This is a genomic window from Flavobacterium sp. HBTb2-11-1 (assembly GCF_009826975.1).
Classification (GTDB): Bacteria; Bacteroidota; Bacteroidia; order Flavobacteriales; family Flavobacteriaceae; genus Flavobacterium.
The window spans coordinates 57,672-115,342 of sequence record NZ_WUMO01000004.1 but is presented as its reverse complement, the minus strand read 5'-3'; the positions used below and the strand labels follow the sequence as shown (position 1 = coordinate 115,342).

Here is a 57,671-nt window from a genome sequence, read left to right as displayed (position 1 = left end):
AAAAGGCAAACGTTCTTTTTTGCCATCCCCACCAGAAAAATCGTTAGTTCCTAAAGCAATACTGATAATATCTGGCTGAAAAGCAAAGTCGTACTTTGGCTTTGACGCATCTTTTGTGAGATATAAATTTGGATAAACCTCTGGCATAATGGCTTCGTCTTTATGTTCATCATTCCAATTTCTGTACATTCCGATTCCCGAAACACAGCTCATTAAATAATCTGCTCCAATTGCTCTCGAAAGCGTTGGCCCATAAGCATAATAACCATTATGATGATCCATATATTCTCCTTTATCACAAGGAACTTCTGTCGGATCGCTAGCCGCACCACAAGTAATGGAATCTCCTATGAATTCGATTTTCTTTTTCTTTTTAAATGAAATTGAAGTCAGTTTTGCTGTTGTTCCTGCAAACAAAATATTCCCGCTTTGTGCTTCTGTATTTTTGTAGATTTCTAGTCGATGCTCTTTTTGATTGGAAGTCACTTTGATCGGAAATGACTGAATTGATCCTTTTTCAATTCTGATCTTTCCAATATATTTTCCATCCAAAATCAACTGAACATAATTATGATGTTCATAAGAATCAACACTTTGAAGAGAAATTGAACATTCATTTCCTGTAAAATTAAAAGAAACCGAAGAAGCCGTTCCGATTAAAATTACCTGATCATTTTGAAGTTGATCAACTCGGCCTTGATACAAGAAAGTTTTATTTGAATTTAGAATTTGCGAGTTCGAAAAAGACGAAATCAGCAAAAACGAAATTAAAACAGCTATTTTTTTGGGAAACATAATTTATTTGTTAAAATATAAATACGATTCACAAATATATTGGAAAGAGATTATCTAAAAAGATACTAAAATGTCAAAAAGTAATAAAAAAACACCACATAAACCCATCATCTGAGCGGTTTTAGATGTCAATTCTTACATTTACCATAAAAAGCAAACAATTTTAGATCTATCTTTGTCGTTTTATATTTTTACAATCTGCAAAAAATGAAAGCCCTAACCTTAATTACTTTATTATTTTTTATCACTTTTTCGTCTTTCAACTTAAAAAAGGAAAAAAAGCAAATTCAAAACAATCCATCCCAAACCGAAATTAATCGCGATTCTATAATTCATTATGCCAAACAATACTTAGGAACTCCTTATGTATACGCCAGCAGTAATCCCAAAAAAGGATTTGATTGCTCAGGTTTTGTCAGTTATGTTTTTAAAAATTTCGGTTTGACATTGCCAAGAAGTTCAAGCGGTTATAAAAATATAGGCAAAGCTCTAAAACCAGAAGAATTTAAAGTCGGAGATGTTCTAGTTTTTTATGGATACAAAAACAGAAATGTTGTAGGCCACCTCGGGATAATTTGTGAAGCCAACGGAATGCAATCAAAATTTATTCATGCTTCTTCAGGAAAAGCTCAGCAAGTAACTATAACAGCGCTTGATACGGAACACTATACCAAACGCTTTTATAAATGTGTTGATGTTTTGTCCAAATAGTTTTTTTTTCGCCAAGAAATACACGAATTTCCGCGAATTATTTTTTGCCACAGATTAAAGGATTAAAAAGATTATAAAATCTGTGCGAATCTTTTTAATCTGTGGCCTAAACTTTTCTTATACTAATTAAATCGAATTTAATATTAATACCAATTTTGGAATTTGGAATTTTAAATTAGAATTTAAAGTTTTATTCTTCTGTTAAGAGTTTAATCATGCTTTCATCTCTTCCATAAATATCTTTATAGAAATTTAAATTGCCTTGTCGATCTACCCAAGCGGTAAAATACCCGATATAAACTGGAACTTTTTTCTTAAGCGTATACCAGCTTTCTTTTCCGGCATGCATTGCTTTATCAATTCTTTCGGGAGTCCATGCAGGGTCTACTTTTAACAACTCTATGGCCAATTCTCTTGGTTTTGCCACACGCACGCAACCGTGGCTAAAAGCTCGGCTTTCTCTTTCAAACAAACTTTTTGAAGGCGTATCATGCAGGTAAATATTGCTTGAATTCGGGAATAAAAATTTCACCAAACCAAGCGAATTGTTTTTACCTGGAAGCTGACGAACAGCTCCATTATTCCATTCTAGATTTTTCTTTTGCAGATAATTTTTATCCCTAGCCATTCCTGGTTTAATCTCCGATTTGATGATACTTGGCGGCACATTCCAATACGGACTGAAAACAATATTGCTCATCATTCCGCTGAAAATAACCGTTTTGGTCATGGCTCTTCCCACAACAACTGGTGACACAAAAGAAATCTTACCATCTTCGACTATATACAATCTAAATTCAGGAATATTGACTTCTATATATTTCTGTCCTTTTTCTAATTCTGGATCAATCCAACGGCAGCGCTCCATATTGACAATAATCGTTTTGATACGATCTGAGACAGGAATATTCAAATCGTTTATATGCTCGAGAAGAATAGTATTTTTCGGAGTATAACCATGTCGCAATTCGTAATTTTTCATCGCCTTGATTAAAGTCGTATCACAAATAGCACTTTTATTGTCCTCTTTAATATCTTTGGTAACAAAAAGCCTTTCTCTGATTTGTGCCACAACAGCAGACGAATCCCCAACTTTCAGACTTTTATAATCTTCACCTGTTTCAATAGTTTTCCATCCACCGTTTTTCTCAATTTCCCTATATTCTTTCAGAGCATCACGCAGTTTGTAGTATTGGCTGAACATCTTTTTTTTCTTATCATCCAAAATGGTTGATTTTTTGAAAATCGAATCTGAAAGCACTTGGTAGTTCAGTTTTTTTCGAGGTAAAAGCCATTCTAAAGAAACTACTGTTTTTTCGTCAAAACCGCCTACTTTTTCACCATAATAGTAATATAAATTAGAAATCAGTAAATCGGTATCTTCTTTTGAAAGTTTTTTGCTTGCATTATTATCAAAAACAGAACTTAATTGCTCATTATAAGGATAATTCGCTTTTAATCCTTCTTGATCTAAATTTTTGTATTGGTTGAATAACGTATTGGCAAATTCGACAATTCCTTTATTGTCCTGCCACAATTGAGTCGACTTATTTTTTTGATATAAAGCAGTTACATCCTTCTTAAATTTATCCAGTTTTGGATAATTTTCATAAAACTTTGCAATGCGAACACTGTCAATTGTAAGTTTTAATTCAGGGATTTTTTCAACTGTTTTTATCGAGTTTTCCTCTTTTTTATCAGCTTTCGAATTACACGAAAAAACAGCAAAAAAAACAATAGCAATAATAGGCGTATACCAGATTTTCATAACTCAAAATTTTGGAATAAAAGTAGAAAAAATTCTATTAAAACAAAGAACTCGGCAATAAATCTTAAACCTTATTTTTTTGAAGTTTAAACGGTTAATAAAAATAAAAAGCTCCAAACAATTTACATGTCTGGAGCTTTCGCCATATAACCAACCTATTAAAATTCTAATTAAATAACTGTACCTTTTAGAGTAAGTACTTTTGGTGTTGTTTCTGCGCTAGTGGTAACCGTTACTGTTTTTGTAAAAGCACCTTTGTTTGCAGCATTATAAGTTGCAGTAACTTTTCCAGATTTTCCAGCCTGAATTGGCTCTTTTGTATAATCTGTTGCTGTACATCCGCAAGATCCTTGTACGTTTGTAATCACTACAGCCGTTTTCCCTGTATTTTTAAATTCGTAAACAATTGCTTTTGGAGTTCCCTGCGGAATTTGTCCAACATCAATTGTTTCTGCTTTCCAAACAATTGTAGAAGCTGCAGTTGCTGAAATTTCAGTTTCTGAAACTAAAGATTGTACTGGAGCAATTGCTGAAAAAGACATTAGGCCTAAAGCCAAAGCTAACATCGAAATTTTGATCATTTTCATAACTGATATATTTAAAATGGTTTATAGTTCATTTTGATATTACAAAGGTAATTCAGACAAATTCAAGTCGCTGTTAACTGGTTTCAAACGTTTGTTAATGACTTGTTAACCGCCTGTTTTTAGGCCAAAATTGATTAATATTACACTCTCAAAATTCTTTATTCTTGAAAATTAATAAACTCAACAGCATCATTCTCTTAGGATTAGTCGCTATCATTAGTATTTTGGTAGCACAATTGCTATGGACAAAAGAGGCTTTTACAATCGAACAAAAAAAACTGAGCCAGAAAGCACATATTGCCTTACTTGAAGTGGCTAAAAAATTATATGAAGGAACCAATCACGAACTGCCTGTTCAGAATCCCGTTCAGAAAATTGCAAATGACTATTACATTGTAAATGTCGATAACGAATTTGAGCCTGATATTTTAGAATTTTATCTGAAAACGGAATTCAAAAAAATGAATATTACGACTGATTTTGAATATGCAATGTATAACTGCCAAAGCGACGAAATGATTTACGGCGATTATATTTCGCTTTATAAGAAAAAAGCAGAATGTAAAAAAACCGTTTATTTCCCTAAGCACAAAAATCTGGTTTATTATTTTGCCGTGCGTTTTCCAAACGAAACTACTTATCTTTTTAGTTCGATGCGTTTTTGGTTTATCCTTTCAACTGCATTAATTCTCATTCTGCTGATTTATGTGTATTCGATTTTTACCCTTTTGCAGCATAAAAAATATTCAGAATTGCAGCGTGATTTTATCAATAATATGACGCACGAATTTAAAACGCCACTGGCTTCTATTCTAATTGCTTCCAAATATTTGATTGAACAAAAACCAATTAAAGAAGATAAAAAACTCTATACGTATACTGACATTATCATCAATCAAGGAAATAAGCTAAACGGACATATCGAAAAGATTCTAAATGTCGCAAAAGCAGATTATGCGCCTTTAGAACTTAAAAAAGAAAATATATTGATTGTTCCTATTATTGAAGAAGCGATAGAAAACATCAAATTAAAATATCCTGAAGCTTCTATTGCGATTGAAACAGTTTCAAGAGAATATTTAATCGAAACAGATACTTTTCATTTTGCCAATTTAGTGTACAATCTGCTGGATAATGCAATGAAATACTGCAATGATAAGCCAGAAGTCACGATAAAAATTATCGAAAATAATAACTGTTTAAAATTAGAGTTTATTGATAATGGAATTGGGATTAATCCTAAAAAAATATCTTTTATCTTTGATAAGTTTTACCGCGTTCAGAACGAAAAAAGCAATGAAGTGAACGGATTTGGACTTGGTTTGTATTATGTAAAAGAAATCTGCAGTCTTCAAAACTGGAAAATAAAAGCCGAAAATAATCAAGAAAAGGGTATTACCATAACTTTATCAATTCCTTATAAAAAATGAGAAATTTCAAAATACTATATGCCGAAGATGATGAAACTTTAGCGTTTTTAACCAAAGACAATTTGGAGCAAAACCATTATGAGGTAATTCATTGTTCTGATGGAAAATCAGCGCTGAAAATTTTTGAGGAAGAAGAATTTGATATTTGCATTTTTGATATTATGATGCCAAAAATGGATGGTTTTGAACTTGCTGAAGCGGTTCGAAAAATTGATCTTGACGTTCCGATTATTTTTCTTTCTGCCAAAACTTTAAAAGAAGATCGCATTAAAGGTCTTCGTTTAGGTGCCGACGATTATTTGGTAAAACCTTTTAGTATTGAAGAATTACTTCTCAAAATTGAAATTTTCCTAAAGCGTTCACAGAAAAATATTCCAACTGCAAAAACTATTTACGAAGTTGGCAAATATCAGTTCGATACCAAAAACTTCATTCTTTTTAATGATGACGAAAAAGTGGGTTTAACACAGCGTGAAGCCGAATTATTGAAACTTTTCTTGGACCATAAAAATTCAGTTTTAAAAAGAGAACAAATTCTAACTTCTTTATGGGGAACTGATGACTACTTTATGGGAAGAAGTTTGGATGTTTTTATTTCGCGTTTACGTAAAATCTTAGCAAACGAACAAGGCATTTCTATTGAAAACCTGCACGGAATTGGATTTAGGTTTTCTATTGGGTAAATCACAATTCTATTAAAAATAAAGAAAAATGTGTAATCACTTTTTCAGAAAACTTTGTATTTTTAATATCTAATTTTCTTGGATATGAAATTACATCATTTGCGAAATGCCTCTTTGGTAATTGAAACAGAAAAGCATGTCATTTTAGTTGACCCAATGTTAGGTAAAAGAAAAACGATTCCGCCTTTTACTATTTTCAGATATAAGCCAAAACGAAATCCGCTGGTAGCGTTACCCAAAAATAGCCGTGACATTTTGAGCCGTGTAACACATTGTTTGATTACGCATTTGCATCCAGATCATATAGACAAAGCTGGCGAAGTTTTTTTGAGAAGAAAAAGCATTCCGGTAATCTGCAGTTCTAAAGACGAAAAAGCGCTTTTACAAAGAGGATTAAGCGTAATTCAAACTTTGGAATATTGGGAACCCCAAAAATTTTTAGACGGAAAAATAACAGGAATTCCAGCTATTCATGGCTACGGATTTGTTGCCAAATTAATGGGGAACGTAATGGGTTTTCTTATCGAATTGGCAGATCAAAAATCTATTTATATCAGTTCAGACACCATTTTTACAGAACATGTAGAAAAAGTTTTAACACAATTGAACCCTGACATTTCCATTGTGGCCTGCGGTACAGCGAGATTAGATTTCGGTCAGCCTTTGCTAATGCGAATGGATGATATTTTGAAATTTGTCACACTTGCTCCAGGAAAAGTTCTCGCGAATCATTTAGAAGCTTTAAATCATTGCCCGACAACAAGACTGCAATTAAGAACGGCTCTTTCAGATCATGGTCTTTTAACGAAAACTTCTATTCCGAATGACGGAGAATGCATTGAGTATTAAAGCACCAATAGCCCAAATTCGCGCAAAGTGTTTATAGGTTTTGAATACCAGAACAATTCGAAATCTTCCAATTCGGTTTCAAAATCATTTTTGACTTCTTGAAAAGTATAATTTTTAGAACCAGAAACAGCTATTTTCGATAAAATGGAAACTAGCCACTCGCCTTCTTCTTTACTGGTTTGAATATTGAAACTTTCTTTTTTATCGTGAAAAGTTAGCGACATCATTTCCCAGCTTCTTCCTTTTTTTGATTTTGTAAAAACTTCTGCCGAAGGTTTTCCCCCAAGCCAAACTACTTTTGCATTTGGTTTTGTATTGAAATCTTTCTGTTCTTGTAAGGCATTAAAAATAAAATCAGGGTGGATTTTAGTTTTCGGGATTTTAAAATCAAACCAATCTTGCAATTCGTAATCAAAACAGATTCCGTGCATGAAATTAAAAAGCGATTTCTTTAATCCGAAACTGAATTTATCATGATTGATCCCAGTAGCATCGGTGTATTCAATATCATTATTGGCAAAAGTTCCAATCGCTTCCGTTTTTTTAGTGACGCCAAATTGCTCTGGATATAATCCTACTGGACTATGAGCCGTCAAAGCAAACTGATGCCAAAATCCTGACTGTAAAACTCCCGCTTCAAACAATTGGCGAACCATTTCAAGGCTATCAACTGTTTCCTGAATCGTCTGAGTTGGATATCCGTACATCAAATACGCATGAACCATAATTCCGGCTTCGGTAAAATTTCGTGTTACTTTGGCAACTTGTTCAACCGTTACGCCTTTGTCAATTAATTTCAATAATCGATCCGAAGCAACTTCTAAACCGCCTGAAACGGCTATACATCCAGAAGCTTTTAGCAGCAAACATAAATCTTTTGAAAAGCTTTTTTCGAAACGAATATTCGTCCACCAAGTTACAGCTAGTTTCCTTTTCAGAATTTCAAGCGCCAAAGCACGCATTAAAGCTGGCGGTGCAGCTTCATCGACAAAATGAAATCCGTTTTGACCTGTCTGTTCGATTAATTCTTCCATTCGATCACAAAGCAGACTTGCCGCTACAGGTTCGTAAACTTTTATATAATCTAAAGAAATATCGCAGAAAGTACATTTTCCCCAATAACAGCCGTGCGCCATTGTCAGTTTATTCCAACGGCCGTCGCTCCACATCCTGTGCATCGGATTTACAATTTCAATAACCGAAATGTATTTATCCAATGGCAAATCGGAGTAATCTGGAGTTCCAACTTGAGATTGTTTATAATCGTGTTTTAAAGAATTGTTTTTGTAAACCACTTCTCCATTTTCTAATAAAAATGTTCTTTTATAAGAATCGGAATTTGGATTTTCTAAATTAAAAATCAACTCCTCAATTGGAACTTCTCCATCATCCAAAGTGACAAAATCGAAAAACTCAAAAACGCGTTTATCTGATAGCGAACGTAATTCTGTATTTGGAAAACCGCCACCCATTGAAATTTTAATTTCGGGATGGTTTTGTTTGACCCATTGTGCAGAACGAAATGCACTATACAAATTTCCAGGAAATGGCACAGAAATTAAAAACAAAGTAGGTTTTACTTCTTCAATTTTAGCTTTCAAAAGCGAAATCAAAATCGAATCAATATAAGTCGGCTCTTGCTGAAGGGCTTCATACAATTCATCAAAAAAATTGGCACTTCTACCTAAGCGCTCTGCATATCGGCTGAAACCAAAATTTTCATCGACACATTCAACAATAAAATCTGAAATATCTTCAAGATATAAAGTCGCCAAATGCTTAGCTTTATCTTGAGTTCCCATTGTTCCGAAAGCCCAATCGAGTTCTTCCAATTGTGCAAAACGAGAAGCTTCTGGCAAAAAATCTTCCTGACAAATCTGCAATGCCAAAGTTGGATTTTTTCCTTGAAGAAACTGAATTACAGAATCGATTGTTTTGATGTATTCGTCTTGTAAAGCAAAAATACGTTTCGAATTGTCTGAGATTTCAGAACCTGAAACTTGAAACTTGAAACCTGAAACATCAAACAAATCAATAAGTCCTTTTTTCGAAAACAATTCCAAAATCACATCAATCCCCAAATCAGCTTGAACCGATTCAATATTTTTGGTATTCAGAAAACCTTTTATATACGCCGTTGCCGGATACGGTGTATTCAGTTGGGTAAAAGGCGGCGTAATTACAAAAAGTTTCGTTTTCAAAAGGGAATTATTTTTTTGCAAAAATACGGGTTATTTTGAGACTTTTCAGCGTTTCATTTTTTGATTTGAAATTGTAAACATTTAATTACATTTGTCACTGGTCAAACTATACAAATGAAACATAAATTACTATTGCTTTTTATATTATTTACAGTTCAGTTATTCTCTCAAAACAAGAATCAATCTATTGGTTTTATAGAAAATAAAGGACAAATTATAGACCAAAATGGAAAACCAAATATTGCTGTAAAGTACTTATTGAATTCTAATGGCTTGAATGTTCAACTGAAGAAAAATGGATTTTCTTATGATGTTTATGAAATAAAAAAGACTCCAATTGTTCGTTCTATAACAGCAAAAACAATTCCCGATTTAACTCCTGAAAAGGAAGATTTTAATTTAGAATATGCTTTTCATCGAATAGATATTGACTTTGTAAACTCCAATTCTAAAGTTGAATTGATTACAGAACAAAAATCAAGAGATTTTGATAACTACTATAATATACCAAATAAGCCTGACGGAGTTACTGAAGTTTACAAATACAAACAAATTACATATAAAAATATTTATCCAAATATTGATGTTGTTTTTACAATTCCCGAAGATCCACAAAAAACAGTAGAATATAATTTTGTCATTCATCCAAAAGGAAAAATCTCTGATATTCAATTAAAGTTTAATGGAGCAGAAACCAATTTGGTTGATAATAAAATTCAAATGAATGTTCGTTTTGGAAAAATGGAAGAAACACTTCCTGCAAGCTGGGTCGAGGAAAGAGGACATAAAAAGGCAATTGTTGTTGGATATCAAAAATTAAAGAAAAACGTTTATGGATTTCGTTCAGCAAACTTTTTAACTGGAAAAACCATTGTAATTGACCCTGTACCGACTAGGCTTTGGGGGACTTTTTATGGAGATGAAACTGGATTGGATGCAGCAAATTGGTATCCTTCCGACTTAACGACTGATTCTTTAGGAAATGCTTATGTTTCAGGAACTACAACATCTCAAAGTCCTTCTTATGCTACTTCTGGAGCACATCAAACAAGCACAAACCATCCGTATGTCAATTCAATTACAAATGGTATTCTTTTTAAGTTTGATAAAAATGGCAATAGACTATGGGGAACCTACTATGCTGGTACACAATACGTTTATATTTACGGTGTGAAAACTGATTCACAAAATAATGTTTTAATTACTGGCTATACAGGATCAGAGACAAATATTAGTACCGTAGGATCTTTTCAACCTAATTTAAACGGATCTTCAGATGCTTTCTTAGTAAAATTTAATAGTAATGGTGTAAGGCAATGGGGAACCTATTTTGGTGGTGAAGATTATGACTATGCAAATAAATTGGATATTGACATTAATGATAATGTTTATATTGTTGGTACAACTTCCAGTAAAACAAATATCGCTATAAACAGTAAATTTCAAACTAAATTAAGTTATTCAGCAAGTCCATATGGGATAAATACAGACGCATTTATTACCAAATTTAATAAAAATGGAAATTTAATATGGAGTACTTATGTTGGAGGGGATGGAAATGATAATTTAAATGCTATCACAATAAAGGATTCTTACTTAGTTGCCGGTGGGTCTACTAAAAGCACAAACAATATGGCGACTACTGGTGTTTTTCAGGAAGAACCAAACTCTAATTTTCTAGGAGATGGATACGTTTGTAAGTTTTCCTTAAACGGAGAAAGAATTTGGGGCAGTTATTATGGTGGTAGCTCCCCGATGGAAAATATTGAATCTGTAGAAATTGATAATGAAGAAAATATTTATATCGGTGGATACACTTATAGTAGTGACAATATTACGACATCTGGAACATTTGAAGACTCAAATGCAAATCTTTACAAAGGTTTATTAGCAAAACTAAATGTTCAAGGACAAAGAATATGGGGTACTTACGTTGGAGATATTAACATTTCTTCTATAGTCTTTCAAAATAATTCACTTTACATTGGAGGCGGAAATATGGATTTTAAAACTGATTATAAACTAACCACTCCATGTTCTTACAAACCAGATCGAATTAGGACTCACTATGGATATACTGGTAAATTTTCTAAAGAGGGTCTTTTTATTTGGGGAACATATATTGGCAATGATAATACTATAAAAATAGCTTTACATACTGACAGTGCAATTTTTGTTGCTGGATTATCAAGTTTCAATGACGACATTGCTGATGCAAGTTCTTATCAATCTAATATTTTGGGCAATAAAAATTTTTTTTTAATGAAATTTTCTGAAGATCCTCTAATTAAAACTCCTGAAATTTCTTCAAATTCACCAGTCTGTACTAACAAAACATTAGAACTAAAAGCATCGGGCGGGACTGATTATTATTGGACTGGTCCAAACGGATTTACATCAACAGACCAAAATCCAACAATTACAAACGCATCGTTAATTAATTCAGGAGAATACAGCTGTTTAATTACCGGAACTGGTGGTTGTGATGGTATCAAAAAAATTAATATTACAATTGGAGACACAGAAGCTCCTATTCCTAATATTGTCACTTTACCAATTATAACTGGAGATTGTAATACCGTAGTAACCTTGATTCCAAGTGCGACAGACGCCTGCGCTGGAATAATTAACGGAACAACTACAAATCCTCTATCTTACAATTTACCTGGGACTTATACAATTGTTTGGAATTATCATGACGGAAACGGAAATACTTCTACACAAAATCAAACTGTTACAATTACAAGTCAGCCTTTGCCAACTGCAAATTCTTCTCAAACTTTTTGCTTTCAGCAAAATGCAACGTTAAGTAACATTCAGGTTACGGGAAATAATATAAAATGGTACAATGCACTAACAAACGGTTCTATTTTACCAAACACTACATTACTTGAAAACGGTAAAAATTATTACGCCTCTCAAACCATAAATGGTTGCGAAAGTGAAAGAACTCCTGTAACGATTAACATTCAGAATACATTAGCTCCAACAGGAAATACAAATCAGCAATTTTGCACAGGGCAAAATCCAACGATTGCTAGTATCGAAATTACAGGAACTTCCATAAAATGGTATGATGCATTGACAAATGGTAATTTATTGTCTGAAACAACAAATCTGCAAAACGGAAAAACATATTACGCATCACAAACAGAAAACAGTTGTGAAAGCCCAAGATTTGGAGTTACAGTTTCAATCGTAAATACCCCTTCAGCTCCATTGGGAAATCCGGAGCAATCTTTTTGCAAAAAGGAAAACAAAACGCTTAATGACATTCAAATAACGGGGCAAAATATAAAATGGTTTGGCACTAGTTTTTCTGCTTCTGTTTTACCAAATACAACTCTTTTAGAAGATAATCTAACGTATTATGCTTCGCAAACAATTGGCTGTGATAGTGACAGAACACCAATTCTTGTTCGCGTATATAACACGCCTTTACCAACAGGAAATAATAATCAACAGTTTTGTATTGATGAACTTTCAACAATTGAAGAGCTTAAAATTGTAGGATCTTCTCTAAAGTGGTACGATGCTGCAACAAATGGAAATACATTACAAGAAACCGATTTATTACATACTGGAACGTATTATGTAACTCAAACCTTAAACAACTGCGAAAGCGGAAGACTACCAATTACTGTAAAAATACAAGACATTCCAATTCCATCTGCTGATTCTCCACAACAATTCTGCAGTCAAAAAAATGCAAAAATTAGTGATATTGAAATTGATGGACGAAATATCAAATGGTATGAAAGTTCTTCTTCTACCAATAATTTATCAGAATCTACTTTGCTCGAGAATGGAATCACTTATTATGCTTCTCAGACCGAAAACACTTGCGAAAGTGATAGAATTCCAGTCACCATAAATATTTTAGAAGCAACTTCTAAGAATTGCATTAATTTGATAAATGAACTTCCGTATCCAAAATTCTTTACACCAAATGGTGATGGTTTTAATGACACTTGGACAATAGATCCAGATTATTTAGCTCCTAATTCGTCTATTAGAATATTTGATCGTTACGGGAAATTAATTAAAGAATTAGCATTAAACACCTCATGGAACGGCACCTATCTTGGCAATCAGGAACCAGCATCTGACTATTGGTTTAGTGCTATTAGAATAAACGGAACAGAATATAGGGGACATTTTACTCTGAAAAGATAGATTAATAGAAAAAGAAAACCCACAAGAATCAAATTAATCTTGTGGGTTTTGCTTTATTCTTAGGTTTGGCAATTACGATTTCTTAGTTTAAATATTTTTAAAATTTATGTTCGTCTTTACTAATCACTAAAAACGAAATTAAAGATATAAGAGCAGCAGCAATTAAATAGAACCCTACATAACTCACATCATAAGTCTTAGCTAGCCAAATTGCAATCATTGGCGCAAAAGCAGCTCCTAGAATTCCTGCCATATTAAATGTCAAAGATGCTCCCGAATAACGAACATTTGTTGGGAACAATTCAGAAAGAAAAGTTCCTAAAGGTCCGTAAGTGAATCCCATCAGAGACATTCCGATACAGGCAAAAACAGCTACCAAAGCAATATTTCCTGAACTTAAGAAAAACGAAAAGAAAAATCCAAAAACAGCAATTGCTGCTGTCGCCGCAATAAGCATTTTACGACGGCCAATTTTATCTGCCACAACAGCCGAAACTGGAATAAATAGCGCGAAAAACAATACTGAGAATAATTGAATTAATAACCCATCTCTTTTTGCAATTCCTAAATCTGACGTTGCCCAACTTAGAGTGAAAACCGTCATCAAATAGAAAACCAAAAATGTTGTAATGGCTGCAAAAGTTCCAAATATTAACTGGTTTTTATATGATTTCACCAATTCTAAAAAAGGAACTTTAACTTCTTCTTCGTGTTTTTTAGCTTCTTCAAAAGAAGGTGTTTCTGTAATTTTTGTTCTAATATAAAAACCAACAATTACCAAAAGTGCGCTGGCAATAAAAGGAATTCTCCAACCATAATTCATAAAATCTTCGTTACTCATCGAATCGGTAAGCAATAGAAAAGTTCCGCCTGAAAGCAACAATCCGATTGGAGCTCCTAATTGCGGAAACATTCCATACCAAGCGCGTTTGTGTGGTGGAGCATTCTCAATGGCAAGCAAAACGGCTCCTCCCCATTCTCCGCCTAAACCAACTCCTTGTCCGAATCGGCATAACATCAATAATAATGGTGCCGCAACACCTATACTGGCATAACTTGGCAAAAACCCAATGGTAACGGTCGAAATTCCCATGGTCAGTAAAGCAGCAACAAGGGTAAATTTACGTCCAATTTTGTCGCCATAATGCCCAAAAAAAGCAGAACCTAACGGACGGGATAAAAAGGCAATGGAAAAAGTGGCTAAGGATTCCAGAGTGGCCATCGTCGAATCTGAACTTGGGAAAAATAATTGAGGAAAAACCAATACAGCCGCATTGGCATAAATATAAAAATCAAAAAATTCGATTGTAGTGCCTATAAGGCTTCCAAAAAGAACATGTTTTAGGGAGTTCTTTTTACTCGGGCTATTTTTCATGAAAATTGATATCTTTTTTATTTGCAAAAATAGAGTTTCATTATTAAAAATTCATATTTATACAAATTACTTTCACCACTACTTTATAATTTTAACAAATTATCTAAATTTTCAATTTTCTACAATCGCAGGTAATCAAAATTTAAAATCCTGATTACAACGTTTTTAAAAGCATCAGAAAAAAATCAAATCTTAAGCAATTGTTAATAGCGTTTTTAACTGTATATTTTCATTAAATTTACAGCTGTCAAAAATAAATTTAAAATTATGCCTACCGACTGTATCAGCTTTCAATCTTCTGGATATTTCTCTAAACTAATGCAGGATTATTTAGATCAAAAGCCAGAATTAAAACCGCTGTACAATAATTTTCCAACATTAGAAAATTTCGAAAAACAAATTGCTGAAAAATCAGCCAATTTTGACCATAACAACCGAGCAGTATTGGTTTGCACTTTGCAGAAGCAATATCAAAACATTGAGGTTTCTGATTTAACCAGACAAAATATTTCGCTATTAGCACTCGAAAATACTTTTACCATTACAACAGGACATCAGCTAAATCTTTTTAGCGGGCCATTGTATTTTTTATATAAAATTATTTCTACCATTAATCTAACTAAAGAATTAAAATCAAAATATCCTTCTTATAATTTCGTTCCAGTTTATTGGATGGCGACAGAAGATCATGATTTTGAAGAGATTAATTATTTTAATTTTAAAGGAAAAAAAATCCGCTGGAATGCCGAAAGCACTGGGCCAGTCGGAAGGCTTGCAACTGATGGCTTAGAAGATTTATTTGAAGTTTATTCTAAAGAATTAGGCTCAAGCACAAATGCAAATGCGCTTAAAAAACTTTTTGAAGACGCTTATTTAAAACATGAAAATCTAGCAGATGCAACGCGTTATTTGGCCAATTCTCTTTTCGCCAATTATGGTTTGGTTATTATAGATGCAGACAGCGCCGATTTAAAACGTGCTTTTATTCCGTTTGCAAAAGAAGAATTACAGAATCAGACTTCATATAAAGCAGTTCAAAAATCAATTGAAGAACTTGCTGATTATACCGTTCAGGTAAATCCGCGCGAGATTAATTTGTTTTACATTGAAGATAAACTGCGTGAAAGAATCATTTTTGAGAATGATAAATATTTCGTGAACAATACCAAAATCTCATTTTCAAAAGATGAAATTTTCAAATTATTAGACAGTAATCCTGAAAAGTTCAGTCCAAATGTAATTATGCGTCCACTATATCAGGAAATTATTTTACCAAATCTCTGCTACATTGGCGGAGGCGGAGAAATTGCTTATTGGCTTGAACTTAAAGCTTTTTTTGAAGCTGTAAATATTACTTTCCCAATATTATTAGTGCGAAATTCTGTTCTTTTAGCAACAGAAAAACAAGTTAAAAAAGCGGATAATTTAGGTTTGACTTGGAAAGATTTATTCAGCAAACCTGAGAATTTAGTTAATGAAATTACTCATAAACTTTCTCCATTTCCTATTGATTTAACAGAACAAAAAGAGGCACTCGAAAAACAGTTCGCTTATCTTTTTGAATTGGCCGAAAAGACAGACAAATCTTTCTCAGGAGCCGTAAAAGCACAAGAAGTCAAACAAAAGAAAGGTTTAGAAAATCTAGAAAAACGTTTATTAAAAGCGCAAAAAAGAAAACTGGCCGATCAATTGGAACGTGTTAGCGATTTACAATGCGACTTGTTTCCGAATTACAGCCTTCAAGAACGTCAAGCCAATTTTTCTGAATTTTATTTAGAAAAAGGAGAACAATTGATTCCACTTTTAATTCAGAAATTAAAACCTTTAGAGCATAATTTTGAAATCATAATAATCTAAAATAATTATCTTTAGAAATTCAAAAGCGATAATTTAGGAACAAATAACCAGCTCATTTCCTAGATTATTGCTCTCTCAAACCAAATAGAATTATATTTTATAACCTATTAACGAACTAACCTAATGGTAAGAGAACGCCTAATTTCGCTTGATGTCTTTCGCGGACTGACTATTCTATTGATGACTATTGTAAACAATCCCGGCGATTGGGGAAATGTTTATCCGCCGCTTTTGCACGCACAATGGAATGGCTGCACACCAACCGATCTTGTATTTCCGTTTTTCATTTTTATAATGGGAGTTGCCGTACCGCTTGCAATGCCAGAGAAAAAATATGACGACACAACATTCAACAAAATTCTGATTCGTTCTTTAAGAATGCTGTGCTTGGGGATTTTCTTTAATTTCTTTGGCAAAATCCAATTGTTTGGCCTTGATGGAATCCCACTTCTGATAGGCAGATTAATCATTACTTTTGCCGTTGGCTATGCGCTAATGGGAAATTTTAGCAACAAGCTAAAAAACATTTTTGCCTTTAGCATTCTAGCTATATATATCATTTTAGCTTATGGAGGTTTTGAAAACTATGCAGATGTCAGACTTCCTGGGGTTTTACAGCGTATTGCAATAGTCTATTTTGTAGTTTCGCTTTTGTATTTAAAAACATCACGAAAAACACAACTTTTTACTGGAATTGTTTTACTTTTTGGCTATTGGGCAATTATGACTTTAGTTCCTGTGCCTGGAATTGGAGAAGCCAATTTAGAAAGAGGAACGAATTTGGCCGCGTGGGTTGACAGTATATTACTAAAAGACCACATGTATCATGAAACCAATACTTGGGATCCAGAAGGAATCTTAAGCACAATTCCATCTATTGTAAACGGAATCATCGGTTTATTTATTGGTCAGATTCTGCTCCTTAGTGTAACTAAAATCCAGAAAGCGCAAAGAATGGGAATGATTGGTACATCGCTAATCTTTTTTGGTTTAATCTGGGATTTGGTTTTTCCCATAAACAAATCCATCTGGACAAGCAGTTATGTTTTGTACACTACAGGATTAGCGACAGTATGTTTAACTGTATTGTATTACATAATTGACATTGCCGAATATAAAAAAGGATTCAAATTATTTGTTATTTGGGGAGTCAACCCAATGATTGTTTTCTTTGCTTCGCAGATTATTCCGCAAGCTTTAGTAATGATTCGTTTTCAAAATCCATCAATTCCAAGTGAGCAGACTAATCTTTTAGATTATTTGTACCGTTTTGGCATTGCACCATTTTTCAGCAATCCGATGGCTGCTTCTTTGGCTGGAGCGTTAACTTATGTAGCCATTTGGACCTTTATTTTATGGATTTTCTATAGAAACAAATTGATTTTTAAAGTCTAATTTTTAACCATATAAGTGGATATAAGATCATTTTTAGTAGTGCTGCATAATTTGCAAACAAATATTTTTCAATAAGCTTTTAAATGAACTTACATCACTTATATGATTTCAAAAAAAACTTTTTCTAAGCAAAACATCATTCTAGTATGTTTAAATTATGAATTTATTAAAATCAATTCATAAAAAAAGTATACTTTTGCACAAAATTTAATAAAATACAAAATGGCAACAAATAGAACTTTTACAATGATTAAACCAGATGCTGTTGCAAACGGACACATCGGGAATATCTTAGCAATGATTACTAATGGTGGTTTCAAAATCGTTTCATTAAAATTAACTCAATTAACTGTAGCTGATGCTAAAGCATTTTACGCAGTACACGCAGAAAGACCTTTCTACGGAGAATTAGTTGAATTTATGTCTCGTGGACCAATTGTTGCTGCTATTTTAGAAAAAGAAAACGCAGTAGAAGATTTCAGAACTTTAATTGGTGCTACAAACCCTGCTGAAGCTGCTGAAGGAACTATTCGTAAAGCATACGCTACTTCAATCGGAGAAAATGCAGTTCACGGATCTGACAGCAACGAAAACGCTGCTATCGAAAGTGCATTCCACTTCGCAGTTAGAGAGCAGTTTTAATTTGACTTCTTAGATGGTTAGAATTTTAGACTAACTTAGATTTCTTAGAATTAAATAAAAAAAGAAACCCACTTCATTGAAGTGGGTTTCTTTTTATCATCTATATTTTTTTTTAATAATCTGAAATCTAAGCCAGTCTAAAATCTAAGAAGTCTAATTTAGTCTATCGTAAAACCACATCTTTCACCACTTCACGCCCCAATTCTTCATTGATCATTTTTACGATTTTATATTTTCCGTGAGTTAACTCTTCACGCAAAACAGAAGAACCTAACTCAACATACAGTGTACTGCCTTTAAGAACAACATTTCGGGTATACGTATTCACGCCATTTCCCATAAGCTGTCTCCAAGCCTCACGAACATCAATTTGATCCATTCCAGGCTGCAATTTATTAACCTGAATAATTTGCTGTAAAACAGCGCCAATAGTTGTTTCGTTATTTAGTCTTTTCGCCATCGTTCAAAAGATTTACTGGTCCAGCTTTTTTATAATGATATTCTATTTTTTGAGGGTTTTTAACCACGAATTTGTCATCCGAAAGCGAAATAATTTCTTCGCTCCATTTGGTGTATTTCGTTTTATAATCCAAGAAAACTTGATCTCCTGCAAAACGAACTGAAACATTTTCAAAAGTATCTGTTGTTAAAAACGTACCATCAAATTGCGGCATCACTTTCGTTCGAAGACCTTTATTATTCTTGATTTGAAAAAAATCAAAAGTTTCATTCATTTTATACTCCTTCTCTTCACCTTTCTCGAAAACCACTTTTTCAATTTCCCAATAGCCATTTAGTTTAGCAATATCAGCAGGTTGTATTTCCTGTTTACAGCTCACAAACAAAAGCGAACAAAACAAAACTATGAAAGCATTTTTCATAAATAAAAATATTAAAATTTATTCTTTTTTCTTTAAATGAAGTCGAAGATTTAGGAGCTAATCCTGCTGTCCGCTGTATCTTTTGTTTTTTAAAGAAAAAAACAAAAGGATGCCGCTCCCATCAGGGCTAGCCCCCCCGTTTTCAAAAGAAATTTTTCTTGGACTACAAAGATAGTCTTATAATCATCAAAAGAAATAAAAAATCAAAAAACACATTAAACTATTTTGCATATTTTTGGTCAAACCCCAAACCAAAAACAAAAAAACATGAACAGAATAATTTACACCATCCTGGCATTCTTGTCGTTAACTGCATGCAGTAAAGATTCAGCCGAACCAGATCCCGTTCCAACTTCTGAAGAAAAAATGTATTTTCCTCCCTTAACAGGAACAACTTGGGAAACAAAATCTATTGCTGATCTAAAATGGAATCAAAATGCTGTACAACCACTTTTAGATTACCTAGAACTCAAACATTCTAAATCTTTCATCATACTTGTAAATGGCCGAATTGTTTTAGAAAACTATTTCAATAACCATACAGCCACATCAAATTGGTATTGGGCAAGTGCAGGAAAGACATTAACCTCAACCGTTACAGGAATTGCTCAGCAAGAAGGGCTGGTAAACATCAACAATAAAGTGTCGGATTATATTGGAACTGGCTGGACAAGCGAAACTCTGGCAAAAGAAAACTTGATAACTTGTAAACATCTTTTAACCATGACTTCTGGTCTTGACGATACCTCAGACGAAGTCAATCCAGAAGATTTAATTTATAAAGCCGATGCTGGAACCAGATGGGCATATCATAATGTATATGTAAAACTTCAGGACGTTGTAGCAAAAGCAAGTGGACAAACTTGGGAGAATTATTTCAACACCAAATTAAGAGACAAAATCGGCATGAACGGCACTTGGGTTCAACTTGGCGTAAATAGCGTTTATACAAGCACAACAAGAAGCATGGCACGTTTTGGATTATTAATGCTGAATAAAGGAAAATGGGAAAACAATGTAATTCTGAATGAAGCTTTCTTTAATGAAGCAACCACAACTTCTCAAAACATAAATTTAGGTTATGGGTATTTATGGTGGCTAAACGGAAAATCAAGTTATCATTTACCGCAATCGCAGTTAACTTTTCAAGGAAGTGTAATCCCAACTGGACCAAGCGATATGTTTATGGCTTTAGGCAAAAACGACCAAAAGATTTATGTAATTCCAAGCAGGAAAATGGTTGTAATCAGAATGGGAGATGCCGCCGATAATGTAAATCTTGCGCTTTCTGATTTTGACAAAACGTTGTGGGAGAAAATTAATGCACTATATCAATAAAAAAATAGCTTTTAAATAAAAGTCCTTAGAACACTTTTATTTAAAAGCTCAAATATTTTTAGATAAAAAACTATCGGTTAGTTTTTATTCTTTTAAGCACTCCCAAAAAGAATAAAACAATTCCTAAAACCAGTAGAATATAGTATACTGAAAGATTTTTATCCTTTAAAACGTTTGCCAGAACAAAAGATATTACACTAGCAAAATAGAACGTTAAAGCCGATATATTTTTCATTATAAATTATTTAAAAAAACTGTCAACGAATTCATATTTATTAAAAACTTGTAAATCTTCAATTCCTTCGCCGACACCAATGTATTTCACCGGAATTTGAAATTGATCAGAAATACCAATAACAACTCCTCCTTTTGCAGTTCCGTCCAATTTAGTTACAGCAAGTGAAGTAACTTCTGTTGCTGCTGTAAATTGTTTTGCTTGTTCAAAAGCATTTTGACCAGTAGAACCATCTAAAACTAAAAGTACATCGTGAGGAGCATCGGCTACAACTTTCTGCATTACACGTTTTACTTTTGTAAGCTCATTCATCAAGTTGATTTTATTATGAAGACGGCCAGCGGTATCAATAATTACAACATCAGCATTTTGAGCAACTGCCGACTGCAAAGTATCAAATGCTACAGAAGCAGGATCGCTCCCCATCTGCTGTCTTACAATAGGCACATTTACACGATCAGCCCAAACTTGCAACTGATCGATCGCCGCTGCACGGAATGTATCGGCAGCTCCTAAAACCACTTTATGGCCCGCTTTTTTAAATTGATAAGCCAATTTACCAATCGTAGTTGTTTTTCCGACTCCATTTACTCCCACAACCATTAAAACGTAGGGCTTTTTATCTTTCGGAACTTCAAATTCTGTTGCTTCACCTGTATTAGTCTCAGATAACAAAGCGCCAATTTCATCACGAAGAATCTGATTTAATTCGTCTGTTCCTAGATATTTATCTTCTGCAACACGTTTTTCAATTCTTTGAATGATTTTCAATGTCGTGTTTACTCCAACATCAGAACCTACAAGAACTTCTTCAAGATCATCTAAAACATCATCGTCAACTTTAGATTTTCCTGCAACGGCTTTGCTTAACTTTGAGAAAAAAGTAGTTTTTGTTTTTTCAAGACCTTTGTCTAAAGTTTCTTTTTTTTCGCTAGAGAATAATTTTTTAAAAAAACTCATTTTTTGTAGTTTATTAGATTATTAGATTTCTCGATTTCTAGACAAGAAATCCAAATCTTTAAAGAAAGCGCAATTGTTTCTCAAAAAAAGGCCAATTGTTACGATTCTTTAAATTTTTAGACAAATATAGGTAATAAAAAAGCTACTTCCGAATGAAAGTAGCTTTTCTATATAATGTAATTGTAATTATTTCTTTTTCAAGAATTCATCAACTTCTTCAGGAGCCATAATAGATTCTACGAATGTATATGCACCAGTTTTAGGAGATTTTACCATTTTGATGGCTTTTGATAATCTCTTAGAAGATGTTTGTAACGATGCTACGGTTTTCTTTGCCATGATTCAAATGTTTTGGAATTCAATAAATCTTCAAATGAAAAACCATTTGAGATTTTATCAAAATCTCTAATTATTACTTAATTTCTTTGTGAACAGTTACTCTTTTTAAGATTGGATTAAATTTTTTAATCTCTAATCTATCTGGAGTATTTTTTTTGTTCTTAGTTGTAATATATCTAGAAGTTCCTGGAACACCAGAAGTTTTGTGCTCAGTACATTCTAAAATTACTTGGATTCTATTACCTTTCTTTGCCATCTTGCTATATATTTATTTAGGAAAAGATTATTTGATAAATCCTTCTGACTGCGCTTTTTTCAAAACTGCAGTGATTCCATTTTTATTAATTGTTTTTATCGTAGATGCTGCTACTCTAAGAGTAATCCATCTATCTTCTTCTGGAAGATAAAAACGCTTTTTAACTAAGTTTACAGAAAACTTTCTCTTAGTTTTGTTCATAGCGTGAGAAACGTTATTTCCTACCATCGCTCTTTTACCTGTAAGGTCACAAACTCTTGACATTATACTTATCTTTTATCGTTATTCAAAATCAGGGTGCAAAGAAAAGAAAAATAAACCATTGTAGCAAAAAATTATTGCACAATTTTTAAAATTTCTTTCTGCAGTATTTCCAAACTCTTAACAGATGCCTTATCTATCACTTTTTCACGAGGTTGTCCAAAGTTAAATTCCTCTACAATTACTCCGTCTGGCGTTGCTAAAGCGATAAAAACAGTGCCAATTTCGGCATCAGAATCACCTTTTGAAGGCCCTGCATTGCCCGTCGTTGCCAGCGCATAGTCGGTTTTCAGCAATGCTTTAACACTCAAAGCCATAGCAGATGCAACCTCAGCACTAACCACTGAAAATTGGTTTATTAAATCTTGCGAAATTCCTAAAACATTTACTTTAGCTTCTGTTGCATAAGACACAACGCTTCCTTTAAAATAGCTTGACGAACCTGGAACAGATGACAACAGCGAAGCAATTCTTCCTCCTGTACAACTTTCTGCTGTTGAGATGGTTTTATTTTGTTTAGAAAGCAATTTGCCTATTACGGTTTCAATTGTTTCGTTCTCTTCATAACCTACAATTATATCGTGAATTATAGCATCTAAAGACTGAACATTAGATTCTATTGCTTCTTCTAATTCTTCTTTATTGGTTCCTCTTGCCGTTAAACGCAGACGAACTCTTCCTGGATTTGGCAAATAAGCCAGTTTTATAAACTCTGGAAGATTGTTTTCCCATTGCTCAATACGTTCTGCCACTAAACTCTCACCTTGACCATACGTTAAAATGGTTTTATGAATAATATAAGGACGTTTGTATTCACGAACGATTTTTGGAATTATTTCCTCTTCAACCAAATATTTCATTTCATAAGGAACTCCTGGAAGCGAAATAAAAACCGTATTTTCTTTTTTCATCCACATTCCTGGCGCCGTACCGACTTTATTATGCAATACCGTACAAGTTGACGGAACCAGAGCCTGATCTTTGTTCATTTGAGAAATCGGCCTTTTGTAGAAACCTTCTATCAGCTCCGTAACGTGAGCCAAAACTTTTTGATCCACAACCAACTCGTCATTAAAATACTCACAGAATGTTTCCTTGGTAACGTCGTCTTTTGTCGGACCTAATCCGCCTGTAATAATCAAAACATCTACACTGTTTTGCAATTGCGCAAAAGTGTCTAAAATATGTTTTTTATTATCGCTTATCGACAGCATTTCTGCCACCTCAACTCCAATTCTATCAAGTGATTTAGCAATAAAAGCCGAATTTGTATCTACGATTTGGCCAATTAAGATTTCATCTCCAATAGTAATAATTGCTGCTTTCATATCAGTGAAATATTTTTGATTCTTACATTAAGCAAGACTATAATTTATAAGTAGAAAATTTAAACTTTGTCTTGGAGGAAGGTATTAACAGCTTTTACAGATTATAAGCCGCTTACAAAATTTAAAAAAATGATTTTGACTTATTCCTTAATTTAAAGAAATCAGGAATAAGTCAAATTTTATATTAAAGATCAAAATCTTTTTTAATTTCTTTAATCGCTTCTTTTACCTGTACTTTAATACTTTTAAAAGTTTCGATAATATCTTTTTTCTTGCCTTCGGCTTTTGTCCATGCTTCTACCTGCAAGATTTCTTCAAAAGCCACATTTAAACCCATTAAATCTAATGTTGGCTTTATTTTGTGCGCATACGAATAGGCATATTTGTGATCCTTCTTTTTAATTCCTTCTTTAATTTGTTTTAAATCTTCCGGAACTTCTGTAACAAATAAAGTTAAAATCTGATTTACAAATTCAGGATCGTTATCTGAAAGCGCATATACTTTCGAAAGGTTGTACTTTAAAGCCATTATTTTACTTGTATTCTGAATAATTTTTTATCTTCTAAAAAGCCTTCTAAAACATCATTTGGTTTTACAGCTGCAACACCTGCAGGCGTTCCCGTAAAAATAATATCACCAATTTTTAACGTAAAAAACTGAGATATATGAGAGATTAATTCATCAATCTTCCAAAGCATCATACTTGAGTTTCCTTTTTGAACTGTTTCTGAATTGCTTCTTAATTCAAAATTAAGATTTTCCATAGAAACAAAGTCAGTTTTTGGCAAAAAATCTCCAATAACCGCTGAGCCATCAAATGCCTTGGCTTTTTCCCACGGAAGTCCTTTTTCTTTTAATTTGCTTTGTAAATCTCGAGCCGTAAAATCGATCCCGACACTTATTTCATCATAATATTTATGAGCAAACTTTGGCTCAATATATTTTCCGACTTTATTAATCTTCACTATTATTTCCACTTCATGATGAACATCTTCTGAAAATTCGGGAATAACAAAGGGATGCTGTTTCAATAAAACCGCAGAATCTGGCTTCATAAAAACAACAGGCTCACTCGGGCGTTCGTTTTTTAATTCTTCTATATGATTGGCATAATTCCTGCCGACACAGATAATTTTCATCTTTTTAGTTTTCAGTCACAGTTTTCAGTCGCAGTTACCTAAATACAGAAATAATCTCAGTCAAAAACTGAAAACTGAGACTGCGACTGATAACTTATTTTGTATTTAATTTTCTTAATTTAATTCCTGTCAAAACTTTTTTGGTGTACAGCGGAAAATCAGCATTTTGAATCCAGCTGAAATATCCTGGCTCTGCTTCTAAAACTTTCTCCACCTTTGCCCCTTTGTGTTTTCCAAAAGTAAAAATTTCTTCGTCATCTTTATCAAAAGCAATCATTCCTGCAAAATCGGCAATTTTCTTGCGCGTTGTAAATTCAGACAAAGACTTAATGTCGTTTTCTAATTCTGGATAACGGTCTAACTGCGCTTTCAAGATTTCGTATGTCGCCATTGTATCGGCTTCTGCCGAATGGGCATTGTCTAGACTTTTTCCGCAATAAAACTTAAATGCAGCACTTAATGTACGCTCTTCCATTTTGTGAAAAATAGTCTGAACATCTACAGAAACTTTATTTTTCATATCAAAATCGACTCCTGCTCTAAGCAATTCTTCTGCTAGAAGCGGAATATCAAAACGATCTGAATTAAATCCACCCAAATCACTGTCTTTAATCATATTGTGAATGTGTGGTGCAAGCTCTGCAAAAGTAGGCTCGTTAGCTACTTTTTCGTCTGTGATGCCGTGAACTGCAGTTGTTTGTGGAGGAATTGGAATTGTTGGATTAACCAGCCAGGTTTTACTTTCTTTGTTTCCGTTAGGAAAAACTTTGAATATTGAAATTTCTACGATTCTATCTTTACCGATATCAATTCCCGTTGTTTCGAGATCAAAAAAGCAAATTGGTTTGTTTAGTTTTAATTCCATTTCTAATTTTTATAAGTCTACAAATGTAATTTTTAAAGCTGAATATCTTCCTTATATTCTCTTTTTTTTGTCTAAAAAAGCTGTCAAAACCCGATTTTAACTTTTCTAAAATAAGCCTTAGACAGGATTACGCATTTCCACTTAATTCTTTTCTTACAAAAGAAAAAATCCGACAAGCTTTAAACCTATCGGATTTGATTTATTTTTTGAAATGATTTTAGAAATCTCTATCTACATCAAAAGCTTCTAAATATTCTGCTACTCTTTTCACAAAACTTCCTCCTAAAGCTCCATCAACAACTCTATGGTCGTAAGAGTGCGACAAGAACATTTTCTGACGGATTCCAATGAAATCTCCTTCTGGAGTTTCGATAACCGCAGGAACTTTACGAATTGCTCCAAGCGCTAGAATACCCACTTGTGGCTGATTGATAATTGGCGTTCCAAAAACACTTCCAAAAGTACCTACGTTTGTCACTGTATAAGTTCCGCCTTGAGTATCGTCTGGCTTTAGTTTTCCAGCTTTTGCACGGTTTCCTAAATCGTTCACCGCTTTTGCCATTCCAACCAAATTTAACTGATCTGCATTTTTAATTACAGGAACAATTAAATTTCCGTTTGGCAATGCTGCCGCCATTCCTAAATTGATATTTTTCTTTTTAATTATATAATCTCCGTCAACTGAAATATTCATTCCAGGGAAATCTTTTAAAGCTTTTGCAACCGCTTCCATCATAATTGGAGTAAAAGTCAATTTCTCACCTTCTCTTTTTTCGAAAGCAGCTTTTACTTTATCTCTCCATTTCACAATATTCGTTACGTCAACTTCAATAAAAGATTGTACGTGAGCCGAAGTCTGAACCGAAGCCACCATATAACCTGAAATCAACTTACGCATTCTGTCCATTTCAACAATTTCGTCAGCACCGTTTACAGAAACTGGAACCGCTTGCTGGCTTTTTTGAACAATTGGTTCAACTGCTTTTGGAGCTTCAGTTTTTGGAATTTCAGCAACTACTTTTGGAGCTGCTTCAACTGTTTGAGGCGCTTGAACAGAACCCGATTTACGAACTTCTACATATTTCAGAATATCTTCTTTTGTTACTCGTCCGTCTTTTCCAGAACCAGCAATATTTTCAAGTTCACTCAAAGAAAGACCTTCTTCTTTTGCAATATTTTTTACCAAAGGAGAAAAGAATTTATCTGATCCTGAGAAATCATGAGACGTTACCGTTTCTTTAACCGATTCGATTGTTTTTTCGATTTCGGTAGCTTCTGCAGGAGCAGCAGTTTCTTGAACTGCGTTTACAACTTCTGGAGTTGCTGTTTCTCCGCCTTCAGTTTCAATTATAGCAATAGTCTGCCCTACTTGCACTAAATCATCTTTACCAAACAATTGCTCAACTAAAATTCCTGATACTTCGCTAGGCACTTCGCTGTCAACTTTATCTGTTGCAATTTCGAGTACAGCTTCATCAGCCTCAATTTTGTCTCCAACTTCTTTCAACCAGTTTGTAATGGTTGCTTCAGCGACACTTTCTCCCATTTTAGGAAGCTTTAATTCAAATCTTGCCATATTGTTAATCTAAAAGATGTTTTTGATTTTCAGATTGCGAAATTAATGAAATTTTTAAACATAAATTACACTTAATATAATTTTTTACTCAATTTTCACGATTTGCCCTCTGTCATTCCTAGAGTTACTTCCAATAATAAAACCCGTATTTTTGGGAAAAATTTTAAAAGTAACCTGCTTATCTTTAAGAGTTTCTATGATTTCGATACATTTTTTGAATGAAATATAGTGATTATCCAAAATGATCTCTGCCTTTTTACCCTTTAAAATTAGGCACGAATTTACCATTTTTTCTCCTTTGAAATCTAAAAAAGCAACTTTATTTTCCAAAATCGAAGCTAGTTTTTTAGCGAAATTCTCATTTTCGGAGTATAAAAAATAACTTTCTGGCAATGGGTTTTCTTTTGGTTTTCCTTGAAACATTTTAGCAATTGAAAACAAAAAAGCACCAACTTGAATAAAAACACTAAAAAGCCAAGACTTCTTAAAATGCTTCTGATAAAAGAAATTCATGGCTTCCTGAAAGCGCTTCATGTATTTTTCATCCTTTACGGTGCTTTCTCCTTTAAAATGCAAAACGGTGGTTTCATTGAAATAATAATTTGTTTTTTGCTTTTGCAAAGCGCGATACGACAAGTCAATATCATCGGCATACATAAAACAATCTTCATCAAAACCATTCAAGTCTCCATACAATTTTCTTTCTAAAAACATAAAAGCGCCAACAAGAATATCGACTTTTCCTGTTTCATTTTCATTGAGATGTTGAGCGTAATATTGATTAAAAAGTTTGGTTTTAGAAAAGATTTTATACAATCCTAATATTTTTGTAAAGGCAACCCATGGCGTTGGAATTCCGCGTTTGCTTTCTGGCAGAAATGCTCCAGTTCCATCAATTAATTTACAGCCAATGATTCCGAGATTGTTTTGCCTTTCGGCGAAAGCCAGAATTTTTGTAAAGGTATCTTCTGCAACAACAGTATCAGGATTTAGAATGCAAACATATTTTCCATTCGCTTGACGAACACCAATATTGTTGCCTTTTGGAAACCCAAAATTTTCTTTATTTTCAATAAGCTTTACGTCTGGGAATTTTTGTTTCATCATCAAAACACTTCCGTCTGATGAATTATTATCTACCACGATAATTTCTGCATCGATTGTTGCAATTGCTTCCTGCACGCTTAAAAGGCATAGTTCGAGAAAGTAACGTACATTGTAATTGAGAATAACAACCGATAATTGCATGAATAATTGAGTCTGTAGATTTTGGCCGAAGTTAAAAATTTTCTGATAACCCTAAGCGCAGCGACCAATCGTTTTTACTGATTCCGTAATCGAGAGCCAAATTACTGCCGTTGCGTTTGTTCCATTTAATGCGAATTCCGGTTCCAACCGCAGGATTCCATTTTTTAAATTCATAAGTATCAAGTTTAGAAACAGATGAAACATTGGTAAAAAAAACAGCGCCAAAAAATCCGTTTCGGCTTATATCGGTTCTATATTCGGTTTCAAAATAAATTAAAGCGTTGCTCCTGTATCTATTTTTAGTAAAACCGCGGCCCGTTTTTCCTTCACGGTCCCAACCAATGCTGGGCAAATCCAGATAATGTGGTTTTCCTCCAAAAGTTGACCAAAAGAATGCTCTAGAAGCCCAGACCCGGTGCTTGGTTTTACTGAAAGAATGATATTTTCGGGCATCAAAATAGATAGACTGCCACTTGTCTCCTTCCACTCCGCTGGTATTGATTCGCAAATCGGCTTCGACATACAAACCTTGCTCTGGATTAATAATATTTTCTCTTGAGTCATACAAACCTTGAATTGCAAATCCGAAAGAAGTTTCATCAGAATAATCGCCATTCATATATTTATAATAATCCGTTTCTCCGTCTATATAAGATTCTTCAGAAATATTTTTATAATTATCGAAAAGAAAACCAACTCCTAAACGATAATTTCCAACAATCTTCCGCGTTATAAACTGATAAAAACGCCACTGCTGATAATCTAGCGTTGACATTTCTTCTTTAGAATTATCCTCTCCTAATCCATAAGTGTCTTGAGGATAAATCATATAGCGATAATCTCCAATAAGATTCCATTTATTATCACTTGTATAAATATAGGATTGGATGGGAAATACAAATTGATTGCTGAAACTGAAATAAGGCGAAAAGGTAATCTGAGACATTTTAGTTTTTTCTGCATCTCCCAGATAAAAAGTCGTCAGAAAAGAAACAACCAAACCATTACTGGAATTGGCGCCGACAGGGACAGGCAACAAAGAAAAAGTCAATTTTCTTTTTCGATCTGGACGAATCGTATCCTGGTTATCAAAAATTTTATGAATGACATCTAGAATATCTCTGCTTCCCACAGTTGTACTATCATTTTGAGCCTGACAAAACGATCCTATTAAAAGTAAAATTAAGATGTATTTAATTTTTAAAGTATTCACAAACAATATTTTAAAAACCGCCTCTTACAAATTTAAAATTTTATTAAGAATAACAATCTTTTTTTTGTACGAATTTTTTTTAGTCTTCAGTCGCAGTTTTCAGTTTGCCTACTGAGACTGAAGACTGAGACTGAAGACTGAGACTGAAGACTGAGACTGAAGACTAAAGATGAAGCTGAATTTTATACCTGTTCAAGATTTTCATTACAAAAAGCATAATAATCGAAAATACAAGAGACCACAAAATTCCTGGAACTCCTACTCTAAAATATCCGGGTATAATATGAAAGTTGAAAGCTTTACAGAAATAATAAATAACACCTGGCAAAATATAAATCAACAAGGGGTTTGCTGCTGCAGGCATAAAGAACTCGCTCCATCCGGTTTGTTTTTTAACTTCCATCAGCCAGTACAGAAAGTAGAAAAGAGCCGTACAAATTGCCGCAGAGAACATTGTCCAAGATGGCGTTCCTTTTATTTTTGATATTCCGAAATACGGACGAAGCAGAATTGCCGTTACCGTAAACAAAACAATAAAACCAATTACTGGCCAGTTAATTTTGGAACTGATTTTTCGATCAAAAAACAAGAGCGAAATGATGATTCCAGCCGATGTCAGAGAAACATGCGTAAGATGTCCCGCTATAAAACTCAACCAAGAAGTGTTTTGGACAAAAGAGTTTTCGATTAAATTCAGAGAATTCATTACAACAGCAAAAACTAAAAGTGCAATCATAGCCCATAAATTACCTGAAACCAGCCAATAATAAATGACTGTAAAAAGATACGCCCAACCTATCAAACCGAGAATTCCCCACCATTTTGGCGTCATTCCGCGATCTCCAGTATCTTGCACATATATAAAGTAAAGTGCTATGAGAACCAAAATTCCTCCGTATTGCAATACGTTTTTTAGCCAAAGTGGAAAATCTTTTGGATATTTATTCCAAATCGGGATTGGCATACTGTAAGCCAAAAGTCCCCAAAATGCTGGTGCAATAATCATTTTAGCGGCATCATATCCATATTCGGCATTGACCATAAAAACACCAATTACAATAAGTGCAATCGCTCTTTTTAAAGTATGTGTCCAGATTGTTTTTGGACTGTCTCCTTTTATAAGTCGGGCATTAAAAGCAAACGGAATAGACATTCCGACGATGAATAAAAAAGCGGGGAAAACTAAATCAACAAAAGTCATTGCATCAGCATCTGCGGGCATGTGCTTCATCCATTGAGGCACATTTTGAATACTCGCAAGTTCGTTTACAAAAATCATTACAAAAATGGTGATTCCACGCAAAGCATCAATAGAAATGATACGCTGATCAAACAAATTCTCTTTTATTTTCATAATTTTTTACTTTTTTACTAAAAATCAAATATAACATAATTCTAAAATGTCTTGTTACAAATTCTCGACTAATTTTGCGCGTTATAAAACTGATTTATACATTTTTGCTGCATGCTATCATTCCTCAAATCAAAACCCACATTAAAAGAACTGCTTGATGGCAGTTTTGTAGATATTCATTCCCATATCTTACCAGGAATTGATGACGGGGCAAGAAACATGACAAAATCAGTTGAATTAGTTTCGGCTTTGCAAAAACTTGGAGTTTCGCAAATTATTACGTCTCCCCATATTAATCATAATGTTTGGGATAATTCTCCTGAAATTATCTCGTCTAAACTTCAGGAAACCCAAAAGGCTTTAGAAGAAAATAAAATTAAAATACCTATAAGAGCTGCTGCAGAATATTTTATGGACAGCTGGTTTGAAAATCATTTCAAGGAAGAAAAACTGCTGACTTTAAAAGACAATTATGTTTTGGTGGAAATGTCATATTTAAATGCTCCGCTAAATATTTACAAAACCATTTTTGAGATACAAGTTGCGGGTTACATTCCCGTTTTGGCACATCCTGAACGATATGTTTTTTACCACAACAGGTTTTCGGAATATGAAAAATTGAAAAATGCGGGCTGTGTTTTTCAGCTGAATATTCTTTCTACAGTAGAATATTATGGATCGCAGATTGCTAAAACTGCCGATGAACTTTTAGCGAAAGGAATGTATAATTTTTGCGGAACCGATGTTCATCATAAAAAGCATATTGCGGCTTTTGACGATAAAATAAAAATTAAAAATATTGATCCATTAAAAGAAGTTATCAAGAATAATCAGTTTTTTAAGTTCTAAAAAAGTCTAATAGGCGTTTTCTTCACCTTTAAAAATATTGATAATAGTCTTTACAATAATTTTGATATCAAGCAAAAAACTCCAGTTTTCGATATACCAAATATCATATTCCACTCTGTTTTCCATATCGCTCAAGACTTTTGTTTCTCCTCGAAAACCATTGACCTGCGCCCAGCCAGTAATTCCAGGTTTAGCATATTGACGTACCAAATAATTATTGATAAGATCGCTATATTCTTTTGCCAGATTAACCATGTGAGGTCTTGGACCTACGACAGACATATCGCCAAGAAAGACATTAAAAAATTGCGGCAGTTCGTCTATACTCGTTTTGCGGATAAAAGCACCAAATTTGGTAATTCGGCTATCACCTTTTTCAGCTTGCTTTTTATGAGCCATACCATTTACATACATACTTCGAAACTTTATGCACATAAACGATCTGTTGTCTCTTCCTGATCTTTCCTGCTTAAAAAAAACAGGCCCGGGCGATTCCAATTTTATAATGAGCATAATAATCGGGAACAGCCACGGAAATACAAGCAAAATGACCAGACTCGAAAAACAAACATCAAATGCTTTCTTTAAAAGTCTGTTTGAAGCAAATTCTAAAGGTTCTGGGCGAAACATTAAAACTGGCGTATTTTCATAAAAAGCAACTTCTACTTTGCTTGCTTTTGTATAAAGCTGAAAATCGGGAATGAATTTGATACGAATCATATTTTGTTCGCAAATTCTGGTCAACTCATTAATGATTTCGATATTGTCAATATGCAGTGCTACATACATCTCGTCGATTTTTTTGTCGATAACAAACTTTTCAACGTCATTGAATTTTCCAACAATTAAATCTGAATCAACATCTTGATTATTTTCTGTTTCATCAAAAAAACCTAAAAAACGATATCCGAACGTTAGATCTTTTGCAAGCACTTTTCGAATTTTTTCACCCGATTTATTGGCTCCTACAATTATAAAAGTTTTAAAATTGTACCCTTTTGCGCGAACATATTTTAAAAGCTTCATTGAAAAATAGCGCGAAATCATTAGCAATCCAAAAAATATCAGATAAAAATAAACCAAGCGAAGTCTTGAAATATCAACGTATTTTAAGTAAACGACAAATATCGACACTAAAGCCGCGTGAATAGAAATCTTTTTGATTGTTCTCCATAAGATCGATTCGATTGGTTCTACCCTCACGCTTCGATTGGAATCTTTTTGGAGCAGTAAAGCGACCCATATTAAAACAGCCAAAAGCGAAATGGTTCTTTCGTCTTTAGATAAAAGTTTGTCTAAATTGCCAAATCTAGCCAATGCAGAAAGAATAGTCGCAAGATTTAATAATACAATATCAACTACTACAAACAAAAGTTTATAATAACGTGAAATTCGGTAATGTGATAATTTTTGTAAAATTTTCATTGCGGGGCTTCGTTTTATCCAAAAGAATAAAAAAGATTTTTGCACTTAAAGTGAATGCAAAATAACACTTAAATTATATTTTTTGAATACTTATTTCATTCTATTATTTAAAACTTTACTTTTATCTTATGCAGACTTAACATTGCACTCATGCTAAAAATTCTATTTTTCTTCCTGACCATCACCGCTTCGGTTTATTCTCAAATTCCTGGCTGTACAGATCCACAGGCAGAAAACTACAATATTGCATTTGGACAAAATGATGGAAGCTGCAATTACAAAAACCTAAAAATAAAGCGTCAATATTCTTTTAAACTGAGTGACTCTTTAAAAGAAACTTCTGGATTAATTAATTTTGAAAATCTGTTTTGGACACACAATGATGATCATGACAAAACAATTTACGGCATCGATTCTTTAGGAAAAATCAAAAAGAAAATCGTTTTGGAACAGGCAGTAAATCACGACTGGGAAGAAATATCACAAGATGATACTCATATTTATATTGGAGATTTTGGAAATAATTATTCTGGAAACCGATCGGATTTGAAAATTCTTAAAATCGAAAAAAAATCTTTTATGGAAGGCAATCCTAATATCGAAACCATTTCGTTTGCCTATTCCAACCAAACCGATTTTTCTCCTTCAAAACCTAACAAAACCGATTTTGACTGTGAAGCTTTTATTGTTTCTAAAGACAGCATTTATCTGTTTACCAAACAATGGAAATCGTCTAAAACTAATATTTATGTTTTATCGAAGCAAGGAGAAACACAAACTGCAAAACTCAAAGCAACTCTCGATACCAAAGGACTGGTTACTGGCGCCACTTATTTGGAAGATAAAAAACTCATTACTTTGTGCGGCTATACCAAAGTTGGAAAACCGTTTTTATATCTGCTTTACGATTTTAAAAATCAGGATTTTTTGTCTGGAAACAAAAGACGCATCGATTTAAAACTTCCTTTTCATCAAGTAGAAGGAATTGCAACAAAAGACGGTCTTCATTATTTTATTACAAATGAATCTCTGGTTCGCAAACCTGTTTTAAACAATCCGCAGCAAATTCATTATTTTGATTTGACCGTTTTTCTGCACCTAACTTATAAAAAAACAGATTAGCTTTTGGTTCATATTTGTTTTATTTTGTAAATTTATTCCTTCAAATAATTACTGCCTTCTTATTCCGATACTAAAATTTCAAATCATTGAATGTTCATAGAAAAATTCTAATTAGGGAAAATTATTTTCTTCAAACCAGAATAGCCCAAAAAGATGAAAAAAATCGCAATTATAATTTTATTATTAACCTCTATTAAGAGTTTTAGCCAGAGTTTATTAGCATCAAATGAAGAAACTATTTTTTCATTTAAAACTAAAAATGGAAAAACGGTTTTATTAGCAAAAGATAGAAAAAACGCTTACCTCATTTATCGATATGGAAAGGATAATAAAATTGAATTAGAATTTCCTAAAGACAAGAAGGAAAGCTGGAATAAATTTACTTATTTCTACTATATTCGAGGAGGAGGAAAAGCAAACGCCGGACTTGATTTAGATCGTATTGCATTTGTAAATGCGAATATTGAATATGTGATTTATTCTGATTATAGCGCAGGCGATTTTGAAAATGAGGAGTCATATTATATCGGAATTCGTGTTATCGATTTAAAAACAAAAAAAGAAACTAATATAAAAGGTCAAAAAGAATCGACAGTTGGATCAATGCAAGATTTCAGAACTAATGGATTGTTAAAAATCGATCAGAATAGAATTGATTAATGCTGCCTGTGAATAATCAGATTAAACTTTGCTCGCCCAGGTAGCCTAAGATCTTTTATCTCAGAAACTTTATGTCCCCAATTAACAGCACCTCCAAAAATCTTTTAGCGATCTAAAAAGACAAAAAGAGTTAGTTAATTATTTAAAAAATATTTTAGAAAGATAGCTTATTGCTATCTTTTTTTTGTTACGTTCAAAAGGGTATCTTTGCCTGTAAAATAAAAAGAATAACAGTCTTTTAATACTAAAGACTCAATTAGAACTCTACAAGTAAAAACACAATGTAAAATTCTAATTTCAAACAACTTAAAAAAATGAATTACTTATCTGTAGAAAATATATCGAAGTCATTTGGCGAAAGAGTCCTTTTTGATAACATTTCTTTTGGAATCAACAAAGACCAAAAAATCGCTTTTATTGCAAAAAATGGCTCTGGAAAAACCACGATGATGAGCATCATTAACGGATTGGAAGAACCAGATACAGGACAAGTTGTTTTAAGAAAAGGAATCAGAATGGCATTTCTTTCTCAAGACAATAATCTTCAGGATGAACTTACGATTGAAGAAAGTATTTTCGCTTCAGACAATGAAACGCTTAAAGTTATTGAAGCTTATGAAAAGGCTTTAGAAAATCCTTCAGACGAAGAAGCTTACCAAAAAGCTTTCGACGCGATGGATCAGCACAATGCATGGGATTTTGAAACACAATACAAACAGATTTTATTTAAATTAAAACTGGAAGATTTTAAACTTAAAGTAAAAAATCTTTCTGGAGGACAGAAAAAACGTCTTTCATTGGCTATAATTCTAATCAATCGCCCAGATTTATTGATTCTAGATGAGCCAACCAACCACTTAGATCTTGAAATGATCGAATGGCTCGAAAGTTATTTTGCCAAAGAAAATATTACGCTATTTATGGTAACGCACGACCGTTTCTTTTTGGAACGTGTTTGTAATGAAATTATCGAATTAGACAACGGAAAGTTGTATCAATATAGAGGAAATTACTCTTACTATCTTCAGAAAAAAGAAGAAAGAATCACTTCTGAAAACGCCAGTATTGACAAAGCGAAAAACCTTTTTGTAAAAGAATTAGAATGGATGCGCCGCCAGCCGAAAGCGAGAACTACCAAATCTAAATCGCGTCAGGATGACTTTTACATTATTAAAGAAAAAGCACAAAGCCGACGAAAAGAAAACAAAGTTGAGCTTGAAATTAATATGGAAAGAATGGGAAGCAAAATTATCGAGCTTCATAAACTTTCTAAAAAATTCAAAGACCGTGTTATTCTGGACAATTTCAGTTTTGATTTCCAACGTGGAGAAAGAATCGGAATTATCGGTAAAAACGGAACTGGAAAATCTACTTTCTTAAACCTGCTTACAGGAACAATTCCGCCAGACAGCGGGCGCGTTGTAAAAGGTGACACGATAAAAGTGGGTTATTATACGCAATCTGGAATTAATCCAAAACCAGGTCAGCGCGTTATCGATGTTATTAAAGAATACGGAGAATATATTCCGCTGGCAAAAGGAAAGATCATCTCGGCTTCACAATTGTTAGAGCGTTTTCTTTTTGACGCGAAAAAGCAATATGATTATGTGGAGAAATTAAGTGGTGGCGAGTTAAAACGTTTGTATTTATGTACGGTTTTAATTCAGAATCCAAACTTCTTGATTCTTGATGAGCCAACAAACGATTTGGATATTGTAACACTTAACGTTCTAGAAAGTTTCCTTTTAGATTATCCAGGATGTTTATTGGTGGTTTCCCACGACCGTTATTTCATGGATAAAATTGTCGATTATCTATTTGTTTTTAGAGGACAGGGCGAAATCGAGAATTTCCCAGGAAACTATTCTGATTTTAGAGCTTATGAAGACAGTGCCGATGTTGCTCAAAAAGAAGAAAACAAAGCTGAAAAGAAAGATTGGAAACAAAATAATCCGACTGGAAATTTAAGCTTTAACGAACAAAAAGAATATCAGAAAATCGAACGAGAAATTAAAGATTTAGAAATCGAAAAAGCTAAAATTGAACAATTATTCTCTGACGGAAAAGTTGCTGATGCTGATATCGAGAAAAAAGCGAATGAACTTCAAAATATCATAAACAAAATAGACGCAAAAGAAGAACGCTGGTTTGAACTTTCTGCTAAACTTGAAGGATAATTATTTTTGTTTCAGGTTTAAAGTTTCACGTTCCGACAATAACTTGAAACCTGAAAACATCCTTCAATTTCCTATATTTACCCGTCATTAAAAAATACACAATGAAAAAATTATTAGCCGCAGTATTTACTTTAACATTATTCATTTCTTGTGCAAACTCTGAGAAAGATACACCTGCAACTCCTCCAAAAGATTACACGCAAGAAAACGACAAAGAAATCACAGATTATTTAACCAAAAATAATTTAACTGCAACCAAAAGCGAGTCTGGTTTATATTATATCATTAACGAACCTGGAACTGGGGCGCAGCCAACTGCTTCTTCAAAAGTAACTGTGGCATACAAAGGCTATTTCACCAATGGAAATATTTTTGACCAAAGTAATTCGAGCGGCATTACATTTCCACTTTCTGAAGTAATTAAAGGCTGGACAGAAGGAATTCCGTATTTTAAAGAAGGCGGAAGCGGAGTTTTGCTTATTCCTTCACATTTAGCTTATGGGAGTTATTCACGCCCTGGAATACCAGCTGGATCAGTTCTTATTTTTGACGTGAAATTGATTAAAGTAAATTAATATTTCATTCCCGATTTCTAAATGCTTTTTCAAATACAATCTTATCTAAAATTTCTTTGGCATTCTAAAAACGAACATGCGGTTCATTCGCCATTTGTTTTTAGTTTGCTGACAAAATGCTTTTATGATAAGAAGTCCAAACCAGAATATCTAATTCTAAAAAAGTACCGAAAATCGCTTTTAGAAAATAAAAATTTCATCGAAGTAACCGATTTTGGAGCAGGGTCGAAAGTTTTTAAATCAAACAGAAGACAGGTTTCTAAGATTGCGCAAACAGCGGGAATTTCACCAAAACGTGCCGAATTATTATTTCGAGTTACCAATTACTTTAAACCAGAAAACATCCTAGAAATAGGAACATCTTTAGGTTTAGCAACTTCTGCATTGGCTTTAGGAAATCCAAAAGCAAAAGTCATTACAATTGAAGGCTGTCCAAACACCGCAAATGTCGCTAAAAATCAATTAACTGAATTTGATTGCAATAATGTTGAAAATGTAATTTCTGAATTTGAATCTTTTTTAATTTCCGAAAACATTCAAGCAGCAAATTACGATCTGATATACTTTGACGGAAATCATTCTAAAAAAGCAACTTTAGAATATTTTGAACTTCTATTACCAACAATCAACAATGATTCTGTTTGGATTTTCGATGATATCCATTGGTCAGAAGACATGGAAGAAGCTTGGGAAATGATTAAAACCCATCCTCAGGTAAAAGTCACAATTGACACTTTTCAATGGGGTTTTGTGTTCTTTCGAAGGGAACAGCCGAAAGAGCATTTTATAATACGAACATAAAAAAAGACGATCATTTCTGATCGTCTTTTTCATTTTCTAATTCAAAATTTACAAATCTATTTTTTTGCTTCTTTGTTTTCTTCAGATTTAGCTCCCATTCTGTTTACAGTATACATTGGTGCAAACTTAATTTTCAAACCAGCAATTTTTCTGTTATCCTCGGCTGACAAACCTTCTTTCTCAACTGTATTTTTACGGCTATCAAGCGCTTCATACATTAATTTGATTTCATCCCAGTCTTCTCTAGAATATTTATCTTTATTATTTTCTACAGTATGAACAAACTGCTGATAAACACTATGAATATTTTGGGCATTAACCCAACTAAAATTCATATCGTCACCAATTTTTCCTGCGCCAAACAAAGCATCTCTTAACTGCTGTTTCGGACTAGGAGCTGGAGGGGCAAATTGGGCGGTCAATTCTTTTTTAAATTCTTCGTATTTAATTTTACTTGCATTTACTTTTTCAGTCGCAGCAGCATTGTCTTTAATATCTGCTAAAGCGGCTTGAGCTTCTTGAGATCTTCTGTCGTATTCAGCTTCTACGCTTTTCCAATTGTCTTTCAAATCAGCGGCAGCAACATTTTTAACAGAGTCAACATACACTACATAACTTTCTACTGTTTTCTGAGCTCTTTCTTGTTTTTCATCTTTACATGATGTTAATGCCAATACTAATACTGCAATTCCTGTAGTTATTTTTATGTTTTTCATAATCTTAGTTATTAATTAATTGATATATTCAAATTTACTTAATACCAATTCTAATAAATTACATTATTATCACATTTTTAAAATAAAAAACATTTTAAAACTATAAAACATCACAAATAATGAGAATTACGCAAAATTAATTCTGAATTATATAACCGCTTTTGTTTAAAAAAATCTATTTATTAATTATCTCGGTTTTATTGTACGCCAAAACGATTTGTAACAAAAACTAATTATCAACTACTTATTCAAAAGTGTTTTGTACTTTTAAATCCAAAATTGTAAACTAAAATGGCTGAACCATTAATTAAAATAACCGACATCAAACGAAATTTTACTTTAGGAAATGAGATAGTTTATGTTTTAAAGGGAATAGATCTAGAAATACAAAAAGGCGAATATGTTGCTTTAATGGGACCTTCTGGATCAGGAAAATCTACATTAATGAATTTATTGGGCTGTTTAGATACGCCAACTTCGGGTCGTTATATTTTAAATGGAAAAGATGTCAGCAAAATGAAAGATGATGAATTGGCCGAAATTAGAAACAAAGAAATTGGTTTCGTTTTTCAGACCTTCAATCTTTTACCAAGAACAACTGCCTTAGATAATGTTGCCTTGCCAATGATTTATGCCGGTTACGGAAAATCTGAAAGAATGGCCCGCGCAACCGAGGTTTTAAAACAGGTTAATCTGGCAGACAGAATGGATCACCAGCCCAATCAGCTTTCTGGAGGACAGCGCCAGCGTGTTGCTGTTGCCCGCGCTTTGGTCAACAAGCCTTCTATAATTCTGGCCGATGAGCCAACCGGAAACTTAGACAGTAAAACTTCTGTTGAAATTATGAAGCTTTTCGGAGACATTCATGCACAAGGAAATACTGTAATCCTAGTAACTCACGAAGAAGATATTGCTGCGTATGCTCACAGAATTATCCGTTTACGAGATGGTTTAATTGAAAGCGACACGAAAAAATCTGTTTAACCGTTTAATTGGTTAATTGCCTAATCGCAACAGAAGAAAAACTTAGCATCTCAGCACCTCAGAACCTTAGCATCTTTAAAAAAATGAAAGTATATACCAAAACAGGCGATAAAGGCACAACAGCTCTTTTTGGAGGAACTCGCGTACCAAAAGATCACATCAGAATTGACAGTTATGGAACTGTTGATGAGCTGAATTCTTATATTGGATTAATTCGCGATCAGGAAATGGATTCGCATTACAAAACCATTTTAATCGAAATCCAAGATCGCCTTTTTACGGTTGGTGCCATTTTGGCAACTCCACAAGAGAAAGAAGTTTTAAAAAACGGAAAACTTCGCTTACAAAATCTTGGTATAATTGACTCCGATATTGAATTACTCGAAAACGAAATAGATAAAATGGACGAGAGCCTTCCACCAATGACTCATTTCGTTTTACCTGGCGGACACCCAACCGTGTCACATTGTCATATAGCGCGCTGTATTTGCCGGCGTGCAGAGCGTTTAGCAGTACATTTAAGTCATAATGAACACGTTCCAGAAATAGCAATACAGTACTTAAACCGACTTTCTGACTATCTTTTTGTCTTGGCACGGAAGTTGTCTTCTGACTTAAAAGCGGAGGAAGTGAAATGGATACCCAGAAAATAAATCTTCTGGAAATTCCAAATTTTTGAAATCCCAAATTCCAAGGAAAAAGTAAAAATCCAGGAATTTAAATTACATAATAAAATTCCGAAACTAGGCGCTATAACTGCCTTTTTTGGGGTTTGGAATTTAAAAATTGGAATTTAGCAATTGACGTTCTTAAATTTTATTAAAATAAATCAAAATTTACTTGTCTTTTTCAGTAAAAAATTTATTTTTGCACAAACTAAACAGATAACAGATGTATTGGACATTAGAATTAGCATCTTATTTAAGTGATGCGCCATGGCCTGCTAACAAAGATGAACTTATTGACTACGCCATTAGAGCTGGTGCTCCATTAGAGGTAGTAGAAAACCTTCAGTCAATCGAAGATGAAGGTGAGATATATGAATCAATGGAAGAAATTTGGCCTGATTATCCAACAGACGAAGATTATCTTTGGAATGAGGATGAATATTAAAAAATAAACCAAAGGAAAAAGTCTCATCATAGAGACTTTTTTTTTGGTTCAAATACATATTATATAATAAAAGAAATACAATAAATCATGAGTTTCATAAACAGTATTATTAAAGTCTTTGTCGGCGATAAGTCGCAGAAAGATGTCAAAGCTTTACAACCTTACTTAAATAAAATTAAAACATTCGAAGCTCCTTTAATGAGTCTTACAAACGACGAATTAAGAGGAAGAACCGTTTATTTTAAAGATAGAATCAAAGAAGCTAGAGCTGAAAAAGATGCTAAAATTGCTTCGCTGAAAGCCGAAGTAGAAAACATCGAAGACATCGATAAAAGAGAAGACTTTTATGATGCAATAGATGCTCTTGAAAAAGAAGCTTATGAAATCTCAGAAAAAACTTTAATGGAAATTCTTCCAGAAGCTTTTTCTGTTGTAAAAGAAACGGCTCGCCGTTTTAAAGAAAACTCATACATTGAAGTTACAGCAACTCCAAAAGATCGCGAGTTTTCAGCAACAAAATCATATATCACTATTGATGGTGATAAAGCTATTTGGGCTAACAAATGGAATGCTGCCGGAAAAGACATCACTTGGGACATGATTCACTACGATGTTCAGTTAATTGGTGGTATGGTATTGCATGAAGGTAAAGTTGCCGAAATGCAAACGGGAGAAGGTAAAACTTTGGTAGCTACTCTTCCACTTTACTTAAATGCTTTGACAGGAAACGGAGTTCACTTAGTAACGGTGAACGACTACTTAGCGAAACGTGATAGCACATGGAAAGCTCCTTTATTCGAGTTCCACGGTTTATCTGTTGACTGTATCGACAATCACCAACCAAGTACAGAAGCTAGAAAAAAAGCTTACGATGCGGATATCACTTACGGAACCAACAACGAATTTGGTTTTGACTACCTAAGAGATAACATGGCGCACTCGCCTAGCGATTTAGTGCAGAGAAAACATAATTTTGCCATTGTCGACGAGGTTGACTCTGTATTAATTGATGATGCTAGAACACCTCTTATCATTTCTGGACCGGTTCCTCAAGGAGATCGTCATGAATTCAACGAATTGAAACCAAAAATCGAAAACTTAGTTGCACAACAACGTCAGTTAGCAAATGGTTTCTTAGCTGAAGCTAAAAAATTAATCAAAGAAGGTAATACAAAAGATGGAGGTTTTCAATTATTGAGAGCTTACAGAAGTTTACCTAAAAACAAAGCATTAATTAAATTTTTAAGTGAAGAAGGAATTAAACAATTGCTTCAAAAAACTGAAAATCAATATATGCAAGATAACAATCGTGAAATGCACAAAGTTGACGAAGCTTTGTATTTTGTGATTGAAGAAAAAAACAATCAAGTTGAATTGACAGACAACGGTATCAAATACCTTTCTGGAGATACTGATGCAGATTTCTTCGTTTTACCAGATATCGGAACAGAAATAGCTGCTATTGAAAAACAAAAATTAGATAAAGACGCGGAAGCTGAAGCCAAAGAAAGATTATTCCAAGATTTTGGCGTAAAAAGTGAACGTATCCATACTCTTACTCAGCTTTTAAAAGCATATGCTTTATTCGAAAAAGATGTAGAGTACGTTATCATGGACAACAAAATTATGATTGTCGATGAGCAGACAGGTCGTATCATGGACGGACGTCGTTATTCAGACGGTCTTCACCAAGCGATCGAAGCAAAAGAAAACGTAAAAATTGAAGCTGCAACTCAAACTTTTGCAACAGTTACATTACAGAACTATTTCAGAATGTACAGCAAATTAGCAGGTATGACTGGTACTGCTGTTACAGAAGCTGGCGAGTTATGGCAAATCTATAAATTGGATGTTGTTGAAATTCCTACAAACCGTCCGATTGCAAGACAAGATAAAGAAGATTACATTTACAAAACTACACGCGAAAAATTCAACGCTGTAATTGAGGATGTTACTGAATTATCAAAAGCAGGAAGACCAGTATTGATTGGAACAACTTCTGTAGAGATTTCAGAGTTATTAAGCCGTATGCTTAAAATGAGAGGAATCCAACACAACGTATTGAACGCTAAAATGCACAAACAAGAGGCACAAATCGTTGAAGAAGCTGGTAAAGCTGGAGTTGTAACAATTGCAACAAACATGGCTGGTCGTGGTACCGATATTAAATTATCTCCAGAAGTAAAAGCTGCGGGAGGTTTAGCAATCGTTGGTACAGAGCGTCACGATTCTCGTCGTGTAGACAGACAGTTGCGCGGTCGTTCTGGCCGTCAAGGAGATCCAGGAAGTTCTCAATTCTACGTTTCCCTTGAAGATAACTTAATGCGTTTATTCGGTTCTGAAAGAGTTGCGAAAGTAATGGACAGAATGGGATTAAAAGAAGGTGAAGTTATTCAGCATTCTATGATGACTAAATCTATCGAACGTGCTCAGAAAAAAGTAGAAGAAAACAACTTTGGGGTTCGTAAACGTTTATTAGAATATGATGACGTAATGAACTCTCAACGTGAAGTAGTTTACAAACGTCGTCGTCACGCATTGTTTGGTGAGCGTTTGAAACTGGATATCGCGAATATGCTTTATGACACTTGCGAATTAATCGTAAGCAACAATAAAGTGGCGAATGACTTCAAAGGATTTGAATTTGATTTGATTCGTTATTTCGGAATTACATCTCCGATTTCAGAAGCCGAATTTGCAAAATTAAATGATATTGAAGTTACTGGAAAAGTTTACAAAGAAGCCTTAGCATTCTATACAGAAAAAACTGAAAGAAGCGCAAGAGAAGCTTTCCCAATCATTAAAGGAGTTTATGAAGAGCCAAACAATCATTTCGAAAGAATTGTAGTTCCATTTACAGACGGAATCAAAACTTTGAATGTGGTAACAGACTTGAAAAAAGCTTATGACAGCGAAGGAGCTCAATTGATTGCTGATTTTGAGAAAAACATCACACTTTCTATTGTTGATGAGGCTTGGAAAAAACACCTACGCAAAATGGACGAATTGAAACAATCTGTTCAATTGGCGGTTCACGAGCAAAAAGATCCATTGCTTATCTACAAATTAGAAGCTTTCAACTTGTTTAGAGGAATGTTGGATAACGTTAATAAAGAAGTAATTTCATTCTTATTTAAAGGTGACTTACCTGCTCAAAACGCTCCTGAAATTCACGAAGCAAGAGAGGTAGCTCGTCCAAAAGAAAACTTACAGCTAAGCAAAGACGAAATTCCAAATAGCGAAAGCTTAAACCGTGAAGCTGGAGAAACACAACAGCGTCAGGTTACTGAAACTATCGTTAGAGATATGCCAAAAATCAACCGAAATGATACTGTAACAGTTCAGGAAGTTGCAACTGGTAAAACAGAAACAATGAAGTACAAAAAAGCTGAGGCATTAATCGCTGCTGGAACTTGGGTTTTGATTAACTAAATATTTTTTTAGTATTCAGTCGCAGTCTTAGTTTACAGACTGATACTTTAAATACCATAAAAAAGACCGATAGTTTAAACTATCGGTCTTTTCTTTTATTTATTTATTTATCTAAATTTCTAGTTTATACTTCGAACTGTGACTGAGACTGAAAACTGCGACTTATCTAGGATTATCCTGATAATAACGCTCTTCAATTCGTTTTATATCGCGTATCGAATTTTTGGCCCAATCCAAACGTTTTGCTAAAATTTCTTCATCAGTTAATTTCCAATTAATATCAGACCTTCTAAGTCTATTGGTCAAGCTTTGAATAATAATCGCAGCCGATACAGAAATATTCAAACTTTCTGTAAAACCTACCATTGGTATTTTTAAGAAACCATCGGCGTTATCCATAATTTCTTTGGACAATCCTTCTTTTTCTGTTCCAAAGAATAAAGCGCTTGGTTTTGAGATATCAAAATCTTCAAGCATACAGTCTTTTTCATGTGGAGTTGTGGCAATAATCTGGTATCCTTTGCTTCTTAAATCTGAAAGGCATCCTGAAACCGAATCAAATCGGTTAATGTCAACCCATTTTTGCGCACCTAAAGCAATTTCTTTATCGATTCTTTTTCCAAAGCGCTGTTCAATTACATTTAATTCCTGAATTCCAAAAACTTCACAGCTTCGCATTACTGCGCTTGTATTATGCATCTGATAAACATCTTCTACTGCAACTGTAAAATGTTTTGTTCTATTCTCTAGTACTTTTAAAAAATTAGCTTTTCTATTTTCAGTTAATATGTTTTCTAAGAATGCGAGATAATCTAAATCAATCATTTTATTTAAGTTTGGCGCAAAAATACATAAATAAAAGAAAAAGAAGCTTCGTCCAAATTTTCAACGTGCCAAATCTTCAATGAAATTGGCATTCAGCTTTTCGTGAAGCAGATTAACTTCATTCAAATTAATAGACAAAATATCGTCTTTATAAGAATCTCCAATAAAAACAGTATTTTCATTTTTAGAATGTTTTTTAAGTCGTTCCAACATGCCATTTAATTCAATTTCGGAAAATTTGACATTTATGAAAGCTATAAATCTTTCTACGACATTTTTCATTCCATCATTATAATTCAGCAGTATCACATTGCTGTCTTTTTCATAAAAATGGAGAAAACCTTGAAAATATTTTTCTAAAACCAAAGCTTGATACTGCTGAAAACTCACCTCTTGAACTTCTTTAGAAGTAATTCCAAAAACACTCGACGGAATTAAATTTGGAATCACATGCATACCCGCCATCTTTTGGTGCGACCTTAAAACTTCTCCTGGATTTCGATACAGTAATGCAAAAGGAATTTTAGGGAAAACCGATCGCAAATAAGAAGCCTCAAAAATGCTCCATGCGTCTAGTTTTATAATAAGATTTTTTTGTTCAGGAGATCGTTTCTGTCCAAGCAATCTGATAACCGATTTAAGCAAAACCGATTTGGTATCTGCGTCAAAAGCGTCGCTTCTTAAAATCTGATCGACAATTGGAGCTTCAGACACCACAATGTTTTCAGACGAAGTCGCTAAGCACTGACTTAACATAGTAGAGCCACATCTTGATATATGAAAAACAAATCCTTTTAATGGTACAAATTCGAGTTCGTTAGACCATTCAATTAGATTTTCTGCTGTACTTATTAATTTAAACAGTTTTGAATTATAGTTATGGCTTCTACATTTCGCAATTGTTTCTTCAAAAAAAGGATCTGCAAAAGGAATGTCGGAAAAATAAATCCATTCAAAATAGACTTCATTTTCTTTTTCAATCAATTTAATCGGAATCCAATTTGAGATAAGATGCTGTATACTTTCCATTTTTATGAGTTCATTTGTGATTGAAGTTCGGCAATAATCTTAACATTGGTTTCGGATGGATTTCTAGAAAGCTCTGCAATAATCTGCTGCTTTACCTCATCTGAATATTGTTTCTTATATACGCAATTCACATCAAAACCCATTTTAGAAAACAATTCATCAGACCAATCATTTCTTATGCAATCCAAAGTCAAATGAATTCTAGGTTCTGAACTCTTATTCTGAACACTGTGTGGCAATTGAAAATTGGCATACCAGCACTCCCCCATTTTCATTGGAACTAGTTTTTTATCTACATAAAAATAAACTTCAGAATTGGTTACAATAGGAACATGAATCCTGAAAAAACCATCTTCATACGACGTATCATTATCAACATGCTCTTTTATCTCACTATTAGGACCCAGTCTTAGTAATCTCACCGCTTCTTTTTCGCATTCAAACCAATCCATTATTTCTTTAAAATACGGACAGCTATCCAACAAAGGCGTATTTTTATATTCTTTATCTGCAAAAGAAAGTATGTCGGTTTCCAAACCAGATTGCGACCGCAAAGAAACGCTTGTCCATTTTCCTTCGTAACGATTCGTATTAAAATGCGGTGTCCATAAATTGGTCTCGCAAGTCTGTAAATCGTTTTGCAGTTTTTCTATTGAAAAAGAAATGGGAAGCTGGCAGGAAGAAGGATTCATAACCTTAAGATTTTAAATTGCTAATTATAAAATTGTAGAGTTTATTGGCAGAAACCAAAACAGCTTCTGAATCTGTTTTTAGTACTAGATCTGCTTTTTCTGGAATTTCAAAAACATCGCTTATACCCGTAAAACTTCTAATTTTATTTTGATCATTATCTGGCAGTAATGCTCTTTTGTATAATCCCTTCGGATCTCTTGCAATCAAATTAGCAATAGAGCAATCAAGAAATACTGTTTTTACAAATTCAAAAGCTCTTAATTCACTTCTAACATTTTCATACGGATTTATAACCGACATCAAAACGATTTTATTTTCCTCGATTAAACTTCTGCCAATCTTAAAAAGACGCCGTACATTTTCGCATCGGTCTTCTTTAGAAAACCCTAAATCTTTACAGATTGTCTGCCGATAAACATCGCCATCTAGTATTTCAGCTTCGTAATTATTTTGAAGCAGCAGATGCCTGACATTTTCCGCCAAAGTCGTTTTTCCTGAACCAGAAAGCCCTGTAAATTGAATTAAAATCATCTTGAATCACTTTTACCAAACAGAACATTAAAATTAAATAATTCAGAAAGAGAGACAAAGCGTATAAACCCCCATTCTTTTATCCCAAAAAGTATAGTTTCTCCTCGCTATTTACTAAACATTGAATAAAGAAATCACTATTTTTATCTTTTAATATAACTACGAATGAAAAAGAAACTGGTTGTTTTAACAGGAGCAGGAATTAGCGCTGAAAGCGGCATTAAAACTTTTCGCGACAGTGATGGTTTATGGGAAGGACATGATGTGATGGAAGTTGCCACTCCAGAAGGTTGGTATAAAAATCAAGAGTTGGTTCTAGATTTCTACAATAAAAGACGCCAACAGTTAAAAGAAGTAAATCCGAATTTGGGTCATATTATTTTGGCAGAATTAGAAAAAGACTTCGATGTGCAAATTATCACTCAAAATGTTGACGATCTTCATGAACGCGCAGGAAGCACAAACGTTTTGCATTTGCATGGCGAATTACTAAAAGTACGAAGCACTCAAAATAAAAATCTGATTTTGGATTGGACAGAAGATTTGCTTACTGGAGATTTCGATGCAAACGGATATCAATTGCGTCCGCATATTGTTTGGTTTGGCGAAGAAGTTCCTGCACTCGAAGAAGCCATTGACATTACAGAAACAGCAGATTATTTTGCTGTTATTGGCACATCACTGCAAGTTTATCCTGCTGCAGGATTAATTTCTTATACACCTAGCACAACACCTGTTTTTTATATTGATCCGAAACCTATTTCGATTCCGAATCTTAGAAATAAAGTTGAAACGATTGCCAAATTTGCTTCTGAAGGAGTTGCCGATTTAAGAGAAAAATTATTGAACTTAGAAAAAACAACATGATTTTTGAAAGCTGGTTACAGCAACTAACTCAATTTAATCTATTCTGGCTCTTTGTTTTCTTTTTAATAGAAAACTCTGCGCTGGTCGGTTTATCTGTTTTAATTGGAAAAATGCTGGAACCAGAAAACACCTTTTTACAGCATAAAGATCGAAAATGGGTTCTTTCTACGCTTCTTTGCAACACATTCATCACTTTAATCGGTTTTGAACTGTATCGCTACGGAATTATGAAAATAGACTTTTCAGCATCTATTAAACTTATCATTTTTGATACGCTTCTGTTAATTCTTCTGATGGATCTTTTCATGTTTGTTTTTCATTTTCTGGTTCATCATTTAAAATGGCTTTACCCAATTCATAAACTTCATCATACACATATCGAAACCAACGTTTACAGTTTATATGTCCTTCACCCGATAGAAACTTTAGGTTTTGGTTTTATATGGCTGTTTTTAATTACGATTTTGAAGTTTAATTATTTAAGTATCATTATTTATCTGGTTCTAAATCTGTCTTATGGAATATTCGGGCATTTAAAAAAAGACATATTTCCTTCTTTTTGGTACAGCAATTCCTTTACAAAATGGATTTCTACCACGAAATTTCATAATGATCATCATAAAAATGAATCTCACAATTACGGTTTTTACTTTACCATTTGGGATAAAATTTTCAAAACCATGATTTAAGCTCAAATATAGCTTTCAGAAGTTTTAACAATACCTTATATTTGCACCTTTCGAAAAAACAACATCACAATGACTACTCTAAACGAATTGAATGCTATATCGCCAATTGATGGAAGATATAGAAATAAAACTCAAAATTTAGCACCTTTCTTCTCTGAAGAAGCTTTAATAAAATACCGCGTTTTGGTTGAAGTGGAATACTTCATTGCTTTATGCCAAATTCCATTACCACAGTTACAAGGTATTGATTCTAGTTTATTTGAAAACTTGAGAAACATCTACAAAAATTTCTCGACTGAAGATGCACTTTGGATTAAAGAAACAGAGAAAGTAACCAACCACGACGTAAAAGCGGTTGAGTACTTTATTAAAGATGCTTTTGAAAAATTAGGTTTATCTCAATACAAAGAGTTCATTCACTTCGGATTAACATCTCAAGACATTAATAATACTGCTATTCCACTTTCTACAAAAGAAGCGTTTGAGCAAGTTTATATGCCAACCTTAATTGCTGTAATTGCAAAATTAAAAGAATTAAGCGTTGAGTGGAAAGACATTCCAATGCTGGCACGTACACACGGACAGCCTGCTTCTCCTACTCGTTTAGGAAAAGAGATTTTGGTTTTCGTAGAGCGTTTAGAAGAGCAAATGCGTTTGTTATTCAACATTCCGTTTGCTGCTAAATTTGGAGGAGCAACAGGAAATTTCAATGCACATCACGTAGCCTATCCGCAAATTGACTGGAAACAATTCGGAAATAAATTTGTTGAAACTGATCTTGGTTTAAAACATTCTTTCCCAACTACTCAAATTGAGCACTACGATCATTTTGCTGCTTTCTTCGATGCTTTAAAAAGAATCAATACGATTATCATTGATTTAGATCGCGATATTTGGACGTACGTTTCAATGGATTATTTCAAACAAAAAATCAAAGCTGGAGAAATCGGATCTTCTGCAATGCCACACAAAGTAAATCCAATTGATTTTGAAAACTCAGAAGGAAACTTAGGAATTGCAAATGCTATTTTTGAACATTTAGCTGCAAAATTACCAATCTCAAGATTACAGCGTGATTTAACTGACAGTACCGTTTTACGTAATGTTGGTGTTCCTTTTGGACATACTATTATTGCTTTTGAAGCAACTTTGAAAGGCTTGAATAAATTGCTTTTGAATGAAAGTAAATTTGCTGAAGATTTAGAGAAAAACTGGGCTGTAGTTGCTGAAGCTATTCAGACGATTTTACGTCGAGAAGCATATCCAAATCCGTACGAAGCTCTAAAAGGCCTAACAAGAACGAATGAAGCAATCGACAAAAATGCAATTCATAACTTTATTGCGACTCTGGAAGTTTCAGATGCCGTTAGAGCAGAATTATTGGCTATAACTCCTAGTAATTACACAGGAATTTAAGAAAAACACCAAATATTTTACCAAAAAAAGCTATCTTTATCGAGATAGCTTTTTTTTTATTAAATCCAGAGGCAAATCCAGATTACACTCCATTATCTAATTGGAGTTCATGAATTTCATTTGAAATAAAAAGCTGGATCAGCCGCTAAAAAAATACCACGTTTTTATATGATTGCATTAAATGCCGCTGCGGAAACTTCACACCACTTACAACCTTTAATTAGTGATTTAGGATTAATCCTGATGACCGCCGGAATCGCTGTTCTATTATTTAGAAAAATGAAACAGCCTTTGGTTCTAGGTTACCTGATTGCAGGATTTTTAGCCGGAAACCATTTTGATTTCTTCCCCTCTATAACCGATATGAAAAGTGTCGAAGTCTGGGCAGAAATTGGGGTTATATTTTTACTTTTTAGTTTAGGACTCGAATTCAGCTTTAAAAAACTAATGAAGGTTGGAGGGACTTCGTCTGTCACCGCCATAACCCAGATCTTGTTTATGACCGTAATTGGTTATGCAGTCGGACAATGGATGGGCTGGGGAAAAATGGACAGTATTTTCTTGGGAGCTACACTTTCTATTTCCTCTACAACCATTATCATTAGAGCTTTTGATGAATTAGGCGTGAAAGGAAAAAAGTTCGTTGGAATTGTTTTCGGAGCTTTAATCGTTGAAGATATTGTGGCCATTCTGATGCTGGTTTTGCTATCAACTATTGCCGTGAGCGATCAGGTTTCTGGAACAGCATTACTGCAATCTGTTTTAAAACTTATTTTCTTTTTAATCATTTGGTTTTTGGGAGGAATTTTTATTATTCCAACTATTTTCAAAAAAGCCAAACACCTTTTAACAGACGAAATGCTGTTGATTATCTCATTAGCATTATGTTTAATGATGGTAATTTTTGCTTCAAATGTTGGTTTTTCTCCAGCTTTAGGCGCTTTTATTATGGGATCTATTATTGCTGAAACTACGATGGCAGAAAAAATTGAACATTTAATTCAACCCGTAAAAGATTTTTTTGGTGCTGTTTTCTTTGTATCTGTCGGGATGTTAATTAACCCTGTGACATTGATAAATTATGCTCTTCCTGTTGCCATAATTACTTTATTGACCATATTCGGAAAAGCATTTAGTTCTTCTATTGGGGCATTAATTTCTGGCCAGCCGTTAAAACAATCAGTTCAAACCGGAATGAGTTTGGCGCAAATTGGGGAGTTTTCCTTTATTATTGCTACTCTCGGAATGTCCTTAAAAGTTACAAGCGATTTCTTATACCCAATCATTGTGGCAGTATCTGCCATTACCACATTTACAACTCCATTTTTAATTAAATATTCAGAAGGATTTGCTTTATTTTTAGAAGCAAAAATGCCAAAAAGATGGGTTAAAAACATTAACCGTTATAGTGTGAATGCGCAAGCCATTAAGTCTGTCAGCACTTGGCAGATTGTACTTCGCTCTTCGATTACGCAAATTATTCTTCATACCATTATTATTACGGCCATTATATTATTGTCTTCCAAATTTGTAGCGCCTTTGGTTGCTGATACCAGATTCGGAAATACTTTGGCCGCTTTATTGACTCTAGTCATAATTGCACCATTTTTATGGGCGCTTTCTCTTCGCCGTGTAAAAGTAGATGAAGTCGAAGCGCTATGGGAAGAACGCAAATATCGTGGCGCACTTTTAATGCTTATCTTGATAAGAATGAGTCTTGGATTATTCTTTGTTGGTTTTTTATTGAATATCTTCTTCTCTCCTTTAGTAGCTTTTGTAGCGTTGATTATTGCAATCGGAGCGTATCAAATTTTCCCTAAAAAGCTAAATGAGCAATACCATAGAATTGAAAGTCACTTTTTAAAGAATCTTAACGATCGCGAAAACAAAAAAATTGACAGAAGATACGCCAATTTAATGCCGTGGGACGGACACATGTCTTTCTTCGAAATTAAAAAAGAATCAAATTTAGTGGGTCAGACTTTGCAGGAACTCAAAATTCGTGAACAGTTAGGAATCAACATTGCCTACATTAAAAGAGGAGAAGTCACCATTCCGATTCCGACGAAAACGGAGCGCCTATTCCCAGGCGATGAAATATGTGTAATTGGAACTGATGCCCAAATTGCCGAGTTCACAAAATTCCTAACCCAAAACGAAACAGAACCGCCTACAAAAATAGAAGAAACCGATATTGTTTTACGTCAGCTTGAAGTTTCTCAAGACGAATTTATTCAAAAAAGCATCGGCCAATTCAGAGCCAAAACAGACGGAATGGTCGTAGGAATTGAGCGAAACGGAAACCGCATCCTAAATCCAGAATCTAGTTTGATCTTAGAAAAAAACGATATCCTCTGGGTTGTAGGAGATAAAAAAAGAATGAATGCGTTGTTGGCTTTTGAAGGTGCAAAGGTTCAAAGGGACAAAGGTTCAAAGATCTCGTAGAAAATAAAAAGGCTGGGATTTTTCCAAATAGAAAAATACCAGCCTTCAAGCTTTGGCTCTCTGCTCCTTTGAACCTTTGGACCTCAAAATTACTTATTCGGTTGCGGAGTCAAACGCAAATAAGGTTTTATCGGTGTATGTCCTTTTGGGAATTTAGCAGGAATGTCGCTGTCTGGAATTGCAGGCGCGATTACCACATCTTCTCCATCTTTCCAGTTGGCTGGCGTTGCAACGCTGTAGTTTGCTGTCAATTGTAAACTGTCAATTACACGAAGCAATTCGTCAAAATTTCTTCCTGTTGAAGCTGGATAAGTCAGCGTTAATTTGATTTTTTTATCTGGTCCGATAACAAAAACCGAACGAACTGTAAATTTATCACTTGCATTTGGATGAAGCATATCATATAGATTTGCTACTTTCTTATCCTCATCTGCAATGATTGGGAAATTTACTTCTGTATTTTGAGTTTCGTTGATATCTTTAATCCACTCTTTGTGCGAATCTAAACCGTCTACACTCAGAGCTATAACTTTAGTATTTCTTTTTTTGAATTCTGGCACATAGTTCGCCACTGTTCCCAATTCAGTTGTGCAAACTGGCGTAAAATCTGCTGGATGCGAAAATAAAACACCCCACGAATCTCCTAGCCATTCGTGAAAATTAATTGGTCCTTGCGTGGTTTCTGCGTGAAAGTCTGGAGCTATATCGCCTAATCTTAATGTTGACATAATTTCATTTTTTTAGTTCATCTAAAATTAACCAAAAAAAGCATATAGAAAACATTGATTTTCTTAAAAAAAGTTAAAATTCTACTTTGTCGATATAATTAGTATTTTACTCCTAAATAAAGCTCAAAACAAAATACCAAAAAGCAAGTGTAATAAAGGAAATTGGAATTCCGAAACCGATCATCATACTGCTTAATTTTGGCTTTAATCCGTATGTTGAAGCTAAGATTGCTCCCGTTATCATTGGCGCCATGGCGGTTTCCATGATCGTAATTTTTATAACTTCAGAATGCTGTTTAAAAATGAAAACATAGAGCACAAAAATTACAAAAGGAATCAAAAGCAGTTTAAAGAAAAGCCCCAAACGTAAAAACTTCCAATGCTGGCTTTTTCGGTCAAAAGTCAATTGCAAACCAACAGAAAGCAAAGCCAAAGGTGTTACCAAACTTCCTATTTTTAATAATACAGATTGAAAGTTTTCATTTAAATTATAATCGAAAACATTCATCAGACACGCCAAAACAAACATCAGAAATGGAGGAAACGTGATGATTTTTTTGAAAATCCCTAATGCATTCGGACTTCCTTTAGAATAAAAAGCTGCGGTAAAAACCCCAAGTGTCGAAACCACAACAAAAGTTCCCGGCTGATCAACCAATACAGCTGTTTCTAAACCTTTCTTTCCAAACAAAGCTTCAATAATCGGATAACCCAAAAAAGAACTATTGCTCAAACCTGCCGTTAAAATCAAACATCCAATCAATTTATTGGACCAGCCATTTCTTCTCCCTAAAAAATGGAAAAAAATAAAAGCCAGAATATACGTAATCCACCCCGCTCCTATCGGAAACAGCAATTCGCTGCTCCACTTTATTTTCGGAATATGGTATAAAGTAATCGCAGGAAGGCAGAAATAAATAACAATTTTATTTAACGTCTTATAAATATGAGTAGGAAACTGTTTTACGTGCTGTAAAACTAAACCCAGCGAAAGAAAGAGAAATATTAGTATAAAGTTGTTCATATCATGGCTTCAAGACAAAAATAGGAAATTATAAATTGATGGGTTGAACAAATTATCGTCTCTCTTTAAGTTTTTTGTTACTTTTAATATGTAATTCTAAAAATCTATGCAGCAAATAAGGGATAATTTCGAACTAATGGCTAAACTTTCTGATGAAGACTGGAACGCCTTTTCGTCAAGACTCATTCGTCAGGAATTTTCAAAGAAAACAGCAATACTTCAGATTGGTTCCGTAGAAAATTATCTTTCGTTTATAGAAAAGGGAATCCTTAGGTATTATGTTCCTTCTGAGAATAAAGACCTAACCTTTACTTTTGTATTTGATGGCGAATTTACAAGTGGCTATGATTCTTTTATTACCAGATTACCAGTAAACTACACGATCGAAGCTCTTTCTGACACCATACTTTGGCGCATTTCATATAATGATCTTCAAGACATTTATGCCAAAACTAAAATTGGCAATACCATCGGCAGACTAGCAAGCGAAGGATTATTTATTAAAAAATCAAAGAGAGAACTGTCTTTGCTAAACGATTCTGCTGAGCAGCGATATCTTAATTTATTCACAGAGCAACCGCATTTAATACAAAAAATTCCGCAAAAATATCTTGCCTCTTACATTGGCATTACTCCACAAGCTTTAAGCCGAATCAGAAAACGAATTTATTAACCCAGGTTCATTGTTTTAGCTTTCTTTACTGCGCAACTTTGTACAATAAAAAAAAGATATGGAAACCTTAATCGTGCTTTTTGGAGTTTTTATCGCAACGTTACTTATTATTTGGCTGACCACTAAACGATTTGAATTAGTATTTGCTAGTAGAGTAGCTATGGCGGTTATGCTAGTATTTACTGCTATTGGTCATTTTGTTTTTGCTAAAGGAATGGCAATGATGATCTCTTTTTTACCTTGGGCAAATGCTATTGTGTTTGTTACAGGGATCATAGAATTAATTGCAGCAATTGGATTGCTACTCCCGAAAACCAAAGTCCTTACAGGAAAACTGCTGATTTTATTTTTTATTTTACTGCTTCCAGCTAACATCTATGCCGCAATCCACAATATCAATTTACAGACAGCCGACTATACTGGTAAAGGTTTATCGTATTTATGGATCAGAATACCAATGCAACTTCTTTTTATAGCATGGGTATATTTTTCTTCACTAGGAATCAATCAAAAATCAAAATAGTCAATGCGAAAAAAGCACATCATTCATATTAAAGATGTGCTTTTTCCATTAGTATATTTTGTAATTTTAATTGCTATAATTAATTTTTAGTTAAAATTGTTTTTTTAGTTGCAAAAAGATGTAAATTTGTAACATATTTTATTACAGTATGATTTCAGGTAAATTTGCCATAACAATTCACATTCTTACTTTACTCCATAAATTCCCAAATGATTATTTGTCATCGGAGTTTATTGCGGGTAGTATTAATCTAAATCCTGTTTTGGTTCGAAAAGAAATTGCCAATTTAAAAGCTCATCATATTGTAGAAAGTAAAGAAGGAAAAAATGGCGGTACAAAATTAGCGGTCAATGCTGCTGATCTAACTTTAAAACAAATATTCGAAATGACCTTTGAAACGATTGGGTTAGGCTTTGCAAAAAATCAGCCGAATCCTGATTGTCCTGTTGGAAAAAACATCAATCAGTATTTGGAAGCTTTATATAGCGAAATGAATCAAAATGTCAGCAAGCAGCTGGAGGGAATTTCATTGGAAGATTTTTCAAATCAATTTTAAAACTATTTTTTTGACTAAAACTGTAACATTTTTTACTACTAAATAAATTTATATATTATGAAAATCGCACTTATCGGAGCTACAGGATTTGTTGGCTCAGCAATTTTAAACGAATTGGCAGACAGAAAACATGAAATTACTGCTATTGCAAGAACTCCAAAAGATACAGCAAATGCTAAATGGGTAGCTGCAGATATTTTTAATGTTGACGCTTTGGCAGAAATCTTGAAAGGTCATGATGCTGTTGTGAATGCTTACAATCCAGGTTGGACTAATCCTAATATTTACGATGACTTTTTAGCAGGTTCTAAATCTATTCAAGAAGCGGTTAAAAAATCGGGTGTTAAGCGTTTCA

At 33.7% G+C, this 57,671-nt stretch carries 54 protein-coding genes (2 of these 54 cut by a window edge); 27 read left to right on the top strand and 27 right to left on the bottom strand.

Annotated elements, in window-relative coordinates; translation table 11 throughout:
* Positions 1 to 795, bottom strand: partial view of an SGNH/GDSL hydrolase family protein gene (locus GR162_RS09960; protein WP_160782027.1) — the 5' portion only. It extends 306 nt beyond the left edge of the window; 795 of the gene's 1,101 nt are visible here — the first part of the coding sequence; the start codon lies at positions 793 to 795; the stop codon falls past the left edge of the window.
* A gap of 207 nt (positions 796 to 1,002) precedes the next feature.
* On the opposite strand from GR162_RS09960, the gene GR162_RS09955 reads away from it, so the two are divergent.
* Positions 1,003 to 1,506: a C40 family peptidase gene (locus tag GR162_RS09955; protein ID WP_160782026.1), complete on the top strand. Its 504-nt coding sequence runs from the start codon at positions 1,003 to 1,005 to the stop codon at positions 1,504 to 1,506.
* 190 nt (positions 1,507 to 1,696) lie between these two features.
* Here GR162_RS09955 and GR162_RS09950 read toward each other — a convergent pair whose 3' ends face one another.
* Together GR162_RS09950 and GR162_RS09945 are read right to left on the bottom strand one after the other, a co-directional pair.
* A complete protein-coding gene (locus GR162_RS09950; protein WP_160782025.1) occupies positions 1,697 to 3,274 on the bottom strand; it encodes a murein L,D-transpeptidase in 1,578 nt (525 codons plus the stop codon).
* Between the two features lie 170 nt (positions 3,275 to 3,444).
* The gene (locus GR162_RS09945) at positions 3,445 to 3,861 is read right to left on the bottom strand and encodes a DUF1573 domain-containing protein (RefSeq protein ID WP_035691979.1); all 417 of its coding nucleotides are present in this window, start codon (positions 3,859 to 3,861) and stop codon (positions 3,445 to 3,447) included.
* Between the two features lie 164 nt (positions 3,862 to 4,025).
* Here GR162_RS09945 and GR162_RS09940 point away from each other — a divergent pair, with 164 nt between their 5' ends.
* The 3 genes from GR162_RS09940 to GR162_RS09930 all read left to right on the top strand — a co-directional run bounded on the left by GR162_RS09940 (position 4,026) and on the right by GR162_RS09930 (position 6,823).
* Positions 4,026 to 5,291: a sensor histidine kinase KdpD gene (locus GR162_RS09940; protein WP_066033801.1), complete on the top strand. Its 1,266-nt coding sequence runs from the start codon at positions 4,026 to 4,028 to the stop codon at positions 5,289 to 5,291.
* The gene (locus GR162_RS09935; RefSeq protein WP_008468109.1) at positions 5,288 to 5,974 is read left to right on the top strand and encodes a response regulator transcription factor; all 687 of its coding nucleotides are present in this window, start codon (positions 5,288 to 5,290) and stop codon (positions 5,972 to 5,974) included. The genes GR162_RS09940 and GR162_RS09935 overlap by 4 nt, the downstream gene beginning before the upstream one ends.
* An 84-nt stretch (positions 5,975 to 6,058) precedes the next feature.
* Positions 6,059 to 6,823: an MBL fold metallo-hydrolase gene (locus GR162_RS09930; RefSeq protein WP_160782024.1), complete on the top strand. Its 765-nt coding sequence runs from the start codon at positions 6,059 to 6,061 to the stop codon at positions 6,821 to 6,823.
* On the opposite strand, the gene GR162_RS09925 is transcribed toward GR162_RS09930, so the two are convergent.
* A complete protein-coding gene (locus GR162_RS09925) occupies positions 6,820 to 9,024 on the bottom strand; it encodes a radical SAM protein (protein WP_160782023.1) in 2,205 nt (734 codons plus the stop codon). The two genes, GR162_RS09930 and GR162_RS09925, sit on opposite strands and share 4 nt — an antisense overlap.
* A gap of 114 nt (positions 9,025 to 9,138) precedes the next feature.
* Between GR162_RS09925 and GR162_RS09920 the strand changes: the two genes are divergently transcribed.
* On the top strand, positions 9,139 to 13,200 hold the full coding sequence (locus GR162_RS09920) for a T9SS type B sorting domain-containing protein (RefSeq protein ID WP_160782022.1): 4,062 nt from the start codon (positions 9,139 to 9,141) through the stop codon (positions 13,198 to 13,200).
* Positions 13,201 to 13,297: 97 nt separating this feature from the next.
* Here the strand turns inward: GR162_RS09920 and GR162_RS09915 are convergent, their stop codons facing one another.
* The gene (locus GR162_RS09915; protein ID WP_008468105.1) at positions 13,298 to 14,575 is read right to left on the bottom strand and encodes an MFS transporter; all 1,278 of its coding nucleotides are present in this window, start codon (positions 14,573 to 14,575) and stop codon (positions 13,298 to 13,300) included.
* Positions 14,576 to 14,842: 267 nt separating this feature from the next.
* Between GR162_RS09915 and bshC the strand changes: the two genes are divergently transcribed.
* The 3 genes from bshC (at position 14,843) to GR162_RS09900 (ending at position 18,469) form a co-directional block, all read left to right on the top strand.
* A complete protein-coding gene (bshC, locus tag GR162_RS09910) occupies positions 14,843 to 16,432 on the top strand; it encodes a bacillithiol biosynthesis cysteine-adding enzyme BshC (protein WP_160782021.1) in 1,590 nt (529 codons plus the stop codon).
* 123 nt (positions 16,433 to 16,555) lie between these two features.
* Positions 16,556 to 17,827: an acyltransferase family protein gene (locus tag GR162_RS09905; RefSeq protein WP_160782020.1), complete on the top strand. Its 1,272-nt coding sequence runs from the start codon at positions 16,556 to 16,558 to the stop codon at positions 17,825 to 17,827.
* Between the two features lie 222 nt (positions 17,828 to 18,049).
* Complete coding sequence (locus GR162_RS09900) at positions 18,050 to 18,469, top strand: nucleoside-diphosphate kinase (protein WP_160782019.1); 420 nt, start codon at positions 18,050 to 18,052, stop codon at positions 18,467 to 18,469.
* Between the two features lie 163 nt (positions 18,470 to 18,632).
* Here GR162_RS09900 and GR162_RS09895 read toward each other — a convergent pair whose 3' ends face one another.
* Together GR162_RS09895 and GR162_RS09890 are read right to left on the bottom strand one after the other, a co-directional pair.
* Positions 18,633 to 18,929 carry a DUF721 domain-containing protein gene (locus GR162_RS09895; protein ID WP_008468101.1) on the bottom strand — a complete coding sequence of 99 codons (297 nt, stop codon included), beginning with the start codon at positions 18,927 to 18,929 and terminating at the stop codon, positions 18,633 to 18,635.
* Positions 18,910 to 19,350: a lipocalin family protein gene (locus tag GR162_RS09890; protein ID WP_160782018.1), complete on the bottom strand. Its 441-nt coding sequence runs from the start codon at positions 19,348 to 19,350 to the stop codon at positions 18,910 to 18,912. The genes GR162_RS09895 and GR162_RS09890 overlap by 20 nt, the downstream gene beginning before the upstream one ends.
* A 267-nt stretch (positions 19,351 to 19,617) precedes the next feature.
* Between GR162_RS09890 and GR162_RS09885 the strand changes: the two genes are divergently transcribed.
* The gene (locus GR162_RS09885; RefSeq protein WP_160782017.1) at positions 19,618 to 20,688 is read left to right on the top strand and encodes a serine hydrolase; all 1,071 of its coding nucleotides are present in this window, start codon (positions 19,618 to 19,620) and stop codon (positions 20,686 to 20,688) included.
* A gap of 241 nt (positions 20,689 to 20,929) precedes the next feature.
* Here GR162_RS09885 and ftsY read toward each other — a convergent pair whose 3' ends face one another.
* The 12 genes from ftsY to GR162_RS09825 all read right to left on the bottom strand — a co-directional run bounded on the left by ftsY (position 20,930) and on the right by GR162_RS09825 (position 31,463).
* Positions 20,930 to 21,883 (bottom strand): signal recognition particle-docking protein FtsY, encoded by a 954-nt coding sequence (gene ftsY, locus GR162_RS09880; RefSeq protein WP_008468083.1) that lies wholly within the window; start codon positions 21,881 to 21,883, stop codon positions 20,930 to 20,932.
* Positions 21,884 to 22,069: 186 nt separating this feature from the next.
* Positions 22,070 to 22,222: a DUF4295 domain-containing protein gene (locus tag GR162_RS09875; RefSeq protein ID WP_008468081.1), complete on the bottom strand. Its 153-nt coding sequence runs from the start codon at positions 22,220 to 22,222 to the stop codon at positions 22,070 to 22,072.
* 73 nt (positions 22,223 to 22,295) lie between these two features.
* On the bottom strand, positions 22,296 to 22,478 hold the full coding sequence (gene rpmG / locus GR162_RS09870) for a 50S ribosomal protein L33 (protein ID WP_008253902.1): 183 nt from the start codon (positions 22,476 to 22,478) through the stop codon (positions 22,296 to 22,298).
* Positions 22,479 to 22,505: 27 nt separating this feature from the next.
* Positions 22,506 to 22,742, bottom strand: coding sequence for a 50S ribosomal protein L28 (gene rpmB / locus GR162_RS09865; protein ID WP_008468080.1), 237 nt, complete (start codon positions 22,740 to 22,742; stop codon positions 22,506 to 22,508).
* A 71-nt stretch (positions 22,743 to 22,813) separates the two neighbouring features.
* A complete protein-coding gene (locus tag GR162_RS09860) occupies positions 22,814 to 24,067 on the bottom strand; it encodes a competence/damage-inducible protein A (RefSeq protein WP_160782016.1) in 1,254 nt (417 codons plus the stop codon).
* Between the two features lie 184 nt (positions 24,068 to 24,251).
* Positions 24,252 to 24,596 (bottom strand): Hpt domain-containing protein, encoded by a 345-nt coding sequence (locus GR162_RS09855; protein WP_008468078.1) that lies wholly within the window; start codon positions 24,594 to 24,596, stop codon positions 24,252 to 24,254.
* Entirely contained in the window at positions 24,596 to 25,207 is a 612-nt protein-coding gene (locus GR162_RS09850; protein WP_160782015.1) for a fumarylacetoacetate hydrolase family protein, read from the bottom strand. Before GR162_RS09850 ends, GR162_RS09855 begins: the two co-directional genes overlap by 1 nt.
* A 94-nt stretch (positions 25,208 to 25,301) precedes the next feature.
* Positions 25,302 to 26,072, bottom strand: coding sequence for a 3'-5' exonuclease (locus tag GR162_RS09845; RefSeq protein WP_160782014.1), 771 nt, complete (start codon positions 26,070 to 26,072; stop codon positions 25,302 to 25,304).
* A gap of 217 nt (positions 26,073 to 26,289) precedes the next feature.
* Positions 26,290 to 27,648, bottom strand: coding sequence for a dihydrolipoamide acetyltransferase family protein (locus tag GR162_RS09840; RefSeq protein ID WP_160782013.1), 1,359 nt, complete (start codon positions 27,646 to 27,648; stop codon positions 26,290 to 26,292).
* Between the two features lie 84 nt (positions 27,649 to 27,732).
* Positions 27,733 to 28,896, bottom strand: coding sequence for a glycosyltransferase family 2 protein (locus GR162_RS09835; RefSeq protein WP_160782012.1), 1,164 nt, complete (start codon positions 28,894 to 28,896; stop codon positions 27,733 to 27,735).
* 31 nt (positions 28,897 to 28,927) lie between these two features.
* Positions 28,928 to 30,109, bottom strand: coding sequence for a hypothetical protein (locus tag GR162_RS09830; RefSeq protein WP_237421344.1), 1,182 nt, complete (start codon positions 30,107 to 30,109; stop codon positions 28,928 to 28,930).
* Positions 30,110 to 30,272: 163 nt separating this feature from the next.
* The gene (locus tag GR162_RS09825; protein ID WP_160782011.1) at positions 30,273 to 31,463 is read right to left on the bottom strand and encodes a DUF5009 domain-containing protein; all 1,191 of its coding nucleotides are present in this window, start codon (positions 31,461 to 31,463) and stop codon (positions 30,273 to 30,275) included.
* Between the two features lie 111 nt (positions 31,464 to 31,574).
* On the opposite strand from GR162_RS09825, the gene GR162_RS09820 reads away from it, so the two are divergent.
* Entirely contained in the window at positions 31,575 to 32,312 is a 738-nt protein-coding gene (locus GR162_RS09820; protein ID WP_160782010.1) for a tyrosine-protein phosphatase, read from the top strand.
* 6 nt (positions 32,313 to 32,318) lie between these two features.
* Here GR162_RS09820 and GR162_RS09815 read toward each other — a convergent pair whose 3' ends face one another.
* Positions 32,319 to 33,737, bottom strand: a complete 1,419-nt coding sequence (locus tag GR162_RS09815) for an undecaprenyl-phosphate glucose phosphotransferase (protein WP_160782009.1) — start codon at positions 33,735 to 33,737, stop codon at positions 32,319 to 32,321.
* Positions 33,738 to 33,887: 150 nt separating this feature from the next.
* Between GR162_RS09815 and GR162_RS09810 the strand changes: the two genes are divergently transcribed.
* The 5 genes from GR162_RS09810 to GR162_RS09790 all read left to right on the top strand — a co-directional run bounded on the left by GR162_RS09810 (position 33,888) and on the right by GR162_RS09790 (position 39,072).
* Positions 33,888 to 34,859, top strand: a complete 972-nt coding sequence (locus tag GR162_RS09810; RefSeq protein ID WP_160782008.1) for a T9SS C-terminal target domain-containing protein — start codon at positions 33,888 to 33,890, stop codon at positions 34,857 to 34,859.
* Between the two features lie 153 nt (positions 34,860 to 35,012).
* Positions 35,013 to 35,519 (top strand): hypothetical protein, encoded by a 507-nt coding sequence (locus GR162_RS09805; RefSeq protein ID WP_160782007.1) that lies wholly within the window; start codon positions 35,013 to 35,015, stop codon positions 35,517 to 35,519.
* Between the two features lie 314 nt (positions 35,520 to 35,833).
* The gene (locus tag GR162_RS09800; protein ID WP_160782006.1) at positions 35,834 to 37,696 is read left to right on the top strand and encodes an ABC-F family ATP-binding cassette domain-containing protein; all 1,863 of its coding nucleotides are present in this window, start codon (positions 35,834 to 35,836) and stop codon (positions 37,694 to 37,696) included.
* Positions 37,697 to 37,797: 101 nt separating this feature from the next.
* On the top strand, positions 37,798 to 38,271 hold the full coding sequence (locus GR162_RS09795) for an FKBP-type peptidyl-prolyl cis-trans isomerase (protein WP_160782005.1): 474 nt from the start codon (positions 37,798 to 37,800) through the stop codon (positions 38,269 to 38,271).
* Between the two features lie 21 nt (positions 38,272 to 38,292).
* On the top strand, positions 38,293 to 39,072 hold the full coding sequence (locus GR162_RS09790) for an O-methyltransferase (protein ID WP_160782004.1): 780 nt from the start codon (positions 38,293 to 38,295) through the stop codon (positions 39,070 to 39,072).
* A gap of 56 nt (positions 39,073 to 39,128) precedes the next feature.
* On the opposite strand, the gene GR162_RS09785 is transcribed toward GR162_RS09790, so the two are convergent.
* Positions 39,129 to 39,788, bottom strand: a complete 660-nt coding sequence (locus tag GR162_RS09785) for a DUF6565 domain-containing protein (RefSeq protein WP_160782003.1) — start codon at positions 39,786 to 39,788, stop codon at positions 39,129 to 39,131.
* Positions 39,789 to 40,079: 291 nt separating this feature from the next.
* Between GR162_RS09785 and GR162_RS09780 the strand changes: the two genes are divergently transcribed.
* The 4 genes from GR162_RS09780 to secA all read left to right on the top strand — a co-directional run bounded on the left by GR162_RS09780 (position 40,080) and on the right by secA (position 45,317).
* Entirely contained in the window at positions 40,080 to 40,772 is a 693-nt protein-coding gene (locus GR162_RS09780; RefSeq protein WP_066033783.1) for an ABC transporter ATP-binding protein, read from the top strand.
* An 83-nt stretch (positions 40,773 to 40,855) separates the two neighbouring features.
* Positions 40,856 to 41,425, top strand: coding sequence for a cob(I)yrinic acid a,c-diamide adenosyltransferase (locus GR162_RS09775; RefSeq protein ID WP_160782002.1), 570 nt, complete (start codon positions 40,856 to 40,858; stop codon positions 41,423 to 41,425).
* A gap of 238 nt (positions 41,426 to 41,663) precedes the next feature.
* Complete coding sequence (locus GR162_RS09770) at positions 41,664 to 41,885, top strand: DUF2795 domain-containing protein (RefSeq protein ID WP_007138072.1); 222 nt, start codon at positions 41,664 to 41,666, stop codon at positions 41,883 to 41,885.
* A gap of 87 nt (positions 41,886 to 41,972) precedes the next feature.
* Positions 41,973 to 45,317 carry a preprotein translocase subunit SecA gene (secA, locus tag GR162_RS09765; protein WP_160782001.1) on the top strand — a complete coding sequence of 1,115 codons (3,345 nt, stop codon included), beginning with the start codon at positions 41,973 to 41,975 and terminating at the stop codon, positions 45,315 to 45,317.
* Positions 45,318 to 45,479: 162 nt separating this feature from the next.
* Here secA and GR162_RS09760 read toward each other — a convergent pair whose 3' ends face one another.
* The 4 genes from GR162_RS09760 to cysC are packed head-to-tail and all read right to left on the bottom strand — an operon-like array spanning position 45,480 to position 48,395.
* Complete coding sequence (locus GR162_RS09760; protein ID WP_008468050.1) at positions 45,480 to 46,142, bottom strand: RNA methyltransferase; 663 nt, start codon at positions 46,140 to 46,142, stop codon at positions 45,480 to 45,482.
* A gap of 60 nt (positions 46,143 to 46,202) precedes the next feature.
* Complete coding sequence (locus GR162_RS09755) at positions 46,203 to 47,171, bottom strand: sulfotransferase family protein (protein WP_160782000.1); 969 nt, start codon at positions 47,169 to 47,171, stop codon at positions 46,203 to 46,205.
* A gap of 2 nt (positions 47,172 to 47,173) precedes the next feature.
* Positions 47,174 to 47,863 carry an aspartyl/asparaginyl beta-hydroxylase domain-containing protein gene (locus GR162_RS09750; RefSeq protein ID WP_160781999.1) on the bottom strand — a complete coding sequence of 230 codons (690 nt, stop codon included), beginning with the start codon at positions 47,861 to 47,863 and terminating at the stop codon, positions 47,174 to 47,176.
* Between the two features lie 4 nt (positions 47,864 to 47,867).
* Positions 47,868 to 48,395: an adenylyl-sulfate kinase gene (gene cysC, locus GR162_RS09745; RefSeq protein ID WP_160781998.1), complete on the bottom strand. Its 528-nt coding sequence runs from the start codon at positions 48,393 to 48,395 to the stop codon at positions 47,868 to 47,870.
* 165 nt (positions 48,396 to 48,560) lie between these two features.
* Here cysC and GR162_RS09740 point away from each other — a divergent pair, with 165 nt between their 5' ends.
* From GR162_RS09740 to GR162_RS09725, 4 genes are all read left to right on the top strand, one after another.
* Positions 48,561 to 49,262 (top strand): NAD-dependent deacylase, encoded by a 702-nt coding sequence (locus tag GR162_RS09740; RefSeq protein ID WP_160781997.1) that lies wholly within the window; start codon positions 48,561 to 48,563, stop codon positions 49,260 to 49,262.
* Positions 49,259 to 49,951 (top strand): sterol desaturase family protein, encoded by a 693-nt coding sequence (locus GR162_RS09735; RefSeq protein ID WP_160781996.1) that lies wholly within the window; start codon positions 49,259 to 49,261, stop codon positions 49,949 to 49,951. The genes GR162_RS09740 and GR162_RS09735 overlap by 4 nt, the downstream gene beginning before the upstream one ends.
* Before the next feature lie 69 nt (positions 49,952 to 50,020).
* Entirely contained in the window at positions 50,021 to 51,367 is a 1,347-nt protein-coding gene (purB, locus tag GR162_RS09730) for an adenylosuccinate lyase (protein ID WP_160781995.1), read from the top strand.
* A gap of 168 nt (positions 51,368 to 51,535) precedes the next feature.
* Positions 51,536 to 53,812 carry a cation:proton antiporter gene (locus GR162_RS09725; protein ID WP_160781994.1) on the top strand — a complete coding sequence of 759 codons (2,277 nt, stop codon included), beginning with the start codon at positions 51,536 to 51,538 and terminating at the stop codon, positions 53,810 to 53,812.
* Between the two features lie 89 nt (positions 53,813 to 53,901).
* On the opposite strand, the gene GR162_RS09720 is transcribed toward GR162_RS09725, so the two are convergent.
* Both GR162_RS09720 and GR162_RS09715 read right to left on the bottom strand, forming a co-directional pair.
* Complete coding sequence (locus GR162_RS09720) at positions 53,902 to 54,540, bottom strand: peroxiredoxin (RefSeq protein ID WP_111363956.1); 639 nt, start codon at positions 54,538 to 54,540, stop codon at positions 53,902 to 53,904.
* Between the two features lie 112 nt (positions 54,541 to 54,652).
* A complete protein-coding gene (locus GR162_RS09715) occupies positions 54,653 to 55,564 on the bottom strand; it encodes an AEC family transporter (protein ID WP_160781993.1) in 912 nt (303 codons plus the stop codon).
* Between the two features lie 106 nt (positions 55,565 to 55,670).
* On the opposite strand from GR162_RS09715, the gene GR162_RS09710 reads away from it, so the two are divergent.
* The 4 genes from GR162_RS09710 to GR162_RS09695 all read left to right on the top strand — a co-directional run.
* The gene (locus GR162_RS09710) at positions 55,671 to 56,237 is read left to right on the top strand and encodes a Crp/Fnr family transcriptional regulator (RefSeq protein WP_160781992.1); all 567 of its coding nucleotides are present in this window, start codon (positions 55,671 to 55,673) and stop codon (positions 56,235 to 56,237) included.
* 58 nt (positions 56,238 to 56,295) lie between these two features.
* Positions 56,296 to 56,760, top strand: coding sequence for a hypothetical protein (locus GR162_RS09705; RefSeq protein WP_160781991.1), 465 nt, complete (start codon positions 56,296 to 56,298; stop codon positions 56,758 to 56,760).
* Between the two features lie 148 nt (positions 56,761 to 56,908).
* Positions 56,909 to 57,316, top strand: coding sequence for an Rrf2 family transcriptional regulator (locus GR162_RS09700; protein WP_160781990.1), 408 nt, complete (start codon positions 56,909 to 56,911; stop codon positions 57,314 to 57,316).
* A 57-nt stretch (positions 57,317 to 57,373) separates the two neighbouring features.
* Positions 57,374 to 57,671, top strand: the beginning of a protein-coding gene (locus GR162_RS09695; protein WP_160781989.1) for an NAD(P)-dependent oxidoreductase. Its footprint extends 344 nt past the window's final position; the window shows 298 of its 642 coding nt (coding positions 1-298); its start codon is at positions 57,374 to 57,376; its stop codon lies off the right edge, out of view.

Excerpts from the sequence above, each read along its gene's own strand:
- GR162_RS09955 (WP_160782026.1), top strand. The coding sequence starts at position 1,003 with ATGAAAGCCCTAACCTTAATTACTTTATTATTTTTTATCACTTTTTCG.
- GR162_RS09950 (WP_160782025.1), bottom strand. The coding sequence starts at position 3,274 with ATGAAAATCTGGTATACGCCTATTATTGCTATTGTTTTTTTTGCTGTT.
- GR162_RS09945 (WP_035691979.1), bottom strand. The coding sequence starts at position 3,861 with ATGAAAATGATCAAAATTTCGATGTTAGCTTTGGCTTTAGGCCTAATG.
- GR162_RS09935 (WP_008468109.1), top strand. The coding sequence starts at position 5,288 with ATGAGAAATTTCAAAATACTATATGCCGAAGATGATGAAACTTTAGCG.
- GR162_RS09930 (WP_160782024.1), top strand. The coding sequence starts at position 6,059 with ATGAAATTACATCATTTGCGAAATGCCTCTTTGGTAATTGAAACAGAA.
- GR162_RS09920 (WP_160782022.1), top strand. The coding sequence starts at position 9,139 with ATGAAACATAAATTACTATTGCTTTTTATATTATTTACAGTTCAGTTA.
- GR162_RS09915 (WP_008468105.1), bottom strand. The coding sequence starts at position 14,575 with ATGAAAAATAGCCCGAGTAAAAAGAACTCCCTAAAACATGTTCTTTTT.
- bshC (WP_160782021.1), top strand. The coding sequence starts at position 14,843 with ATGCCTACCGACTGTATCAGCTTTCAATCTTCTGGATATTTCTCTAAA.
- GR162_RS09905 (WP_160782020.1), top strand. The coding sequence starts at position 16,556 with ATGGTAAGAGAACGCCTAATTTCGCTTGATGTCTTTCGCGGACTGACT.
- GR162_RS09900 (WP_160782019.1), top strand. The coding sequence starts at position 18,050 with ATGGCAACAAATAGAACTTTTACAATGATTAAACCAGATGCTGTTGCA.
- GR162_RS09895 (WP_008468101.1), bottom strand. The coding sequence starts at position 18,929 with ATGGCGAAAAGACTAAATAACGAAACAACTATTGGCGCTGTTTTACAG.
- GR162_RS09890 (WP_160782018.1), bottom strand. The coding sequence starts at position 19,350 with ATGAAAAATGCTTTCATAGTTTTGTTTTGTTCGCTTTTGTTTGTGAGC.
- GR162_RS09885 (WP_160782017.1), top strand. The coding sequence starts at position 19,618 with ATGAACAGAATAATTTACACCATCCTGGCATTCTTGTCGTTAACTGCA.
- ftsY (WP_008468083.1), bottom strand. The coding sequence starts at position 21,883 with ATGAGTTTTTTTAAAAAATTATTCTCTAGCGAAAAAAAAGAAACTTTA.
- GR162_RS09875 (WP_008468081.1), bottom strand. The coding sequence starts at position 22,222 with ATGGCAAAGAAAACCGTAGCATCGTTACAAACATCTTCTAAGAGATTA.
- rpmG (WP_008253902.1), bottom strand. The coding sequence starts at position 22,478 with ATGGCAAAGAAAGGTAATAGAATCCAAGTAATTTTAGAATGTACTGAG.
- rpmB (WP_008468080.1), bottom strand. The coding sequence starts at position 22,742 with ATGTCAAGAGTTTGTGACCTTACAGGTAAAAGAGCGATGGTAGGAAAT.
- GR162_RS09860 (WP_160782016.1), bottom strand. The coding sequence starts at position 24,067 with ATGAAAGCAGCAATTATTACTATTGGAGATGAAATCTTAATTGGCCAA.
- GR162_RS09855 (WP_008468078.1), bottom strand. The coding sequence starts at position 24,596 with ATGGCTTTAAAGTACAACCTTTCGAAAGTATATGCGCTTTCAGATAAC.
- GR162_RS09850 (WP_160782015.1), bottom strand. The coding sequence starts at position 25,207 with ATGAAAATTATCTGTGTCGGCAGGAATTATGCCAATCATATAGAAGAA.
- GR162_RS09845 (WP_160782014.1), bottom strand. The coding sequence starts at position 26,072 with ATGGAATTAAAACTAAACAAACCAATTTGCTTTTTTGATCTCGAAACA.
- GR162_RS09840 (WP_160782013.1), bottom strand. The coding sequence starts at position 27,648 with ATGGCAAGATTTGAATTAAAGCTTCCTAAAATGGGAGAAAGTGTCGCT.
- GR162_RS09835 (WP_160782012.1), bottom strand. The coding sequence starts at position 28,896 with ATGCAATTATCGGTTGTTATTCTCAATTACAATGTACGTTACTTTCTC.
- GR162_RS09825 (WP_160782011.1), bottom strand. The coding sequence starts at position 31,463 with ATGAAAATAAAAGAGAATTTGTTTGATCAGCGTATCATTTCTATTGAT.
- GR162_RS09820 (WP_160782010.1), top strand. The coding sequence starts at position 31,575 with ATGCTATCATTCCTCAAATCAAAACCCACATTAAAAGAACTGCTTGAT.
- GR162_RS09815 (WP_160782009.1), bottom strand. The coding sequence starts at position 33,737 with ATGAAAATTTTACAAAAATTATCACATTACCGAATTTCACGTTATTAT.
- GR162_RS09810 (WP_160782008.1), top strand. The coding sequence starts at position 33,888 with ATGCTAAAAATTCTATTTTTCTTCCTGACCATCACCGCTTCGGTTTAT.
- GR162_RS09805 (WP_160782007.1), top strand. The coding sequence starts at position 35,013 with ATGAAAAAAATCGCAATTATAATTTTATTATTAACCTCTATTAAGAGT.
- GR162_RS09800 (WP_160782006.1), top strand. The coding sequence starts at position 35,834 with ATGAATTACTTATCTGTAGAAAATATATCGAAGTCATTTGGCGAAAGA.
- GR162_RS09795 (WP_160782005.1), top strand. The coding sequence starts at position 37,798 with ATGAAAAAATTATTAGCCGCAGTATTTACTTTAACATTATTCATTTCT.
- GR162_RS09790 (WP_160782004.1), top strand. The coding sequence starts at position 38,293 with ATGCTTTTTCAAATACAATCTTATCTAAAATTTCTTTGGCATTCTAAA.
- GR162_RS09785 (WP_160782003.1), bottom strand. The coding sequence starts at position 39,788 with ATGAAAAACATAAAAATAACTACAGGAATTGCAGTATTAGTATTGGCA.
- GR162_RS09780 (WP_066033783.1), top strand. The coding sequence starts at position 40,080 with ATGGCTGAACCATTAATTAAAATAACCGACATCAAACGAAATTTTACT.
- GR162_RS09775 (WP_160782002.1), top strand. The coding sequence starts at position 40,856 with ATGAAAGTATATACCAAAACAGGCGATAAAGGCACAACAGCTCTTTTT.
- GR162_RS09770 (WP_007138072.1), top strand. The coding sequence starts at position 41,664 with ATGTATTGGACATTAGAATTAGCATCTTATTTAAGTGATGCGCCATGG.
- secA (WP_160782001.1), top strand. The coding sequence starts at position 41,973 with ATGAGTTTCATAAACAGTATTATTAAAGTCTTTGTCGGCGATAAGTCG.
- GR162_RS09760 (WP_008468050.1), bottom strand. The coding sequence starts at position 46,142 with ATGATTGATTTAGATTATCTCGCATTCTTAGAAAACATATTAACTGAA.
- GR162_RS09755 (WP_160782000.1), bottom strand. The coding sequence starts at position 47,171 with ATGGAAAGTATACAGCATCTTATCTCAAATTGGATTCCGATTAAATTG.
- GR162_RS09750 (WP_160781999.1), bottom strand. The coding sequence starts at position 47,863 with ATGAATCCTTCTTCCTGCCAGCTTCCCATTTCTTTTTCAATAGAAAAA.
- cysC (WP_160781998.1), bottom strand. The coding sequence starts at position 48,395 with ATGATTTTAATTCAATTTACAGGGCTTTCTGGTTCAGGAAAAACGACT.
- GR162_RS09740 (WP_160781997.1), top strand. The coding sequence starts at position 48,561 with ATGAAAAAGAAACTGGTTGTTTTAACAGGAGCAGGAATTAGCGCTGAA.
- GR162_RS09735 (WP_160781996.1), top strand. The coding sequence starts at position 49,259 with ATGATTTTTGAAAGCTGGTTACAGCAACTAACTCAATTTAATCTATTC.
- purB (WP_160781995.1), top strand. The coding sequence starts at position 50,021 with ATGACTACTCTAAACGAATTGAATGCTATATCGCCAATTGATGGAAGA.
- GR162_RS09725 (WP_160781994.1), top strand. The coding sequence starts at position 51,536 with ATGATTGCATTAAATGCCGCTGCGGAAACTTCACACCACTTACAACCT.
- GR162_RS09720 (WP_111363956.1), bottom strand. The coding sequence starts at position 54,540 with ATGTCAACATTAAGATTAGGCGATATAGCTCCAGACTTTCACGCAGAA.
- GR162_RS09715 (WP_160781993.1), bottom strand. The coding sequence starts at position 55,564 with ATGAACAACTTTATACTAATATTTCTCTTTCTTTCGCTGGGTTTAGTT.
- GR162_RS09710 (WP_160781992.1), top strand. The coding sequence starts at position 55,671 with ATGCAGCAAATAAGGGATAATTTCGAACTAATGGCTAAACTTTCTGAT.
- GR162_RS09705 (WP_160781991.1), top strand. The coding sequence starts at position 56,296 with ATGGAAACCTTAATCGTGCTTTTTGGAGTTTTTATCGCAACGTTACTT.
- GR162_RS09700 (WP_160781990.1), top strand. The coding sequence starts at position 56,909 with ATGATTTCAGGTAAATTTGCCATAACAATTCACATTCTTACTTTACTC.